Genomic DNA, 57,671 nt, shown 5'->3' with positions numbered 1-57,671 from the left:
ACCGCAGTTTTTCAACCCCGCAAGAAAGAAAGGATCAGCACCGCCATGGCCGAGATTCGCCCTATGGGAACAAATGCGCTGCTTATCGACTATTCATCATCGGCCAATCCGTTGGCGAAGGTACTTCGTGCACACTCTGCTGCGGCTGAGATTGAGGGACTCGTTGACAGGGTACCTGCAGCCCAAACGCTCCTTCTTCGCTTTCGCGGACCGGCTCGTCGTTACCTCGGCGCAGTAGAAACCGCGCTGCGGGGCAACAATGCGCAGAGGCAGACCGTCGACAAGCGAAAAACAATGACGATTCCCGTTCACTATGACGGCGCGGACCTTGAGTCCTTGGCACAAAGCCTTGGGATGAGCCCTCAAGCGTTAATCGATTGGCACTGCGAACGCCCTTGGACGGCCGCGTTCGGTGGATTCGCGCCGGGCTTTTATTACATGGTGCGCGGGAGCGGTCAGGGGTGGCCAGAGCCGCTTGATATTCCCCGCCTTACGACGCCGCGCACTCGAGTTCCCAAGGGCTCCGTCGGACTTGCGGGCCAATTCGCAGGTGTATATCCCATCGATTCGCCCGGTGGCTGGCAGCTCTTGGGACATACAGATGTGGAGATGTGGGACTTGAATCGGCCTAATCCGGCGCTGCTTGAGCCCGGGGTTGAGGTGCAATTTGAAGCGACTTCTACGGTGAGTGCGGCGTAGAAAAAGGGGGGCGGAAGAGATGAAGAATTCTATCGAGATTATTCGACCCGGCATATTGACGACGATTCAGGATTTGGGCCGTGCAGGGCAAGGCAGCCTGGGCGTGAGTACTTCCGGTGCGTTCGACCACGAGTCCGCGGCAGCTGCTAACCGGATGGTTGTCAACGAAGAAAGCCTGGCGGTGCTTGAGTGCGTCGTCGGCGGGTTGGAGTTCCAAGTAGCGGAGGGAGCAATCATATCCTTCGCAGGAGCCCACGGTGAGGTGACTGTCGAGCAGGATGGCAAGGTCATCAAGACCTCGATGAATAGTCGAATTGTGGTCGGGGCGAAGGCAATTGTGCGGCTTGGTACCTTCGATGCAGGTCTTCGCGGGTACGTCGCGATTCGAGGGGGCATCGATGTCGCGGAAGTGCTGGGCTCGCGGTCATACGATACGCTCGGCAAGCTCGGCCCAGCGCCTTTGCAGGCCGGTCAGGTCTTGCAGGTCGGCGACCCGGAGTATTCGACGGGGTCGTCAATCGCAATTTATCCCGCGCCTCATTGGTCGAGCGAGGCTGCGCGCTTAGATGTTGTTCCTGGCCCTCGGGCGGACTGGTTTACGCGGGAAAGCGTCAGTGATTTCTTTCACGAGACATGGACCGTGACGCAAGAGGCCAACCGCGTCGGACTTCGGCTGAATGGGACTACTCTTGAGCGCCAGGTCACCCATGAGTTGGCAAGCGAGGGAATGGTCCCCGGTGCGATACAAGTGCCCGCATCGGGGCAGCCGATTATTTTCGGTCCTGATCATCCGGCGACGGGTGGATATCCGGTCATTGGTGTGTTGACGGAGCCGTCATTGTCGAGGGCCGGGCAATTGGTGCCCGGCGCGAAGGTACAATTCCGCCGGGTGCGGGCGGTATAGGTCTGCGGCTTCATTCTGCGCGATGGTGCGCCACTACGTTTGCCAGCTATGAGCGTCACACCGTTCTTCGCAGTAAAATCAGCCACCATGATTGAACACGCCTCCTTTTCTCAACTCAGCGCGACGGATGTTTATGCCATCTCGGCACTGCGCACCGATGTGTTCTATCTTGAGCAGTCCTGTACAGAGCCGGAAATGGATTGGCGCGACCTGGAAGATACCGCAGAGCACTATTTCATCCGCGACGACAATGACTCCCGCAAGATTATTGCGTACTTGCGTGTAATTGACACGCTCGATGAGTTCTCGACGAGCTACCCGCGCACCATCGGCCGAGTTGTCGTCGATGCTGCGAGCCGGGGTAGGGGGTTGTCCTCGAAACTGCTGCAGCAGGTCATCGCTGACCACCCAGATACGGGGCTGATTCTGCATGCCCAGACGCAGGCGAAGGCTGTGTACGCAAAAGCCGGCTTCCATGAGATCGGGGAGACCTTCATAGAAGCCGGCATTGAGCACATCACGATGGTTCGTGATGCAGCCCGTGGCGAAGCCTAGGAATTAATCGCCTAGGCTCCGATTTGTACGGCGTTGCTTGCCTGAAGTTTTAAGCGTTGACCTTCGAACTCGCCAGGATGCGGTTCAGAGAGTCGACGCTGGCCTTCGCATCGCCGATAAGCATGTCGGTGTTTTCGTTGAAGAACAACGGGTTCTGCACGCCCGAGTAACCCGAACCCATCGAACGCTTGAGAACAATCACGCGCTCAGATTCCCACACCTTCAGCACCGGCATACCCGCAATCGGGGAGCCCGGCTGCTCTGCCATCGGGTTGACGGTGTCATTTGCACCGATGACCAGGGTGACATCCACATCAGCGAAGTCATCGTTGACCTCGTCCAGCTCCAGCACGATGTCGTAGGGAACCTTGGCCTCAGCCAGCAGCACGTTCATGTGACCTGGCAGGCGGCCGGCGACTGGGTGGATACCGAAGACCACTTCCTTGCCGGCGTCACGCAGATTACGGACCAGGTCAGCAACAGCGTACTGAGCCTGTGCCACAGCCATACCGTAGCCCGGAGCGATGAGGATCTTGTCTGCGTCACGCAGAATCTCGGAGGTGTCCTCGTGGCTGACCTCGGTGTGGGAGCCTTCCACGGCGCTTCCCGACGAAGCCTCGGAGCCAAAGCCACCCAGAATAACGTTGGCAAAGGAGCGGTTCATGGCCTCACACATGATGTACGACAGGTAGGCGCCGGAGGAACCAACCAGCGCACCAGTGATGATGAGCAGCGGGTTGCCAAGCATGAGACCGGTGAAAGCGGCGGCCCAGCCGGAGTACGAGTTCATGATGGACACGACAACCGGCATGTCGCCGCCACCGATGGCGATGACCAGGTGCCAGCCCAAGAACAGGCCCAAAGCAGTCACTGCAACCATGCATGCCCATGCGATGGCGCCGCCCTCGGTGCCGGTTGCGATGAAGACAGCCAGGAGAACCAGAGTGACCACCAGAATGGCAATGTTCAGAGCGTTGCGGCCCGGCAGCAGAAGCGGCGAGCCCTTGATCTTCTCAGACAGCTTCAGGCCTGCGACGATGGAGCCAGTGAAGGTCACAGCGCCGATGAAGACGCCAATGTAGACCTCACCGAAGTGGAACTTCAGGGCATCGGGGGCGACATCTTCCGCGAAGATGTAGGAGTTGAAGCCGATGAAGATAGCGCCGAGTCCGACCAGACCATTGAACAGTGCAATCAGCTGCGGCATGCCAGTCATGGCAACGCGGCGTGCGCGACTGATACCGATGACACCACCGATGCCGATAGCGACGGCGATGAGAATCAGGGTAATCAGCGGCGAGAAGTGAGTATCCGGCTTGGTGTCTGCGGTGACGAGTGCCTGGAAGATGGCAATGACAACGGCTACAGCCATACCAGCAATACCGAAGGAGTTACCGCGGCGAGCGGTCTCCGGCTTGGACAGGCTCGAGAGGGCAGCGAGGAACAGGACAGCGGCGACAATGTAGCCGACGTTGGACAGGCGGTAGGTCCAGTCCAGAAGCGAAGCAGTATCAATGCTAGCCATTAGACTTTATGCCTCCTCTTTCACAAACATGCCAAGCATGCGGTCGGTGACGGCGAAACCGCCGAAGATATTGATGGAGCTGACCACAATGGCCGCGAACGCGAGACCGGAAACCAGCAGGTTGGAGCTTCCCACCTGGAGAATCGCACCCACCAGAACAATGCCGGAGATCGCGTTGGTCTCAGACATCAGTGGTGTGTGCAGGCGCGGCGTGACCGCGGAGATCACGTAGAAGCCGAGCACGATAGCCAAGGTGAGAACCATGAAGTTGGCGCTCACGCTGTGCGGTGCGCTGAGCATAACCACAATGGCCAGCAGTGCCGTCAGGCCCAGAGCAACCTTCGAGCCCAGGCCCGATCCCATGAAGGAAACCTTCTCCGGCGCATTCTCTTCTAATGCGGCCTGGTGAGCCTGCTGCTCCTGCAGTGGGGCAGCAGGGGTGACAGCGACCTTGATTGGCGGTGGTGGCCAGAGAATCTCAGCTCCGGTAGCGCCGGCGCCATTTTGTGAGCGAGCCTTTGTCACCGTGATGCCACGGATAATCTCGTCCTCGAGATTGAGAACTGGAGAGCCATCCTTTTCCGGCGTGATCAGCTTGAACAGGTTGAAAATGTTCTGTCCGTACAGCGACGATGCCTGCGCGGGCAGACGTCCTGCAAGGTCGGTGTAACCGATGATGGTCACACCGTTGTCAGTGACAATGGTCTTGCCTGGAACGGTCATCTCGCAGTTGCCGCCACCTGCGGCAGCCATGTCGACGATGACGCTGCCTGGCTTCATAGCTGCAACATCGGCAGCAGTCAGCAGCAGTGGAGAGCGACGGCCAGGGATATTCGCGGTGGTAATGACAATGTCAGCCTGCGCGGACTGCTCGGAGTAGAGCTTCGCGGCAGCGGCAGCCTGATCATTGGTCATTTCCTTGGCGTAGCCATCCTCGGACTTCTCGGCGGCGGCCGGAATCGGGATGAACTCTGCACCCATCGATTCGACCTGCTCACCGGCTTCAGGGCGCAGGTCTGTTGCCTTGACAATCGCGCCCATCGAGTTGGCCGTACCGATCGCCGCAAGTCCGCCGACACCAGCGCCGATGACGTAAACGGTAGCTGGTGGCATCTTGCCTGCGGCAGTCACCTGACCAGTGAAAAGGCGACCATATGCAGAAGCCGCTTCGACTACTGCGCGGTAGCCGCCGATGTTGGCCATCGACGACAGCACGTCCATCGACTGTGCCCTGGAAATGCGGGGAACTGCGTCCATAGCAAGGGCAGTGATGTTGCGTTGCGCGAGTTCTTCGACCAGTTCTTCGTTTCGGCCTGGCGCAAGTCGGCTGATCAGCATGGCACCGTCGTTAAGCAGTGCACGGAACTGCTCCGGCGGAGTGTCGAGCGTTACGACGATATCGCTGTGCCAGACAGACTCGTCGACAATGGTGGCACCGGCGGATTCGTAGTCCGCGTCGGTGAACTTAGCAGCCAGGCCGGCGTCAGCCTGCACGGCGACCTCGTAGCCAAGCTTGACGAGTTTGCCGACGGTCTCCGGGGTCGCAGCCACAATTGTTTGCTGGGGATCGGGTTCTAAAGGGATGCCGATTCTCATTGTGGGAGTTCTTTTCTGTTCGGGGTTTTATTAAGGGCCATGCGCACTCGGTTGTCGGTTAACAGTGAGTGTGGGCGTGGCCACTTTGTCCTTGGTGTCAATAAGGTATGCGCTGGTAGGGAGGCAGCGGAGGCGTTTGTGGAAAAAGGTAATAAAAATATGTGGGTAACGGTGGTGAGGTGGGTTTTCTGAATTTGTGCACTCGTGGAAAGGGGGTAGGAAATGGGGGTGGTGGTGTTAATTTTGGGCGAGAGTGAACATTTTCAGCGCTCTGAATGATTGTTTGAGGGGTGAAAGATGGGGGAGGCTATTTCTTTCTTTACGTATGTATTTACGTATTAGGTAAATTCGTATTCCTAGGTTCTTGGCAAGAGTTAAGGAAAACGATGATTGGTTCACTAAGGGCGGCCGGAAAGACCGTGTCGGCATCCCGTCAAGGGCAGGGGCGTAAGTTCTCGAAGGTGGTTGCTCTTTCGCTCGCAGCTGGTGTAGTTCTCGGCGGGCAGGTGCCAGCGCAGGCGGCACCGCGCATTGGTCAGCTGCCGGACATCACTGCACGTGAAAGCACTGTTGACTACCGGAACTCGGAAACCGTGGACAAAATTGGCGGTGGTCTGGTGGATGTCATGGGTGGCGTAAACCGCGCCATCTCCGGTGGTGAAAGTGGCCATATCACCGAGCCGTTCGCCCCAGAGGCGGGGCACCTGCGCAAGGAGTTCGGAGCGATGGGCTCCCACCCAGTTGCCGCAACCCGTGAAGCAATGCCATGTGACGGTGTCGTCTACACCATCTACAACCGCGTACTGCGGGACCTCCACGGTCTCCACGGCACCACCGGCTGCTATGACGTGTTGCCGGAATCGGCCAACGCCTCCCCAGTTGGCGCGCAGCTCATTTACCCGGCGGATATCGACTCCATGGAGTCCGCGCCGCTGATGGTTCTGAGCCCTGGCATTGGTACTGAGCCAGGTATGTACGACGCGCAAGCGCGACTCTATGCAAGCCACGGATATGTCGTGGCTCTTGGCTACAACTTCACCAACTGGTTCGCGCCGCAGATGGTGCTGGCAGCTTCCGTGGCCGCAGCGGCCAATGAGGACGAGTCCACGCCACTTGCAGGCAAGATCGATTTCTCCCGGACGATGCTGGTCGGGCACTCTGCAGGTGGCGGCTCCGCAATCTTCCTGAACAACAGGATGGATAAGGCCTTCCAGGCTGCGGGCATCGATATGGTCACCCGTGGTCTGGTTGCTATCAACCCAGGGCCTTCCGACGCTGGACTGATCTCCACCCCTCCGGAGATTCCGAGCCTGGTGGCCATTGCTGAGCACGAGGACATCGTTCCTTTTGATGCCGATCGACGTGGTTACCGCGATGCTGCAGGGCCCGCCTGGGAAGCGGTAGTCACCGGTTCCTACCACGGCACCTACCTGGATGATCCGTCCAAGAATGTGCTCGGCTCGATGGTGCTGTCCTTTAGCGAGTATGTGCTCGCCGGAACGAGTCGAGCAAAGGCCGTCTATGCGGGTGCTAACTACGGCCTGGCCACTGACTCCGAGCTCAAGGACGTTCAGCGCAAGGGCGTCTAGAGCTGGCTACTCCATCGACTCTGGAATTAGCTTTGCCGCGGCTTCGGCGATTGCCTTGCGCTGCGCTTTCGTGAGCTGATTGCCGTTGAGGTAGTCGTTAGCCCAGAGGCCATCGGAAATCATTTGGACAACGTAGGCCATGCAGGCCTCCTCATCGGTGGCAATCTTCTCCGCCGGCGGATTCCACCGGCGCAAAAGGCGCGTCCAAATCTCGCGCAGCTCCGGCTCGGCGGCGGAGTCGATGGACATGAGTAGCTCGGCCCTCGTTGCCGTATCCAGTGAGACTTGGAGGTTTGCGCGTAGGCGGTTGGCGGGGGATACCTCCTCCGCAGGTCCTCCTGCGGCTTCGATAAGCTCCTCCTCCCATAACTGCGCCATGTGCTCATGGACGCTGCGGATCATGTCTTCACGGGAGGGGAAGTGGTAAATCAACCCTGATTTACTCATTCCGCATTGAGTTGCGACATTTTCGTAGGTGACCTCGGAAAAACCGCTTGTCTCGATAATCTCAACGATTGTGTCGAGGATGGCAGTGCGCTTACTCGTGCGCATATTCAGTCTCCTTCGGGTTGCCGCGGAATGTCACCGCAGTCGCAATCGCTGCAATGACAGCAACGACAGCCAGGATAATCAAAATGGCCAGGTAGGAACTGTCGAGGCCGGCGCGGGCGCCGTCGTTAAGCGCTGGCGTGTGAAGTGCATCGGTGAGTGAGATGCTGGCGTCGACAGGCGTAAACAGGGTGTAGAACATAGGCAGGAGACTGCCTGTGATTGCGACGGTAATCAGTGTGCCGAATTCGTAGGACACGGATTCCATCGCCGCCGCCATACCTGCCTTTGACCTCGGCGCTGAGCCGATTATCGCAGTCGACGACACCGACATCACAGAACCTGCGCCCGCGCCGAGCAGTATCAATCCCGCGATCATGAGCGAGAAATTGCCCGAGGAAACGCCGTAGTACATGCCTGCCAGTCCGACGGCGTTGAGGAGGAAGCCGCCGGTGATGAGTGTGCGGAAACCCACTCGATGGAGCACCATGCCGCCGATGACACCAACTGGCAAGGATGCCAGTGCCGCGGTGGCAACTAGCAAGCCCGCGTCGAGTGGTGTGTATCCGACGGAAATCTGGAAGCGCTGCGTCGTCATCAATTCGGCGCCTGCCAGGACAAACATGGCAAGCGCTGCTGCCAGCACGCCACCGGAAAACATCGGCGAACGGAAGACCGAAAAGTCGATGAGGGGTTCGGTAAGACGTGCCTGACGACGCTGAAACAGTGCCGCGCCCACTAGCCCACAGGCGATAGCTGCGACGATGACGGTGGAGGAGCGATGGCCGGCGAGTTCCTTGATGAGTGAAACCAGGCCCAGCATGGCCAGCATCGCGTAGAGGCTGGTGAGGAAGTCCCAGTGTTTGGCTGGGTTGGGCTGATTTGGTGGAGCGAAAATCAGCGTGCCAATGATTGCGAAAACTACGACAGGGATGTTGATAAGGAAGATTGAGCCCCACCAAAAGTGCTCCAACAGGAAACCGCCGACGACGGGGCCAGCAGCGGCACCCAGTGTTGCCGTGGCTGACCAAATGCCAATAGCCGTGGCAAGTTCACGAGGGTGGTGGAAGGTCTCACGTAGCAGTGCGAGAGTGGCCGGCATCATGGTCGCGGCGCCCAGTCCCAGGCAGCCGCGGGCGATGACCAGCGCCCAGGCGTGCGGCGCAAAGGCCGCGGCCAGGGAAGATAAGCCAAAAATCGTCAGGCCCACAAGAAACATCTTGCGGTGACCGATGCGGTCGCCCAGAGTGCCTGTGCCGAGGAGGAGTGCGGAGATCACCAGTGGGTAGGCGTTGATGATCCACAGGCCCTCCAGCTCGGTTGTGTGGAGCTGCTCGCGCAGAACTGGCAGGGCAGTGTAGAGCACCGAGTTATCTATGCCGATGAGTAGTAGGCCGGCGCTGATGATAGCGAGGAAGACCCACCTGTGGGTGACTGGAGTGGACGGATTAGCCCTCGTGGAAGCGGCGTGGTCGGTACTTGTCATTCCAGTAACTGTAACGAACGTTCGGTTTAGTTACAACTTCTGGAGAGCGACGATTTAGGCCTAGAACTTCAACAAAAGTACGCCAATCCCGCCCAAAGGGCCGGTGAAAAAGTGTCTAAGTTGAAGGCGTTATTGAGGTACGAATTCACGGACACCGTTCGATCCCCCCCCGTGGCGCCCGAGCGGGTAAGGATCAGCTTGGACGCGGTGACTTTACGCTCGGACGTTGTGGCCTATCACCGCCGGGATAGTGATTGGCGCATCCCCGAAAAGCTCCTTCTGGTATTCGTTCTGCTCGAAAGCGCCGGCATCGTTATCCCTGATGGTGGCCACATTTGTCAGTTTGCGTGCCGACGGTGCGGAGTCCTTTTGGAGCAGTCCGCCACGGTTGCCCGCAGTGGTGGCCGCGAAAGTCCCTGCACCACGGTTTCCAGCAGCGGTACCCGCGATTCCGCCAGCAGCACCCGTAGCTCCGGTAATAGCACTGTTGCGAGCACTGATTAGGGAAGTCATCAATCCACCTCCGCGCTGTGCAGGGCTGTTCGAGGCATTTGGCAAGGCGGACCCAGCGACCCCGGCACCCAAGCCGGTTCCCATCCCGCGACCCGCTGTTGGCGCTGGTATACGTCCAAGACTTGAAGTCGGAAGTCCCGAGGCCGGTGGACGGAGGCTTGCGTTTCCAGAAGACGGCAGTGCCGGGATATTGCCCGCTGGTGTGAGCCCCGCAGTGCGTCCTGCACCGAGGGAGCCAGCCGGTCGGTTACCGTGAACGCCGTAAGGCGAAGATGCTTGCGGTGAAGTGCGTTGAAGTGGGGTGCTCGCCCCCGAAGGAGCGACCATGGCTGGATTCGCCGCGTTCGATTGAGCCATGCCTGATGTACCGGTCGGGGAAGTTGGCGAGATTGTGGAGCTCGTTGGGCTGCTAGGTGATGCGGGGTGCACAGGGGTAGCAGACGGATTAGTAGGGTTCGACAAAGTCGAAGTGCTCGGTTGAGCCTGCGAAGGAGCGGGAGCACTCGCGGCTGTGGATTGTGGTGTTGGAGAATCCGGAACAGTTGAGGTGGCGCCAACTGGTGCGCTGGCGGCCTGCATGCTTCCAGTCATCCCCGCAGGCGAAAGACCGAACTGACTAGTTCCAGAACGCCCGGCGACTGTGGCCCCAACGGAAACCTCGGCAGTCACACCACTTCCGGCATCGGCAGAAACCAGGTTAGGAATTCGAGGAATAGCGGTCTGTAGCTGTGCGGTATACGGGCCAGAGAGAAAGGCTGCTACCTCGGCCTGTTCAAAAGCCTTTTGCGCGCCAGGGTTTGGGAGTGCCTTGGACTCGGCCTCAATCGCAGATAGTGCATTGACGGCCATTGCCTTAACGGACGGCAAAACGGCAAGGTGTCCGGCCATGACCTCAGATGCGGTGGCGATGCTGGTTGCGCGTGCGGCCAGACCTTTCATTGTTGAGTCAGCAGCAGAGAAGACAGCACCGCTGTTGCTCGACACCAAGCCGGATGAGATGGAGGTTAGATTGCTGGCCAACGTGGTCATAGTTTCGGCGAAGTTGTTCCAGTAGGCGATTGCCTCGGCTACGGCACCGTCGTTTGTCGAGGAAAACATGGATAGTAGGGACTTCGCATCAAGACCGAGTTCCGCAGAAAGTGTGACTGGCGCGAAAGTGAGACTTCCAGCTTCAAACATTGGCCGACGCTGAAATACACCGCTTGTTCGCGCTACTTCGGCAATGGAAGCACCGTCACCATTGAACGGGTTAATGCTTCGAAGGATCCGATTCATGGTGGATTCGTGCTCAGTAATCACGCGACGGAAGTCAGCGAGATTTGTTTGCGCCCACGTGAGCTGCTTGCCCAGAGACAATCCGACGGCGGCAGAGCTTCCCGTACTGCCGGAAATTGCGAGACTGTGTTCTGTCGCCACCAGCTGGAGTGACGGAACCTGTGAGTAGCCGGCCAAGTTGGGCTGGATATGGATGGCATTATTTGCCAGCAAATTCGTGGAATGGAACTTCTGAATTGCAGAGTCGATTGTTGGAATTACGGCATGCATCATGATTCTTCCCCCAAGTAATCAATTAACAGCTCATTTACGGGAGCGCACAGCCGGTGCTGTGGGTCAGGGCTATCTTGTCCGGTTGTATCGATAACGAATCCGAGAGCCCCTTGCTCTGTTTCGACAGAAGCAATACAGGCAGAGCTTCCGAGCGGATTGATTTGAGTGAATGTCACCCAATTGAAAATCCCTTCGTGATGAGCCAAAGGCTCGGCACTGTAGCGTTCGAGTTGTGAATGAGCGACCGCAGCATGCCAGATGCTCAGCAGGCCGGAAGCGTCGGATTCGATAACGCAGCCGATCTGTTTATTTCCTTCGATTCGGCCCTCCATGTACGACTGCTCCCGGAACCCCAGCCTGTCTAAGCGCCCCATAATCTCAGGGTCGTCACACGGATTGGTCAGGACGAATTCGGGTGCGTCGTAGTTGTAGTGCCCATCGGGGCCAAGTGGAGCATCACCGGGCTCCGGCGGATTGTTGGGTGGAAGCACACCCGCAGGTAACGTCACGCCCGAGTCAGTAGTGATGGTTGTCGCATTGTCGCCGACAGGTTGAACGTCCTCGCCGGAAGCCTTGGTCGATGCGCAACTAGTCCCCGTTACTCCCCATAGAAGTGCTGACACTAGGGCGGCAGTAGTCGCCTTTTTCAATTTTCCCTCCCCAAAGAATTTGTGTGAGAAAGATATAACACCGCGTTCACAATTGCGCTTGCTGAGAAGCCGAAAAAATAGACCGACTGTGGATAACTTTTTAGGGGTGTGGACAACGCGATCGCCACGCAAAACAACGCCGCTGCACAGCCACAACCTGCATCTTTGGGGTGCGTTCTCCGCGCCGTCGTTAAGCATTTGTGGCAATCGTGGGTGTAATGACCGAAGTAATCCGAACGATTGGTTAGACTATGAGGCGCATTACAAAACCACGGGAGTGCCAACCGAAATTCCGGCACTGAGAGGACGCTAGGGATCGAGCGTCGACCGGACGAACCTGAATCTGGGTAATACCAGCGTAGGAAAGGGATGTGTTGCTTCATGGCCGCACGTGTATCTGTATCCGCTCCGCCGAAAGAGGGCGAGGTTACAACTGGCCCGATTTACCGCAGCAACAAGCATTACGACGAGGTTGCGTTCAGCAACGATTTCGGTGAGGCGAACCTGCGCATTCCAGTCCGTCGAATCAACCTGACGGACGGCACTCACTTCGATGCGTACGACACCTCGGGTATTTACACCGAGGAAAACCCGGAACTGAACCTGAAGGAGGGGTTGGCTAAGACTCGTGACTCTTGGCCGAAGGCTCCGGCAGTGCCGGCGGTTGCAGGTTCTGAGGAGGCCCCGAAGGTCAAGACGCAGCTGGCATGGGCCCGAGCGGGAATTGTCACCCCGGAGATGGCATTCATTGCCGCTCGTGAAAATGTGGATCCGGAAGTTGTTCGCGAAGAGGTTGCTGCGGGGCGTGCCGTGATTCCGGCCAACCACAAGCACCCGGAGACCGAGCCGATGATTATTGGCAAGCGCTTTGCCACCAAAATCAACGCCAACATTGGTAACTCGGCTGTGACCTCGTCCATCTCCGAAGAGGTGGAGAAGATGGTCTGGGCGACTCGTTGGGGCGCGGACACCATCATGGATCTGTCCACCGGTAAGGACATTCACGAAACCCGCGAGTGGATTCTGCGTAACTCCCCGGTGCCGGTTGGTACGGTGCCGATTTACCAGGCGCTAGAGAAGGTCAAGGGTGACCCGGCCAAGCTGACCTGGGAAATCTACCGCGAAACCATCATTGAGCAGTGCGAACAGGGCGTGGACTACATGACCGTTCACGCGGGTGTGCTGCTGCGCTACGTGCCACTGGCCGCCAACCGCGTTACCGGCATTGTCTCCCGCGGTGGTTCGATTATGGCCGCATGGTGCCTCGCGCATCACCAGGAGAGCTTCCTCTACACGCGCTTCGCTGAGCTGTGCGACATTCTGGCACAGTACGATGTCACGTTCTCCCTCGGTGACGGCCTACGTCCGGGCTCCATTGCCGACGCTAACGATGAGGCCCAGCTGGCTGAGCTGCGGACCCTCGGCGAGCTGACCAGGATCGCTAAGTCCCGCGGCTGCCAGGTGATGATCGAAGGCCCAGGCCACGTTCCGATGCACAAGATCGCTGACAACGTGAAGTGGGAAGAGGAGTGGTGTGAGGAAGCTCCGTTCTACACCCTCGGCCCGCTGGCAACCGACATCGCGCCGGGCTATGACCACATCACGTCGGCTATCGGCGCGGCAATCATTGCGCAGGCTGGCACCGCCATGCTTTGCTACGTCACGCCGAAGGAGCACCTGGGTCTGCCGAACCGCGACGACGTCAAGGTCGGCGTGATTACTTACAAGATTTCCGCGCACGCCGCTGACCTGGCAAAGGGGCTGCCGCGTGCTCAGGAGCGTGACGACGCGCTGTCGAAGGCCCGCTTCGAGTTCCGTTGGCATGACCAGTTCGCGCTGGCCTTGGATCCGGACACTGCGCTGGACTACCACGACGAGACCCTGCCTGCAGAGCCGGCAAAGACCGCGCATTTCTGTTCCATGTGTGGTCCGAAGTTCTGCTCCATGCGTATTTCCAAGGATGTGCAGGACTACGCGAAGGAACACGGTCTGGACTCCGTTGAAGCTATCGAGGCCGGCATGGCTGAGAAGTCCCAGGAGTTCGCTGATCAGGGTGGTCGCGTCTACCTGCCGATTACCGCGGAGTAATTGGTTGCCTCAAAGCTGCTGAAGCAAGCCGCGGTCGAGCTCTATTGGGCTTGGCCGCGGCTTTCTTTTGCTCTCAGCTATTTCTTCCAATCCCAGCGTTGAGACTCAAACGGGGGTGGATAAGGCGCGCCTTAATAAATGCGTTAGGTGAGCCTAATATGCAGGTGTACATTGCTTGTATGCACAGTCTGAAGTTCTTGACTTTCGATCATTCCCACCGCCATCTTGCGGGGGCTCACGAAACTCGCCTTTCGTCCGGCTCCGAATCATCGCCCGTTGGAGAAGGCAAGCGTCGACCGGTGAGGCAGAGTGCGCGCAGAGGTGTTACTGCGGTTTCGCTGTCCGGCGCCATGGTCCTTTCAGCGTTTGTGTCCCCAGCAATGGCTGAAACTGCGAAGCCAATCGTGCCAGACAACTTTCCCAATGTGATTAATCCAGCGGAGAACTTCCAGCCGCAGGATCCGCAGTATGTCGAATCCCCGGAAGTTTCTGTCACTTTTGAGGACGGCACACCAGCTGAAGGCGCCACAGTTCATCGCGGCGATGTTCTCATTGTTCGCGGCAGTGGTTTTAATCCGTCGGCCAACCGTGGTGGTTACCCGCTTCCAATTCCTCCGGGTGTGCCCAATGGCGTTTACGTTCTCTACAGTGCGTTCCCAGACTCCTGGAAGCCAAGTGAAGGTGCTCCGTCCTCGTCGCGGAAACATCCGCACGACAACATTGCCTGGGTCACGCCGGCTGGAACTCTCGAGGCGATACCGAACCAGGGCGTCGACATGCGACGTTCTATCGCTCGTCAAGCCACTCCGATGACAGATGACGGCAGCTTTGAGGCTCGCATTGTTGTTGACCCGCCAGAGACCCCAGCTGGTGAAAACTGGGGCATTTATGTTTACCCGGCAGCCGGCTCCATTAATGAGGCCGAGGAAATCTACATCCCGTTGAATTATTCGGATGCTCCGGGCAAGAATGCCCCGGCTCCCTCCAGCGAGGATTTAGTAATTTCTGTATCTGCGCTGGAGAAGGTATTCGGCGCACTGGGTGGTGGCGTCACTGCCAAGAACGGTGCCCTAGAGCCTGAGGCCGGTGTCGTCTCATTCACCCGCGACAATGACAACAGTGATGTCGAAGGGGAGAGCTACCGCGGAGAAGTTCACTTCACCGCGAAGTTCAGTCTGGTTCATGTGGTCGTTCGTAATCCGCGCATTGAGGACGGCCCGACTGGAAAGATTATTACGGCAGAGGTCTCGCAGGGTTACGATGTCGGTCCGGATGAGATGGAGCGTATGCCCATAGCCGCTGTTGTCAACAGTGATGGCGATCAGCTGATCACGACCATCGGCACTATCTCGCAGTTCCGGTAGTCCCTCCGGTCATCATGGCCGCCAATTGTTGTCCACCTGGCACTTCGTTCAAAGTAAGCCGTCATACCTTGCGGGTTCTTGTGGGGTTGTAACCACTGCTGTAGTGGAATCACTACATTAGATAGAGGCGCTTACCAGCGATGAGGAGGAACGTGGGACGGCATAGTCGGGCAGAAGGACCGGTGTCACAGGATGGGGCATCGTCACGGGTTGCGGAGTCGCAACGTGCTGTTGCGGAGTCTCCGTCGCGGGCCTCGCGAAAAATATGGGTTCGCAAACCCAATCAGGCCCCTGCGCTGACGCAATCGCCTGTGATGAGCTGGCCTCTTATGCTGGTCTCGCTGCTCGGTGGTCTTGCCTCGCTGCTGGCCTGGAATGGCCGCACCCAGCCGGACGATTGGGCGTCGCTCTGGGTGGGCGGGCTACTGATGGACAGGGGACTTGAGTCCCATCTCTATGATGCCGATCCAATCGATTTCACCGCCATGAGCGGAGAGGTCTGGCCACGCCTGGCGCAGGAAGTGTCTGCGCCATTTACGCATCCCTTTGTGCAAAACCCTTTGTTTGCAAAGGCTCTGGGAGCGATATCCCACGTCATGAGCTTTGAAACCTCGGTTGCTTGGTTGCTGTTTCTCTCTGGAATGGCCGTTGTGGTCCTGGTCGCAGCCTCCTACCACCTGTGGTTTCGGTCTACCATGCCCTGGGGCATCGCAGCGCTGGTTACCGCATGCGTATTCGCTCTGCCGACCACTCTCAATTCGTTCTGGATTGGTCAGACGACACCGCTGATTGTCGCGGGCGTCGCCTATGGGCTTGCTGCCTCGCGCACTCGTCCTTGGCTCGCGGGCATCGTCCTCGGCATTGTCGCATCCATTAAATTGACTCCGTATGCGCTCATCGCCGTGATGCTCTTTTTCGCTTATCGACGGCGCGCAGCCCTCTGGTCGCTGGCCACCACGGCGGTACTGGCAATCTGGATGTTTATCCGCATTGACATGCCGGTTATTTCGGACTGGATTGACCGAATCGACGACATTGGTGCGTCGGTCTTGGTCGGTGGTGCGAATCAGTCGTTGGCGTCGACTTTAGCCACAGACCTGGGCAATCCTGATTTATTAGTAACAGTGGTTCGTGATTATCCGAGTCACGTGAAAACGATTCCACTGTGTATTGCGCTTGGCGTGGTGTTGATGGTCACGGCAGTTGCGTGGTTGAACCCGGTCTACCGGTTCGAATTTCTGATCACGGGCGCGTGGCTTATTGCAGCCACATTCTCATCGATTCTTTGGACCCACTACATGTTGATGCTGGTCACGTCTGTGTTCGGTTTGGCCGCCATGGCGCGGACCCGATTGACCAGACAGTGGCCGTATATCGGTATTGCGTTGCTAGTGGTCCTGCTGACGTTCCCTGTGACAAACCCGATTGCTGCTACGCCGTATACCGGCGGATTTGTGTACTCGGGGATTACTGCGATGCTCTTGACGCTGGCATTGATGCTAGTTGTTGGTGGCTGCCACGCGTTTGCGGTACATCGGTACGGCGATGGTGATGCAGGCGAGGTTGGAGCTGGTTTTGGCAGTGAATTAGCTGCCGCGGAGACATTAAAATTTCCTCAGCCAGAGCCAATGGTCCTATTCGACTTGAGGAAGCGCTAGATTTAGCGGCTCAGCATAGAGACGATGTCACGGGCAGACATGTCGCTGTAAATCTCGTTCCGGGCGCTCTTAACCTGGTGGCCGAAGTGGACTGCGTTAGCGTCACTGCTTGTGTCGCGGGTAAGAGCTTCGCGCAGCGGCTGAGAGAAGAAGGCGCGCTTGGTAGTGAAAGAACGGGGGAACAGGTTTTCAAGGCTCACGGTATAAACCCTTTCTGTGGTCGGAATCCGGTCAGGATTCCGGTTTGAGAGTTTCTGTATTCAAATGGTTTTCTTTGATGCGGTTGCCACTATATGTCTGAATATGCCCGATATCGAGTTAAAACGGGCAAAAGTGACTAAGTGGATACCGTTCCCAACATGAAAGCTGCATCACACTGTGGACCGGCTTAATGCTCGGTCACGGTCAGTTGTGGGCTCCAATACAATGAAATCCGGAATCAAATGTGAAGTAGGAGTTTGGTTATGGCTATTTCTTCGGCACCCACCCCTGAGTCCCCGGATTCAGCGGATACCTCGGACGCGGCATCGCGCAGCGTTCCGGCGGCAGCGCTCAGTCACGTTGAGGATTTAATAGATTTTGTGGCTGCGTCGCCAAGTTCATTTCATGCGGCACAACAGGTCGTTGACCGTCTGAGTGCAGCCGGTGCCACGGTCGTCGACGAGCACGAGCAGTGGCCAAGTAAACCCGGTGCCTACGTCCTGCGTCGCGATGGCGCTGCCGTTGCTTGGGTCGTCCCGGAGACGCCGGCTGCCGATTTCACCGGTTTCCGTATTGTGGGTTCCCACACGGATTCGCCGGGTTTTCGTGTGAAGCCCAACGCGCGCACCTCCGCCGCAGGCTATGCGCAGGTCGCTGTGGAGGTCTATGGCGGTGCGTTGTTGGGAAGCTGGACCGATCGCGAAATTGAGTTCGCCGGTCGGGTAATTGATAAAAGCGGCAATGAGCACCTTGCTCGCACTGGCCCGGTTGCGCGTATTCCGCAGTTGGCTATCCACCTCAATCGTGCGGTTAACGAAGAGGGGTTGAAGCTCCACAAGCAGAATCACACTGCACCAATCATCGGACTGGATACTTTCGGCACCGATGTGTACCAGGTCATCGCCGATGCTGCGGGACTGTCTATCGACGACATCGTCGCCTGGGACCTCATTTCTTTCGACACCCACCAGCCGCGCACCTTCGGTGCTCACGATGAATTCCTGGCTTCAGGTCGACTCGACAACCTGCTCAGCGTCCACTCCTCCCTAGTCGCCTTCGAGGCCTTGCTCCGCCAAAACTGGAGCACGTCAACCACCATCCCCGTCATGGTCGCTTTCGATCACGAGGAAGTTGGGTCCGCCTCCACTACGGGCGCTGCAGGGCCACTGCTTGCCGACGTTCTGTCCCGCATCGCAGCGGCCACAGGCGCTGACCTGGAACGCACCCAGCAGCTCTACCGCGGTTCCATCTGTCTCTCGGCCGACGGCGCACACGGTGTGCATCCGAACTATGCAGGCGAACACGAGCCGGGGCACCAGCCGGAACTCAATGCCGGCCCGGTGGTGAAGATCAATGCCAACCAGCGCTACGCCACTACGGCGGCCGGTCAGGCTGAGGTTGTCCGAATCGCAGCGGAAACCTCTAAGCGCATTGGCCAGGAAGTGCCGGTGCAGTATTTTGTCTCTGCGAACCACAAGCCATGTGGCTCCACTATCGGCCCGATCACTGCAACGCGACTGGGTATCGACACCATTGATATCGGAGCTGCGATGGTCTCCATGCACTCGGCGCGTGAGATGTGCGGCACGATTGATCCATGGTGGTTGGCCGAACTCACCGTGGATTTCTGGGGTGCCGGACACTAGCAGCTCGCTGGCAGCGCTGAAGTCGCCTCTAGCAGGGGAGATGTCGGGGCGCTGTGGCCGTCGTGAAGCGAAAATGGGTGAGGGAGTTTCCGTAGCTGCTCGTCGTGGAGCCTATTTTCTGTCATGCTATGAACCATGACTGATGCTAACGACACCCTGCCGTCGCACCGCCTTGAAGTACCTATCGAAGAGGCGGTGGCATGGCGTCGCCAACTGCACCAGAATCCGGAGCTGAGCTTCCGGGAGTACAGGACCTCGGACATGATTGAGGATCTGCTCAATCAATGGGACATCCCGACGTACCGGTTAACCCCGACGTCCGTGATTGGCGTCATCGAGGGTACAGCGGGCGACCCCAGCACTGGCCGTGTGATTGGCTACCGCGCGGATATTGACGCCCTGCCGATTCAGGAGGAAACGGGATTGCCGTACGCCTCGCGCACGCCGGGTGTGATGCACGCCTGTGGTCATGATGTGCACACGGCGATGCTGCTGGGCACGGCGAAGGTGCTCTCTGGAATGCGCGATCAACTGCACGGCAAGGTGCTGTGCATCTTCCAGCACGCCGAAGAAATGCTGCCGGGCGGTGCTCGTGAGCTGGTCGACAAGGGTGCCGCCGATGACTTGGATGAGGTCTACGCCTTCCACGTCGCGCCGCATCCGGTAGGGCATGTGGGAATTTGCGCTGGGCGAGTGACAACCATGTCGGGCATCGTCTCCATCGCGATTCGTGGCCGTGGCGGACACTCTTCGAACCCGCAGCTGTCGATTGACCCGGTGCTCATCGCCAGCGAGGTGACTCTCATGCTGAACACGATTGTCTCCCGCGATGTGGATCCAAAGCACATGAACATCGTCAACGTCGGCTCACTGCATTCAGGTGAGGCCGGCAACGTGATCCCGGATACGGCCAACCTGGAAGTGTCCATCCGCTCGGTGGATGAGGCCGACTGGGAGATTGTCTGCCAGCGTATCGAGGCCGTCGTCAACGGCGTCTGCCAAGCTCACGGCGCACAGGCGACTTTTGACTGGCAGATTCCGTACCCGATGGTGGTCAACGCCGACATTGCAGTCAATCGCGCCTGGCATGCGGCGACGAAGGCAGTTGGCAACTCCAAGGTGTTCGCCGCCGATCCGTGGGCTCCTTCGGATGACTTCTCCTATTTTTCCCGTGAAGCGCCGGGCTGTTACATGTTTCTCGGCACCGGTGGCCCGGAAGCGGGTAATCCCTTCTTTCTCCACAATTCCAAGTTTAAAATTGTGGAGAGAGCCATGGTCAATGGCATGCGCACGGAAATCCAAATCGCGCTCGACGCACTGAACCCGTCGAAGAATCATCCGCCGGAGCGCCCTGCCACATCTCCGACCATGCCCGCAGCAGGTTCCGTGCCTCCACGGCCGCGGAAGGCAGGCCTTGGCACGCCACAGTCGCATGCGGGCCAGGCGCGGGCGTCGTCAAGCGAATCGGCGGGGGAGACCTCACCGAGTCCTGAGGCGGCGGCATCAGATAATTCCAATCAGCCTCAGGCACCTAGAGAGGATGCATAGGACAATGTCCACGACCCCCAACGCCCCTAATAAGACGCTCGCTGCCGCACCTGAGTGGTCGAAGTGGGCGATTGGATGGCACGTCTATCCACTGGGGTTTGTGGGAGCGCCCATCCGTGAGAAGGATCGAGGCGCCGCGCCGGGCAATCGAATTCACAAACTGATTGACTGGCTTCCGTACGTCCAGGAGCTCGGGCTCAACGTGCTGCAGCTGGCGCCAGTATTCGAGTCGACTAGCCACGGCTACGATACCGAGGACTACTACCGCATTGACTCGCGCCTGGGTACCGAAGAGGACATGAAGGCTGTCATCGAAGCTGCCCATGAGCGTGGCATCAAAGTGCTTTTCGACGGCGTTTTCAACCACATCGGGGCAGAGGCACCCGCGTTGAAGACCGCGAAGGAAAACCCTGACTCTGAAGAAGCACAGCTCTTTGCGTTTACTCACTCAGATGGCGACATGACCGCGCCGGTGTTTGAGGGCCATGAGAGTTTGGTCGAATTCGATCACACCAGTGACGCGACTGTTGATTTTGTCGTCAACGTGATGAATTACTGGCTGGCGCGGGGGATTGATGGCTGGCGACTGGATGCGGCCTACGCAGTGGACCCACAGTTCTGGCACAAGGTTTTGCCGCGAGTGCGTGCTGAGCACCCGCACGCCTTTATCTACGGCGAGGTCATCCACGGTGACTATGCGGAGATTGTGTCGGTGTCCGGCATGGACTCGGTGACGGAGTACGAGCTGTGGAAAGCGACCTGGTCTGCGCTGAAGGAGGAAAACTTCTTCGAGTTGGACTGGACTCTGAAGCGCCATAACACCTTCGCGGAGTCTTTTGTGCCGGTGACGTTTGTGGGAAACCACGATGTTTCACGCATTGCGACGCAGGTAGGGGCCGACAAGGCCGTGCTGGCGGCGACGGTGCTGTTTACCGTGGCCGGTGTGCCGCTGGTCTACTACGGCGACGAACAGGGCTACACCGGTCTCAAAGAGGAACGCATCGGCGGTGACGACCAGATTCGTCCAGTGTTCCCGGATAGTCCGGAGGAACTCTCTACGCTTGGCGCGGATCTCTACCGCGCTTACCAGCAGCTCGTTGCGGTGCGACGCCGGTTCCCATGGTTGCACTCCGCTCGCGTGGAGACTGATGAATTGCGCAATGGTTTTCTTCGCTACCGCGTGACCGCAACCGACGCGGCGCTCGTGGACGATGCTGCCGAGGCCTTGGGCGAGACTGGAGCTTCCGGCGAGATGCCCTCGCTCGTTGTCGAGCTGAACCTGGAAAACGGCGCAACCAGCGCCGTGATCCGTGATGGTGACCACGTGGAATTTGAGTTTTCCTAGGCTCTCTTGGCGGCTCTAGGCTGCCCTCGGAGAACCAAAACCGCCCGGACACAATGTCCAGGCGGTAATTCTTTCGTGCCCCATCGATGAGTGGGCACAAGGGGTAGTGACTGCGTTTATGTTTGCTGGCTACCCCTGTTTTCGCAGATGCAGTGATTACATCTCTGCGGTCTCAGCAGGGGTCATCTCGTCGGAGGATGCCGGAGTGGTGGCCTTCTGCTCGAAGGTCTCCGACGGGTTGGCCTGGTCGCCGACCTTCACGTCCGAGTCAACCTGATTCGGGGGAGAGCAAGCGACCAGGGCTGCTGCGGCAATGGCGGATGCGGCGATAGCGCCGGCGATGCGGTTACGCATGGATGTGGCTCCTCTGTCGGAAAAACAATAGCTACAAGGGCTAATGAACTTTTCTCACATTATCTTAAAGCAATATCTTAGAGGATTCTTAACGGCTTGCGGGAACCAAGGGGCCAATCGCCCCCGCGCCGATGCATAGCGTTGCCCCCGGAGTCGCCTTTTCCACATCGACATGGAGAGTATTTCCGCCACCGTTGAGGTACGCATAGCGCGGCCGCAGATCGTTGTTCATCTTCACGACCGTGGAACCAGCGCGGGTTTGCTCTTCAGTCTCGAAAGGATTGGGTAGCGACAGGCGTACATCCATGCCCTCAGAGGCGGTGGCCGGGAACTCAAGCACCCAGTCACCGAGCTTGATGATGTTCTCAAGCTTGATGTCCTCCGACGCAGTGCCGTCCTCACCAATTGTGATGCGATGGCCACACTGCTCGACAGGGCCATCGGTGACCCGGGTGATCTCGGAGACCTTGGCGTCGATAAGCGAACCGTCGGTATTGAACATGCGCGGGTGACCGGTGACGCGCTCAAACGAAGGGCGAGCGGAGACCGCATCAAAGACCCGCGAGTACATGTTCATCGGAGCGGCGACGGGCACGAGAATCTCGAAGGGGACGGGCTGGTCAATGAGGTTGTAGTCGATCGCCTTGTCGGGGCCAGCGGCGTCGGCCTCCTCGCGCAGCGCGGACAGCGACGCCTTGGTGTTGTCAATCCACTCCATTGCGATGTCATCAGACCAGGCATTGCGGTAAGTAACCACGGAAATCGAGGAGGTGACAGCCAGCGCGATGCCCAGCGACCAAATCAGAATGTGCGTACGAGCCGGTAGCAGCGCTGGCGCCTCGTCCTTCGGTGGGAGTCCAGCCAGGGAGATCGCGACGCAGATTACGATCACGAGCGCGACATCAGAGTAGTAGTGCAAAGTGTGCGCCAGCACGCCAGAGGTGTTCTCTCCCGAGCGGAACAGGGTGATGGCGAACAAGGTGGTGAACATGTACGACACCGATAGCGTCCACGGAGCCCAGCCACGGTAATCGCGGCCGATGAGGGTGGCAGACAGAATCAACAGGATAATGCCGCCGAGAGTAATCAGCTGAGACGAAGCGGAGGCAAACGGCTGTCCCGGAGCCCAGCGTTCCCAGCTTGTTGGACCGCCGATGATGCCGGCAAAAATCTGGCCGAGGCCGTTGAAGAACAGTTCGGGCTGCAGCTTGTCGGAAATGAAGCCGGTGGTTTCGGCGGGGCCGAAGTAGTACCACAGTGCCCAGGCGCCGGTCAGCAGCATCGATGGGATCCAGATGACGAGGCCACGGCGGAGAACCTGCAGGATATTTCTGCGCTCCATGTAAGCCAAAGTGACGACAACCAGCATGGAGATCGGTGCGATAGCCAGGGACTTCTCAAAGAATCCCAGCGCCACTGCCAGCAGCACGAACAGGCCTACGGCTTCCCACGGGCGGGGGCCGAAGGAACGACGCATAGTGGTGCGAATGGCGACAATCATGAAGATCACGAATGCCAGGTGGAACGGCTGGGAATTGGCCGCGGCCGACCACCAGGTGTCTCCCGGAAGCATCAGCGGAGTCCAGGCGACGACCGTGATGAGGAAGAGAGACACCAGCGTGCGGCCGGTGAGAAGCTCAAAGAGTTTAGCTGTGGCGTATGTCAGCACTACCGACATCACGGCCATGGTGATAGCCGGTAGCCACCAGTTCCACGGTGCGATGAGGTGATAGAGGCCTTGCACCAAGAAAGCCAGTGGCGCAAGGTGCCCGTCGTGATCCTGAAGCAGGTAGTCCTTGCTCAGCAGTGGGGTGTCGTAAAGATGGCCAACAATGATGAAGTCATCCCAGTAAAAACCATGGCTAGTCAGCACCAGAATGCGAGCGACAAGCTGTATCGCAATAACAACTCCGATGAGTGGCCACCACTGCTTCGCAGACAGGTCAAGTCGCTCGCCCCACGTCAATGTGGGCATGTAGTATGGGCGAGAACTTTCCTGCTCAGCGGTGTTGTCAGCACCAGGGGCCTCGGCAGTTTTCACTGCGGAATCCGCGGCTGTCCCCTCATCGCCGACTGGCGGCGTATGAGGGGGTTGGGCAGTTGGGGTATCTCCTGTAGATGACCGCTCGGCTTTAGTCATGGTTCCTTATGTTATCTAGGCCATCTGCTGGGCGCGGTAGGGTAGGCAAAAGTTAGTGCTTAGGGCGTGTCGACACAGGCTTCATACGCCGCTAATGAATACATCAATAATGTTTGAGCAATACCGCTCGAGTTAAAGAAAAATAGGAGCAAGTGGGATGACGCAATCGGCGAGTGCAGCGCGCGCTAACTTCTCGTGGCGCAATATTGACATCATCATTGCAGCTGTTATCGGCGTGGCCGTTGGCCTGATTTTTGTTATCTGGAACATCATCGGCGGTGCGGGCTATGAAGCAGTCAACGCGCTTACTCCTGGTCTTGGCGGTTTGGTCGCTGGTATGTGGTTCCTCGGTGGTCCGCTCGGCGCGTACATCATTCGCAAGCCGGGTGCAGCTATCTTCGTCGAGGTAATCGCGGCGACGGTTTCAGCACTGATCGGTAACCAGTGGGGTATCTCCACCCTGTACTCAGGTTTGGCGCAGGGGCTCGGCGCGGAGCTGGTGTTCCTCATTCTGGCGTATAAGAGCTACAACCTGGCCACCGTGGTTATCTCCGGTCTCATGGCAGGTGTCGGCGCATGGACTTTCGAGCTTTTCACTGGCAACCTGGCCAAGACTTTCGAATTCAACGTCATCTATCTGATCTCCACGGCGCTGTCGGGTGCCGTCCTCGCCGGTCTGCTGGCTTACTTCCTGGCTAAGGCACTGGCGGCAACTGGAGCGCTGGATCGTTTTGCCATCGGGCGAGAGCGACACGACGACGTCTAGGAAAATCGATGACAGATGAGGCGTTGACGCGGGGGCCGTCGTCAAGCGGAAATGTCCCTGCGGTGAGCGCGCGGGGGTTCGGATATCGGCACGCGGGGCGCAAAGCTGCAGTACTGAACGACATCACGCTGGACATCGAGCGCGGTGAAAAGGTGCTGTTGCTCGGCGCGTCGGGGATGGGGAAGTCGACGCTGCTCGCCGCTATTGCTGGCGTGCTTGGCGACGACTCCGATGGCGAAGCCACCGGAAAGCTCCTGATTGAAGGTCGTACTCCTGCTTCCGCACGGGGCGCGGTGGGCTTGGTGCTGCAAGACCCTGACTCGCAGACGATTAGTGCTCGCGTTGGCGACGATGTCGCCTTTGGTGCGGAAAACCTGGGCGTTGCCCCGGCTGAGATTGGCAACCGAGTGCGCGCCAGCCTGGATTTGGTGGGGCTGGATTTGCCGCTGGATCATCCCACGCACAGGCTTTCGGGTGGGCAGAAGCAGCGCCTCGCATTGGCAGGTGTGCTGGCAATGGGCGCACGGGTCATTTGTTTGGACGAGCCGACGGCCAACATCGACCCGGCCGGTGTGCCGGTACTACGCGATGCTGCGATTACCGCGGCGGAGAGGACTGGTGCGGCACTGATTGTGGTCGAGCATCGAGTGGATGCGTGGGTCGATGTGGTCGACCGCATCATCGTGCTGGGCCGCGGAGGTGTGATTGCCGATGGTGCACCGCATCGGGTCTTGGAAGACTACGGGCAGGCTCTGACGGATGCTGGGGTGTGGATTCCGGGTGCTCCGCCCGCGCTGCCGGATGCGCGTTCAGTTGCCTGCGACCAGGACGGGCACCCTAGCGGTGACATCGCGATCGAAACCCGCGAGCTGGACATCGGCTATGGCGCGAAGAAGTCGTGGTTCAGGGGTAGCGAAACTGTTGAGCCTATTGCTCGCGGAATATCCGTTTCTATCCCATCCGAAGCTTCCACCTGCATCGTTGGTCACAACGGCAGCGGGAAGTCCACGTTAGCGCTGACGCTCGGCGGCCTGCTTGAGCCGATGGCGGGCACGGTCCAAGTGGCCGGCAGCGGTAGTGCGCCGTGGAAATGGCCGTCGAAGAAGTTGGCTACTCGGATTGGCACGGTCTTCCAAGACCCCGAGCACCAATTCGTCACCGGCACAGTGCTGGAAGAGTTGCAGCTTGGCCCGAAGCTTGTCGGTGTCAACGCTGATAAGCGCATCGAGGAATTACTTGAGCGGCTGCGGCTAACGGCCCTGACCAAGGCGAATCCGTTCTCACTCTCGGGCGGTGAGAAGCGACGTCTGTCGGTGGCGACCATGCTGGCGACAGCGCCGGATATTGTGCTTCTCGACGAACCGACGTTCGGCCAAGACCGCCGGACATTCACCGAGCTGCTCACTTTGCTTCGCCAGCTTGCTGACGACGGCCGAACTGTTATCTCGATTACCCACGATCCATTGGTGGTACAAGCGATGGGGGACTACGTCATCGACATGGATTCGTTTCATCCGGAGCGGTCAGGCCGTGCGGCGCCGGGACAGCGTGGTTCAGGGGAGCAGGCCGGTCCGAGCCGCACTAGCGGTGCGCGCGGCCAGGGCGAAGCGGGAGGGAAATCGTGACTGAAGTCGGTTCCGCCGGTACGGCTGAAGGTACGCAGAGCGCCATTTCGAGTAAGCAGCCTTTCCTCGCGACGGTTAACCCGGTGGCGAGAGTACTGGGCCTATTCTTGCTCACCACGCCGCTGCTGATTTCCATCGACTGGGTCTCCGCAGTGGTCGCGCTTGTCTGCACGCTTTTCTTGGTGCCGCTGTCGGGTTTGGGTTTTCGTCGTTTTCTAGGACGCAGCCTGCCACTTCTTATCGCCGCGCCCATCTCGGGCATCTCGATGGCGCTCTACGGCAACCCGGAGGGCAAAGAGTATTTCTCCTTTCTGCTTGCGCATGTGACGGATAATTCCATTTCCCTGGCCATCGCGATCATGTTGCGTGTGCTGGCTATCGGTACTCCAGTTATCGTGCTGACAGCCAATATCGACCCCACCGATCTGGGCAATGGGCTGGCGCAGATTCTCAAGCTGCCCAGCCGGTTTGTGCTGGCAACGGTGGCGAGTCTGCGACTCGTCGGCCTATTCATCAGCGATTGGCAGGCGCTGACCCGAGCCCGTCGCGCACGCGGTTTGGGTGACCACGGCGCAATCCGCCGCACTATTTCTCAGGTGTTCGCTCTGCTGGTGTTTGCGCTGCGCCGCGGCACCAAACTGGCTACGGCCATGGAAGCCCGCGGCTTTGGCACACCGATTAAGCGTACGTGGTGGCACACCTCGACATTGGCCACGCGTGACTATGCCACCATGGCCGCCTGCCTTGCCATCGCCGTCGCAGCAATCAGTATTTCCGTGTGGGCCGGGGAGTTCCGCTTCCTGGGCGTAGCGTAGCAAAGGCGTTTCAATCACGATGATTCTGCTTATCGACGGCCGTTCCGGCAGTGGCAAAACCACCTTTTCGGCAAAGTTGCACAGTATCCTCGGTTGGCCAGTTATCCACTTGGAGGATGTATATCCGGGCTGGTCCGGTCTGCAGAAAGCATCGGCCGCAGTTGCGGAGACCATTTTGAACCCCGCGCTACCGGCCGATGAGCGCGGGTATCGCCGGTGGGACTGGTACGCCAGTGAATTCGCCGAGTGGGTCCCCACGCCACCGGACTCCTCGCTCATCGTCGAAGGCTGCGGCGCTGTCACTGAAGCTAACCTTGCCGCTGCCCGCGCCATCGGCGACGGCAACGCCTGGGGAGTCTGGGTAAAGCTGGACACGCAGACTCGATTTGCCCGTGCCATGGCTCGCGACGACCACTTCGAGGAACACTGGGACATGTGGGCTGAGCAGGAATCCCAGCATATGGCGAAGCACAATCCGCAACAGCTCGTCGACTGGACCATCAACGTCCCAGAACAGTTAACGTGGAAGCTCTGATGAGAAAAACACTCGCGTGCCTCGGTGCAGGCTTCGGTTCCATGCTCTTCGTCGGCGGACTACGCGTCGCCGCTAGTTCGGAGCTACGCCCACCACGCCTGCCCAATCGCAGACCTCCGCGGTGGGGTCTTCCCACAGTAGGTGCCGCGTGGATACTGGCCAGCTGCCGCGCCTACTACGCTCGCGCATCGCATCGCTTGACGACGCCCCTGCTCGCCGGCCTCGCAGTACCAGGAGCCGCAGCGATCGTTTTCGAGGCCGTTCGTCTTCGATGTGCAGCCAAAAAACCAACTCTGCCGCCACACACCGTGGTTGTACTGGGATGCGGATTGAAGAACAATCGGCCCTCGGCCCTGCTGGCCAGAAGATTACAGCGAGCAGTCTCAGCGTGTGATGAGCGTACCGAGCGAATCATCTGCTCCGGTGGGGTCGGCAGTGAAGCGGTGACAGATGCCACCTGCTCCGAAGCGGACGCCATGGTGGAGTGGTTGGAGGCGAACGCTGGGGACGTCGTAAAGCGTGGCGACATCGAGTTGATCCCCGAGGACCAATCGACGAATACGTCGGAAAACATTGACTATGCGTGCGAATTGATGCGCGGCATGGACGGTGCGTTGAGCGCTGGAACGGTTGTTGTGACCAGTGATTTTCATGCGCCACGGGTAGCGAAGCTCATGCGCGAACGGGGGCTGGAACCCTGGTGTGTCGTCGGCGCCTATACGCCGTTGAGGTACTGGGCGACATCGCTGCTGCGGGAATTCCTCGCGCAGTTTATTCTGTGGGCGCCGAGCGGCAACGCGAGAATTTTACGAATTTCGCGGGTAGAGCGAAGCGTTAGCCACTAGTATCGAACGAAGATAAATACGTCGTGCGGTGATAGTGCTGCGTAGAAATGCGTAGAGCGCGATATCGAACACGACATCGGAATCATTAAATCGGGAGGAACACCCACATGGCTTTGACCCCAGGATTCGACCTGTTCCAGCTGCCAGAGGAGCACCAGGAGCTCCGCGCCGTTATCCGTGATCTGGCGGAGAAGCAGATTGCTCCGTACGCAGCGGACGTCGATGAGAACGAGCGTTTCCCGGAGGAGGCCCTGAAGGCTCTTAACGAGGCTGGCTTCAACGCCGTCCACGTGCCGGAGCAGTTCGGTGGCCAGGGTGCGGACTCGGTTGCGGCCTGCATTGTCATTGAGGAAGTTGCTCGTGTCTGTGGCTCGGCTTCTCTTATCCCGGCTGTGAACAAGCTGGGCACCATGGGCTTGATCCTCAAGGGCTCCGACGAGCTGAAGAGCAAGGTTCTGCCGGACATCGCCAACGGTGAAATGGCTTCCTACGCACTGACTGAACGTGAGGCTGGTTCGGATGCCGGTTCCATGAAGACCCGCGCGGTCCGTGAGGGCGATGAGTGGGTCCTCAACGGCTCCAAGTGCTTCATCACGAACGGTGGCCGCTCCACCTGGTACACCGTCATGGCTGTCACCGACCCGGAGAAGGGTGCCAACGGCATCTCTGCATTCATGGTCCACAAGGACGACGAGGGGTTCCGCGTCGGTGGCCTGGAGCACAAGCTGGGTATCAAGGGTTCCCCGACCGCGGAGCTGTACTTCGAAAACTGCCGCATCCCGGCTGACCGCATCATCGGCGAAGAGGGCACCGGTTTCAAGACTGCCCTGGAGACCCTGGACCACACTCGCCCGACTATTGGTGCACAGGCACTGGGCATCGCGCAGGGTGCGTACGACTACGCCGTTGGTTACGTGCAGGAGCGTCAGCAGTTCGGCAAGCCGATCGCTGCTTTCCAGAACACCCAGTTCATGCTGGCTGACATGCGTATGAAGATTGACGCTGCTCGTCTCATGGTCTACACCGCAGCCGCTAACGCTGAGCGTGGCACTGCTGAGGGCGGCGCTCGCCTGGGTCTGATGGCCGCAAACGCCAAGACCTTCGCCTCTGACGTTGCTATGCAGGTCACCACTGATGCCGTGCAGCTGCTCGGTGGTTACGGCTTCACCCGTGACTTCCCGGTTGAGCGCATGATGCGTGACGCCAAGATCACCCAGATCTACGAGGGCACCAACCAGATTTGCCGCATGGTCGCAGGTCGCCAGATCCTCGCAGACGCACAGAAGCGCTAATCACCAGCGCAAACTCTAAGCCCTCGCTACCAAGTACCAAGGCGGGGGCTTTTTCATGCCGCCGCGTCACTCAGAATTCGTCTATTAACCCCAACGCGCGCTAGTGACTGCGTTTATGGTCGGCGGCGGTGGGGCGATGCGAGTTACTGACTGCGTTTATGACAGAAATGGCCCGAAAAACGGCTTCAAAGTGTCATAAACTCACACAGTTTCACATTTGCAGCCCGTAAATTTTGCGTTAAGTAGCAAGAAGCGTGTCCAATCGGCGTGCACCGGGGTCTACTTTTCTCTTAACCCCCGGTTTTTCGGCCGTCCCGCACGAGCACCGCACGAGTCCCGCACGAGCCCCGTACGAGTCCGGCACTACACCATCCACCAGCTCGCCAGCAGCCGCACGCATCAGCCTCGCTGATCACACCCTCATTTCGCCAACCAAGCACAGGCCGCTACAACGATTGCCTCTGCTCCCCGGTCAAGAGTGGGTTGGAGGTCAGGGGCGAAAGCTGGGTTGTGGTTGCCAACAGCGCTGCTCTCATCCGCGAAACCGCCGAGCCCCCAGTACGTATATGGCACGCCAAGCGCATCGGGGATGATTGAGAAATCTTCAGAGGCGGGCACTGCGTCCAAGTCGGAGACTTCTTCACCGAAGTACGCGTCGAATGCCTCACGCACAGTATTCGTGGCATCCCCGTCATTATTCGTGAGGGGATAGCGGTCGTAGTAAGTGAACTGCGGGTCTTGAGGGCTGCGGGCAGCAACGCACTCTGCTCGTACAATGCGCTCGATTGCCTCTTTGAGGTGTTCGGTCACGGCGCTGTTGTAGGCACGAGTGTTGATGAGCAGCTCTGCGGAGTCAGGAATGATGTTGGACTTAGTTCCCGCTTGAATCGCACCAACGGTCACCACTGCGGTCTCGGTGGCCGCTACCTCACGCGAGACAATCGTCTGAAGACGCATCACAATGGTGGATGCCAAGACAACGGGATCGACACTGAGCTCCGGCATGGATCCATGGGAGCCATTACCGTACACAGTGACTTTGACCGAGAATGCAGAGGAGAGAACTGGCCCCCGGCGAGTGCCCACATAGCCGCCGGGCAAGCTAGCTAGTACGTGTTGACCGAGATAAACATCGGGACGCGGAATAGCCTTCTCCAGGTCTGCCGCCAGCATTGCGCGTGCACCTTCGGCGGTTTCTTCAGCGGGTTGGAAAATACCGATGAATGTGCCAGACCACTGATCAAGGTTTTCGTTGAAAGCCTGCAGCGCTGTGAGCAAAGACATCAGGTGGAAGTCGTGGCCACAGGCGTGGGCGACGGGGACCTCTGTGCCGGTCTTTTCATCAATCTGCGTTGCTGTGGAGGCGTAGTCTTTGCCGGAAGTCTCCTTCACCGGTAGCGCATCAATGTCTGCGCGCATAGCCACAATCGGCCCGGCACCGTTCTCAATAATGGCAACGACGCCGGTGCCTCCGACGCGATGTGTGGAAATACCCGAAGATTCGAGCTCCTGAATAATCCGGTCCGCAGTGCTGTGCTCCTGCATGGAAAGCTCAGGGTGCTGGTGGAAATACTTGTACAGTTCCTCGCGCTGGGACTGGGTGGACGCGAGACCATTCAGAATCTTTCTGGCGCTCTCAGTATTAGTGGGCATACCTAAAATGTACGCCGACCTAAAGCGGACGGTGGAGGCCCTGGAAGGCATCCCCGTCCCGCCCCAAACCTCTAAGAGCTGCCTACGTCGTCACAAAGAACTTCTGGTTACGCTCGCCGCGGTAGGACTGGGCGGTTGCAGTTGCGGCGATGATAGAGGCAACAATCAGCAGGCCAGCTGTAATCAAACCGAGCGCCGACGAGTCTCCGGAGCGTACCTGGGAAATCGTTCCGACCAGCGTCATTGATGCATTAATGACAAAAACTGCCGCCGCCACGGACAGCACCGTGCGCGCTGCAGTCGATCCTTCAAGGAGTTTGCCAGCAAGCCACCAGCACGCAATCGCCGTTGCCGTCTGCGCGAGAATCGCAAACGCGAAGCTCACGGCCAAGCTGGTCTGTGCAGCAGAAACCTCGATGTTGTTGGCCTTTGCCGCTTCCGTAACAGTCGCATCCCATTTCAATAGGGAACTGACCACGGTGAGGATTAGCGCTGGGACGTAAACATATACCGCCAGCCGCCACCACCGAAAGGACTGCGCCGCATGGAAAGGAACGTCTTTAGCCGAATTGACTGCCATAATTCCATACTCTAAACCACGCTGTCGCGGCGCGAAACGTCACTGCTAGGTTGCACTTATCGCTTGCCGACGAGCAGATAACCGGCAACCACCACAAAAGCTAACTTCTATACAGCGCTGGTGCGGTGCGGGTCGGTGAAGTCGACACCTTGGGTTTCCCACACGCGACGCAGTTCGTCAACGCCCTTAGCGCGAGCAAGGGCAAATTCGTTGGTCGTGGCCGGGACCGGCTGGAAGATTGTGACTTCGGTTTCCTCCACCGCGACCGGCGGGATTTCTGCCTTGAACAGCACAAAACCGGTGAAGCGCGACTGATCCCACAGTGGCTGGCCGAAGTCAATAAGTGCCCCCTCGGTCAGGACGAGGCCTTCGATGCTTGGGGAAGCGGCAAGAATACCCAGCGGGCGGATGACTTCGTCCAGTCCACCACGAATAGGCAAGATGAGTTCGGCACGCGGGCCAGAGTTGGTGTCCACCACCATTGCGGACGGATCTTGCATCGCCTCGGCACTGCAACCCAGTGTTGCATAGGTGACAATCCGGTCTGTGTCAGGTCCGAAGCGCAGCATCTTCAGTGGCGCAGAGCCAAGGAAGGTCAGCTGGGCTTCGCCGGGGTTGGACTCTTCAAAGTAGGAGGAAAATGCTGCTCGGACGGCTTTGATAATCGCATTGCTATCAGGGCCGGTGGGAGGAATGGGGCCGGTTAAGTTATCGAACACGGGCGGTACTCCTTTGTTGAGGTGGTCGGTCTAGGCCGCAGGCGAAAGCTCAACGGCATCAGCCCACGTCGCATCGAGGTGCAAAGTCTGCATCCACGCATCAATGTTGTCACCGTGTGCAGCGATTGCGGCGCGTGCAGTCAGTGTGGTCTCGATAGCGAACTCGGTGAGTTCATCGCTAATCAGTCCCTGAGTATGAGCCGCGACGAGCTCGTCGACATCTTCAACTCGAATCTGTGTGGCCGCATCGACGGGTAGGGGAGCTATGGCCTCAGAGTCGGTCGGTGCCTGCAGGATGTCGAGGTACAAATCGGTCATACGCCAGCACTGCGGATCAGTCCGGTCGATGCTGACAATATCGACGTAGCGTTGGTGTTCTACCTTCACGCCCGGGCGGAAGTGATAAATGCTGATGCGCAACCCTTCGTCGGCAAGCAGGAATGACTCTAGATATCCAAACTTTGGATGATCCATCCCACGGCGCATATAAAGGCGGCTGGGTGTGAGAGTTCGGAACTCATCGACATTGCGCTGAAAGCCCTTGGGGTCGGTGTTGACCATTTCACGTAGGTCAAAGGTCTCGACTTTCGGAGGATGTGTGTCCTGACTCGAGCGAATTGGGGAGAGTGCAGGAGCTGCCGCGGTCGAAGCCGAAGTGGCCGGTGAAGTGGACATGCGAATACCTTAACGTGTGGGGGCTGCCTTTTTGGGCATAGAAAAGCCCTTTCTGCATACGTGATGCAAAAAGGGCTAGGGGGAGAACTAGAAAAACTTAGTTCAGGCCGACCGGGAAGACACCGGCGGTCGGAGTGTAGCTGCAGTTGGTCGGACCAGGCTCTTCCTGAGTGGTGATACCGCCCTGCATGACAGCGATGACCACGCCCTTGCCCGTGTCAGCGGTGCCGTTGACAGCGCCCGGGCCCTCCTCGGCGTTGATGCCGTTGTTCTCCAGGGTGGTCTTGCCGTACTTGCCGTTAGCAACGTTGACCCAGTAGACATTCATCTCTGTGTCCTGCTGCTTAGCCAGCTGCTTGGTGCCCAGGCCAGTGAAAATGAAGCCAAGCTGGTTTTCTGGAACACCTGGCAGAGGCAGGTCTGCCGGGCCCGGAACGGTAGTGGCCAGGCCGAAGGAACGACCTTCGCCGCCGATGCACTTGTCGGCAACAGTAGGCAGCAGGAACTGGTTGGTCTTCGGGGCACCTTCCGGAACCTTGAAGCCCGGCTCGCCCTCGCCCTCACCAGTCAGGAAGTCAATTCCCTTGTTCAGTGCGCTGGAAATTTCCTCAGGAACGCCTGGGGAGTTAATGATGTCGCGCGCGTTGCCGTAGAGATTCGGCGAAGCGATGTTCAGGGAGTCCAGCGACGGGGAAGCAGAAGCGGCGGGAGTCATGCCCGCAGTGAGAATTGCAGCTGCACCCAAGGTCGCTGCGGCACGGCGCAGGAAGGAGCGTCCAGTCGAAACCACGGTGAAGAACCTCTCATTCGTGGGCTATTGGAGTCGGAATCAAAATTTCGGAATCGTTGCTCATCTTAGAACGACTCCAACGTGAAATGGAAAGATTTGAAAAAGAAATGTTCAGAATCTTCTCAGGAGATTAACGCACGGATTCCCGTGTGTCGCAAGTTAATTAGAGTGATTTTTGATGTAGAACGAGATGATTGTGAAAATTGAGGCGAAATGTGTATGTATGGGGTTAATGGTGTTTCGCAGTGTGTAAGCGGGTGAAGTCAAGTCTCATCCCGTGGGGTTACAACTATGGCATTTGGTCACATCTATCACATGGTGGGCTGAGAGATTGCCGTCGTGAAGCGTTGTGGCGCTGGCGGATATGCCGTTATGGCTGTCGGTAAAGCGGGGGTGCAGTAAGGGGGTAATTTATCCCTAAGGGTGGCGCGGCAGTGCCACTTTGCATGACGGATAGGTGCTCGGGGTTGCGAGAATCTCTGCCAGATGTGCAGGGGCATTAAGAAGGAGTACACTGTAGAACGCTTTATTACGCGTTGATGCGGGGCGTTAAAGGCAGTCGTAAAGACAGTCCTTTAGAGCAAGGCCGTATCTTTTTCTTTTAGTCCTCTTAGCTTGTTAGGAGCTATCCGCCTGTGAGCGATACCGAGTTCCGTAATGTCGCCATTGTCGCACACGTCGACCATGGCAAGACCACTCTCGTGAACGCCATGCTGGAGCAGTCCGGCGTTTTCAGCGACCACGAAGAAGTTGCAGACCGAGTGATGGACTCTGGTGACCTTGAAAAGGAAAAGGGCATCACCATCTTGGCGAAGAACACCGCTATTCGCCGAAAAGGTGAGGGCAAGAACGGCGAAGACCTCATCATCAACGTCATTGACACCCCTGGTCACGCCGACTTTGGTGGCGAGGTGGAGCGCGCACTGTCCATGGTTGACGGCGTCGTGCTGTTGATCGACTCCTCTGAAGGTCCGCTGCCGCAGACCCGCTTCGTCCTGGGCAAGGCGCTTGCTGCCTGCATGCCGGTGATTATCGTGGTCAATAAGACTGACCGCCCAGATGCACGTATCGACGAGGTTGTCGAGGAAGCACAGGATCTGCTGCTCGAGCTAGCCTCCACCCTGGAAGACCCGGAAGCTGCTGAGGTCGCTGAGCGCAACCTTGAGCTGCCGGTTCTCTATGCCTCTGGTCGTGCCGGTAAGGCTTCTACCGAGAACCCGGGTAACGGCAACTTGCCGGAGTCTGAGAACCTGCAGCCGCTGTTCGACGTCATCACCGAGGTGCTCCCGGAGCCGTCCGCTGAGATTGATGCCCCGCTGCAGGCGCAGGTTACCAACCTGGACTCCAGCTCCTTCCTCGGTCGAATTGGTCTGATTCGTATCCATAAGGGCCGTATCCGCAAGGGACAGCAGATTTCGTGGATTCATTACGACTCCGAGGGCAATGAGCATGTCAAGAATGCGAAGGTCGCGGAGCTGCTGCGTACCGTCGGCGTGACCCGCGTACCTGCTGAAGAGGCCATTGCTGGTGACATCGCCGCTATCTCCGGTATCGACGAGGTCATGATCGGTGACTCTCTCTGTGATGCCGAGCATCCGGACCCGCTGCCGCGCATCCTGGTCGATGAGCCGGCTATTTCTATGACGATCGGCGTGAACACCTCGCCACTGGCAGGCCAGGGTGGTGGCGATAAGCTGACCGCTCGTATGGTCAAGGCCCGCCTGGACCAGGAGTTGATTGGTAACGTCTCGCTGCGCGTGCTGCCGACCGAGCGCCCGGATGCCTGGGAGGTGCAGGGCCGTGGTGAAATGGCGCTGTCCGTTCTGGTTGAAACTATGCGTCGTGAGGGCTTTGAGCTGACCGTCGGTAAGCCGCAGGTTGTTACCAAGACCGTCGACGGCAAGGTTCAGGAGCCGTACGAGCACCTGACCATCGATGTTCCAGAAGAGCACCTGGGTGCTGTCACTCAGCTGATGGCGGCTCGTAAGGGGCGCATGGAGCAGATGGGTAACCAGGGCACCGGTTGGGTGCGCATGGAGTTCCTCATTCCGTCCCGCGGTCTGATTGGCTTCCGCACTACTTTCATGACGGAGACCAAGGGCACCGGTATCGCCAATCACTACTCGGCCGGCTACGGCGAGTGGGCTGGTGAGATTAAGGACCGTCCGACAGGATCGTTGGTGGCTGACCGTACCGGCCAGATCACCGCTTACGCACTGATTCAGCTTTCTGACCGCGGCACCTTCTTCGTCGAGCCGGGTGACCAGGCTTACGAGGGCATGGTCGTTGGCCAGAATCCGCGTGATGAGGACATGGACATCAACATCACCAAGGAAAAGAAGCTGACCAATATGCGCGCAGCCTCGGCTGATGCGACCGTGACTCTGGAGAAGGCGCACAAGCTTTCCCTCGATGAGGCTATGGAGTTCTGTGGCGCTGACGAATGTGTTGAGGTCACCCCGGAGGGCATTCGCGTACGCAAGCAGATCCTCAGCGCCACCGATCGCGCTCGCGCTCGTTCCCGCGCGAAGGCCATGAATAAGAAGTAATTCGGGTTGCTAGGGGACTGGGCCACCTGAAAACCAGTCTCGGGGTAACTGACTCGGCCAGGTGTCGAGTAATCTCGTGGATATGTTTATTCGCAGCCGTCGTCACGCAGCTTCTCGTCGATTTTTCGTAGCATCGACACTCTGCGTGACGGCGGCTTTGGCGTCTTCGTGCATGGCTCGCCCGTCGGACGCTCCGACTGTGCCCGGGCAGCAGGAAGTGCCGGTGCAGCAGGAAGACACCGCTGACCAGGCTAAAAAGATGCGTGAAGTCACGGTCGGTGTCGACGAGTTTGTCGAAGGCTTCAATCCGCATTTGCTTGCCGACGTCTCCCCGGTGACCAGCCTGGTAGCGCGACTGACACTGCCTAGTGTTTTCACCCCTGCGCCGGTAGAGGGCGAGGCTGGTGACGCTAGTGCCTCCGCGCAAGCTCCCGGAGTGGTGGATAACGCTGCCAACGCTCGCTCGGCAGGAGCTCCCCAGTGGCTGCTCAACTCCGACTTGCTGGATTCCGTGCAGGTCATCGAGAGTGATGACAGCAAAGACGGTGACGCCAGAAACGGAGCTGGAAACGGAAAAGCGGCCGATGTTGACATCACGGATCCGACGGTAGCGGCAGAGCATGTCCGCTACCGCATTCGAAAAGGGGCGCAGTGGAGCGATGGCACGCCAATCAGTGGCGAGGACTTCCGCTACCTATTTTCCCAAGTCACGTCCACGCCAGGATCGCTGGATACGGCGACTTATGAGCTGATTAAATCCATTGATGTCTCCGATGGTGGCCGTCAGATTGACGTGACGTTCACTCAGCCGATTACGCATTGGCAGCGCCTGTTTGCACATCTCTTGCCAGCGCATTTGATGCGGTCGAACACTGATGGTTTTTCCGAAGGGCTGGCCAGCCGTTTCCCGGCCTCCGGTGGGCAGTACACCGTCGAGTCGATGGATGTCGGCCGCAACATCATTCGACTGGTTCGAAATGACCGCTACTGGGGTGAGCAGCCAGCAGCCTCGGAGGTTATTACGCTGCGTGCCATGCGTAGTGCCATCGATGGTGCGGAGCAACTGCGTTCGAAGCAGATCCATGCCGTGCAGGTCCGTCCGACGGAGACCTCTGAGCTGACGTACGGTCTGGTCCCCGGTGTTGCTGAGTTCTTCCATGAGCCGAACCGGGAACTGGTTTTCAGTACCAATCTCGCGTCGAGCAGGCTTGCCGACGAATCCGTCCGCCGGGCCATTCTGAGCACCATCAACGTTGCAGAGGTCTCAGAGGTGGCCACCGGGCGCCGAATTGCGGGTGGTTCTGGTGACGGTGGTGACCAGGAGCGATTCGAGACACCACAGGCTGGTTTTACTGAGGACAATCCGCTACGAATTGGCATCATCAGCGACGGTATAGCGGCACGCGCTGCGGCTTTTGCGGTCGCTGACCAGTTGACTGCAGCTGGTATCCCCGCCACCGTTGTTTCGTATTCTCCGGCGGACATGCTGCGGTCTTCGTTGCCCTACGGAACTGTCGATGCCGTGGTGGCATGGGCAGAGCAGCCCAGTTCTGTCCAGGCGGCCCGGGAACGCTATGTGTGTACGGAAGGCTCGGTCAGTTCGCTGCCGCCGAAGGACCTGGACGAAGCGGGCGCAGAGTCGGCTGCTGAGTCTGAGTCCGAGTCTGATTCTGAGCTCGTCGATAGTTCGACAAGGCCTGCGCCAAGTGGAGATCGGGAAAAGAGTGCTGAAGAGCAGGGCTCGTTGGACGGGACAACACCATCTGAACAGTCCAAATCTTCTACCTCAGCGGAGCCGGCTGACCTAAATGGAGTACCAGTTGCTCCGAAATCGGCTGCTCGGAGCGAGAATCTCTCCGGTCTTTGTGACCCACAGATTGATGAGCTGCTCGCTCCCGACAGTTCTGCGTTGCCCGCTGAACTCGCCGATATCATTGCTGGCCACAGTATCGAGCTGACCTTGGTGAAAGACGGCTTGCTGACGGTGGTCAGCCCGGAAATTACAATTACCGGGAGGAGGGACTCTTCGCAGTGGACCGATGACCCAGTGTTGGGCCGCCTCGGTGTTCTGGGCGAGGTTCGCCGTGTCTCGACACAGAGTGGGGCTCGAGAATCGTCTGAGAATTCTCAGACGAGAGATAATCCGCGCGAAGATACAGAGCAGGACGGTTCGGGTCAGAACCAAGATGGCCGCGATAACATCGACCAGGAGAACAAGGGGAAGTAAGAAAGTCCGTGAAGTTACTTTTTGTTCACGCACATCCAGATGACGAGTCCATTTGGACAGGTGGTTTGATTGCGGCTGCCGCGCGTTCCGGAGCGTCGGTAAGCGTAGTGACCTGCACGATGGGCGAGCTGGGAGAGGTCATCGGTGCGCCGTACCAGGGGCTAGTTGCTGATGAAGCCGACCAGTTGGGCGGTTTCCGCGTCGCCGAGTTGCGCTCGGCGCTGCGTGCGTTAGGCGCCAACGGTCCTGATAACGCGCCGCGGTTCCTCGGCGGCGCTGGACGTTGGCGTGACTCCGGGATGGCCGGTGACAAGGGCAATGAGCATCCGCGTGCCTTCGTGAACTCAGGTGATGAGGCGGTCGCCCAGCTTCGCACCATCCTCGATGAGCTGCAGCCAGACCTGGTCATTACCTACGACGCCGATGGTGGCTATGGGCATCCGGACCACATTCGTGCGCACGATATCACTGTCGCGGCGTGCGGAAATCGCTTTCCGACGCTGTGGGCGGTCACCGATCGTGAGGCAATGGCGGCGGGGCTGGATGCCATTACCGTGGTACCGGAGAGCTGGCAGTCGTGCGATGTCGACGACTTCGCCACCGTGACTGGCCATTTCGAGGTTCAGCTGGATGACGCCGCTGTGGCTGCCAAGGTTGAGGCCATGCGCGCGCATGCGACGCAGGTGTGGTTCGCCGATGGTTCCGTCAGCGAGGTTAATCCGGATGCTGTCTATGGGCAGACCGATGGCTCTGGTCGTGCGCGAGCCGTCTGGGCGTTTTCCAATTTGCTGTGTCAGCCGGTGGCACCGACTGAGGCATACCGTTTTGGTACGGCGACCGCTGCGTCCCTGGAAGAGCTGGGGGAGCTGGTGAATATCCAATTACCGCCAGAGCCGGTAGCGAGCGTCGACTCTGTACCGAGCGTGGATCTGGAAGCGGAGGGGAGTGCGGACGATGAGTAACCCTCAGCCTCACGAAAGCGAAGACTTGATTAACGCTGCTGGCGGAAAGTTGAAGAACGAGCGCTTGAGTATTGAAAAGCGCACATTCGGGGATGAGCGCTATTGGGGTGACCCGGAACGTTCGCAGCCACGCGAGAACTTCCATCAGGGGGAGGTCACAGTAGCGCTAGTCTGGCTGTCGCTGGCTGCGTTGGCAGCGTTGGTGATTGAAGTAGTTTTCCTCGGAGTGTGGATTACCATCGGCTCGGTTGCTATTCCGTTGCCGTGGACCATTCCGCTGGCCTATATTGCCAATCTGATTATCACCAACACAGCGTTGCTGTGGACACGCGATCGCTCCAAAGCTGCAATTCCGACTGTCATCTGGGTGCTGGGCTTTGCAGGCATTCTGCTGTGGGCAGTGCTGCCCTTCGGTGGGGACTTGGCAATGGGGCAGTGGTTGCGAACAGTGCTGCTGCTTGTTTGCGGTGTGCTGGGCGGTGCCTGGCCACTGCGCCATCTGCGGGCACTCTAGCGAAAACCGCAGCGGATACTGCAGGAGACGGTGAGGAATTGATACAGGGCAGGCCCGCATCAATGTGGCTCTTTCTGGAGCCAGTTGAAAACAACACCCACGTTGGGTGTAGACTCCAATCTGAATATACCGCTCTGTCTATTTTGCTCTGTTTCTCGTCGGAACGGCATAATCGACAGATAGCGAAAGCCTCATCCCATATCTTGTGAGAAAGGTTCTTAAACCTAAAACCATGACTTACATCATTGCCCAGCCATGTGTTGACGTCCTCGACCGTGCCTGTGTTGAAGAGTGCCCGGTTGACTGCATTTACGAGGGCAAGCGCATGCTCTACATTCATCCTGATGAGTGCGTGGACTGTGGCGCTTGTGAACCGGTCTGCCCAGTCGAGGCCATCTTCTACGAGGACGATGTTCCGGATGAGTGGGTTGAATTCATCGATGCGAATGTCGACTGGTTCGATGAGTTGGGTTCCCCGGGTGGTGCCGCCAAGCTCGGCCCCCAGGACTTCGATGTGCCATTCGTGGCAGCTCTGCCGCCGCAGGCAGAAGAATAAAACCACAGATGATTAAACCTATTTCTTTTCCCGGGAAGGACTTCATCACCGCCCATGTCAGCTGCCCGTAAGCGCGTAACTCCCGGTTCTCTTTTGCCTCAGTTTCCGTGGGATTCTCTCACGCAGGCGAAAGCCACTGCGGCTGCGCATGAAGAGGGCATGGTCAATCTCTCGGTCGGCACACCGGTCGATGAAGTCGCTCCGATAATTCGGAAGGGCCTTACCGAAGGTGCTGCCGCACCGGGTTACCCTCAGACCGTCGGCACGCCTGAGCTACGTGCTGCGATTGTTGCAGCGATGGCGCGGCGCTACGGCGTGACGGGACTGGAGTCAGCGGTCAATGGCGGCAATGTGCTTCCGGTCATCGGCACCAAGGAAGCGATTGGCTGGCTTCCCTTCCTCCTCGGCGTAGGCGCGGGGCACACCGTCGTCATCCCCGAGCTGGCATATCCCACCTACGAGGTCGGCGTTCGCATCGCAGGCGCTGAGCTGCTGCGTGCGGACTCGCTGACGCAAATCGGCCCCGCCTCGCCGACGCTGATGTTCATCAATTCCCCGGGCAACCCCAACGGCAAGGTCCTCGGTGTTGAACACCTGCGCAAGGTGGTTGAGTGGGCGCGTGCTCGGGACGTCGTTGTCGCCTCTGACGAGTGCTACCTGGGGCTCGGTTGGACTGAACAGCCAGTCAGTATTCTCGACCCGCGAGTGTGCGACGGTGATTTCACCAACCTGCTGGCTATTCACTCGCTGTCCAAGACGTCGAACATGGCGTCGTACCGCACCGGCTGGTTCGCTGGCGACGCGGACCTCATCGCCGAGCTGGTTTCCGTGCGCCGTCACATGGGGCTGATGATGCCGGGACCCATCCAGCACGCCACGATCGCCGCGCTTAACGACGACTCCCACGAGGCCGAACAAAAGCAGCGATACTGTGACCGCCGTGAGATTCTGCATGATGCACTGGTAGCCGCAGGTTTTCGTATCGATGACTCCGAGGGCGGGCTCTATCTGTGGGCTACGCGCGGGGAAGACTGCTGGCAGACCGTTGATTGGCTGGCCGAACGCGGCATTTTGGTCGCGCCGGGTAGCTTCTACGGCCCCAAGGGTGCGCAGCACGTGCGGGTGGGGCTCACAGCAACGCTCAACGACATCGAAGTGGCGGCGGCGCGTATTCGCGGCTAGCCCCGGCCAGATGTGCTGGCCCGCGTAGGCCGAATGCTGCAAACGGTGCCGACATCGGCATAGACCAAATCATGAAAAAGGGAGTGTGCCGTGGGACGTGCCGCAGGCAATCGAGATGCGTGGTGGGGCCTTGAGAAGAACCGTCAGGCAGCGCAAGTCGATGCCGCCGCTCACGAGCGCGAGGAGTACATCCCCTTTGAGCCGGCAATCGTGGCCGACACCGATGAGTTTCTGGTCGTAGACAAGCCACCTTTTCTGCCGGCGACTCCCAATGGCCGCATCGTGGCCAATACCGTGCAGGAGCGACTGCGACGTAGTCTCGGGGAACCGGAGATAGTGGCCGTTCACCGCCTGGATCTTCTGACCAGTGGGCTGCTGTTGCTTTCCCGGAATCCGGCTACCCGTGCGCGCTACCAGCAGCTTTTCCAAAACCAGGAAATCACCAAAGAATACGAATGCCTCACCGTGATGCCCGATGATTGGCATGTGGGGGAAACCAGGGATGTCACGCTTCTGCTCGATCCCAACCCGGCGGGGCGCGGAGTAAAAGTCGTGGAGACCGACGATTTCGCTCGCGCTGCCGCGAAGAATCCCAAGTTCAAGCTCGCACGCACAACCGTGACCTTCCTCGGCCGAGTAGCCGCGGACATCGGCGATGTGCTGGCGAACAGCCATGGCGGTGGTGCGACCAGCACCAGCATTCCGCTGCACGCAGTCGGCTGTGGTTGTGGGCATTGCGGCAGCCGCATGCAGGTGGGGCACTGGCGGCTACAGCCCCATACGGGCCGCACGCATCAGCTGCGGGCGACGATGGACTGGCTAGGCTATCCCATCCTCGGTGAGGATACCTATGGCCGGGAAGCGGGGGCGCAGGGGCCGTCGGCAAGCGCGAGTGGAGTGCCAAAGTACACGCCGCAGTTGCGATTGACGGCGACCGCGCTGGCCTTTGTCGACCCCGTCACTGGTGAGCGACGTGCCTACCGGAGCGCGCGGACTATCGCGGCCCCGGCAGACGTGCCGACGACCCCTTAGTTAGCGTGCAGCTCCGCGCTGAGCTTCACCTTTTCGGCAGCCCACGGCACAACCTCGACTGCACCAGAGAGCGAGTTGCGGCGGAAGAGCATATTCGATCCGCCCGAGAGCTCGCGGGCCTTGAGCGTCTTCTTCACACCGTCTAGGGCAACGTGGCACTTGGTGCCGGCAGTGATGTAGAGCCCGGCTTCGAGTACGCAGTCATCGCCGAGCGAGATGCCGAGTCCAGCGTTCGCACCGAGTAGGCATCGCTTGCCGACGGACACAACTTCCTTACCTCCACCGGATAGTGTGCCCATGATGGACGCACCACCGCCGATATCGGAGCCGTCGTCGACGACGACCCCCTGAGAGATACGGCCTTCCACCATGGAGTGTCCAAGCGTGCCTGCGTTGAAGTTGACGAAGCCCTCGTGCATGACTGTGGTGCCCTCTGCGAGGTGGGCGCCTAGGCGTACGCGGTCAGCGTCACCGATGCGGACTCCGGTGGGAGTGACGTAGTCGACCATGCGGGGGAATTTATCGATGGAGTAGACGGTGACAGGCCCGCGGCGCGACAGCTTGGCTCGGGTTACCTCGAAGCCTTCGACAGCACAGGGGCCAAAATTCGTCCACACCACATTGTTGAGCTTGCCGAAGATGCCGTCCAGGTTGATGCTGTTGGGGGTGGCCAGGCGGTGGGACAGCAAATGGAGGCGCAGGTAGGCATCGATGGTGTCAACTGGTGCGTCATCGAGTGAAGCGATGGTAGCTGTGACCAGATGGCGGGTGGTGCCGCGGTCCGCATCGGCTACGGCCAGATCTGTGAGGTAGGTGAAATCTTCAGGCAGTGCGTCGGCGTCGATGGTTCCGGTCGTGGTGGAGGTTGCCACGCCCTCTTCGATGAGCTTGGGGGCGGGGAACCAGACGTCGAGAACAGTATCGTTGTTAAAAGTGGCAATGCCGGTAGCTTGTGCTCCAAATTTCATGGAAAACAGGCTACCGGCATATCCCTATCTATGAAAAGTGTTCCGCAAATGTGTAGCAAGGAAATGTTCGGATAGGGGTAGCAGGGTGGTTAGGCCCTGCAGCCAGTTGCTAACGGCTAGTTGCTATCGCTGGACTCGAGAGCCTCGCGGGCCGCGGTGCGGCTCTTCTTAGTCAGTGCAGCGAGCACCGCGAGGAACGCAGTGACACACACAACGGCGATAACCTGCTGGCGAGCACCAGAATCGGTGAGCATGCCAACAGCGAGGCCCAGAATCAGGATGACCGCTACCCAGGACAGTGCCGGGTAGGCCCACATGCGAACGGAAAGCTCGTTGTTGGCCTCCATCTGCGGGCGCAGCTTAATCTCAGACAGGGCGATGACCAGCCAGATCACCAGCAAGCAGCCGCCGACAGCGTTCAGTAGGAAGACCAGGACACTCGAGCCGTCGAAGACAACCTGCAGGCCCACGGAGACGAAGGCGAAGACCATCGACATGATGACCGCACGGTTCGGAACTGCGCCTTCATTGGTGTGGGCGAAGAAGCGCGGTGCCTCACCGCGGGTGGACATCGAGTAGACCAGGCGAGAGGTTGCGTAAATCTGAGCGTTGAACGCGGACAGCAGCGCCAGAACGATAATGGCCTCCATGAAGCCAACCGCACCTGGAATGTTCGCCTGCTTTAGAACCTGGGTGAACGGCGACTCAGCTGCGGAGTCAGCGCCGTCGATCTGGGAGTACGGCAACAGCAGGATGATGACGGTCACGCAGCCCAGGTAGAACACAGAGATGCGGAAGATTACCGAGCGGACAGCAGCAGCGATGGAGCGCTGCGGATCCTCGGCCTCAGCAGCGGCAATCGTGACAATCTCGATACCGCCGAAGGCGAAGGCCACGGCCAACAGACCAGCGGCAATGCCGGAAACGCCATTCGGGAGGAATCCGGATTCGGCAATATGCGTCGTACCGACGAAGCTGGTGCCTGGCAGCAGACCGAAGAAAAGAAGAACGCCAATGACCAGGAACGCGATAATCACCGCGACCTTGATGAACGCGAACCAGAACTCAAACTCGCCGAAACCGCGCACATTCGCCAAATTCACTACAGCGAAGAAGACAACACAGATCAGGCCTGGAATCCAGCCCGGAATACCGAACCACGCACCCATGATGGCACCGGCACCGGTAATTTCAGCGCCGAGCACCATGATGAGCATGAACCAGTAGAGCCAGCCGAGGACAAAGCCAGCCGAGGAACCAAAGGCCATCTCGGCATAGGTGGAGAAGCTACCCGGTGTCGGGCGGGCAGCGGCCATCTCGCCGAGCATCTGCATGACGAGGACGACAATGAAGCCAGCGATGACATAGGAAATGAGAACACCCGGGCCAGCTGCCTTAATGCCGACGCCCGTACCAAGGAAAAGACCGGCACCGATTGCGGAGCCAAGACCCATCATGGTCAGGTGTCGAACCTGCAGCCCCTTGCCCAGCTGAGATGTCTCGCCGGAGGTGGAGGTAATTTGCGATTCGGTCATGTCGCAAACATTACCTCGCTGATAACAGGGGCAATAACCGTATTACGGGTTTACCCCCATTCACCGTTTCGGGGCCCATTAATGTGCCTTCAAGACACCTAAAGTAGGTTATCCGGCCAGCTCATCCGGCACGTCGGCAAGCTGAGTGAAAGTAGCGGCACCTTCGTCATTGCCCGGGCGTTCCGTGCGGCGGACGCACACTGCCGAGTGGTCCGGGTGATGGTAGAAGTGCATATTGTTGCGGCCGGAGATTTCCCATGCCTGAATACGGCGGTTCTCCGCGGGGACATCGATGGGCGTATCGGGGGCAATGAGGATGCTTCGGTCAATAATGCAGTCATTACCGAGGCTGACGCCGACGGTGCCGGCCGCGATATCGATGTGGCAGCGCTCGCCAACCGTGAGCGGCTTACGCTGACCGGAATCGTCGTGAGCGGCAATGATGGAGGCCGACAGTCCCACCTTCGTGTGCGCGCCAATGACGACACCGGAGGATAGACGTCCCTCAATCTTGCATGGGCCCAGAGTGCCCGAGTTCAGCGAGACAAATCCCTCGCGCAGTACTGACGTACCCGGTGCCAGATAAGCGCCCAACCGCACGCGCTCGGCCTCTGCAATGCGGACACCTGCGGGCAGCACATAGTCGACCATGCGCGGCATGCGGTCGATGGCGTAGACGTGAATCAGGCCGCGGACGCGCAAGTGGGTACGCAGTTGCTCGAAGTTGTCCGGCAGGCATGGCCCCTTGTTGGTCCACGCCACGACATGGAGCAGCTCGTAGAGCCCCTTGGTGTTGAGCTGGTGCGGCTTGACCAAGCGGTGGGAGAGCAGATGCAGGCGCAGGTAGGCATCGTGCGGGTCGACAGCCGGCTTGGACAAATCCTCAATGGACGTGCGCACTGCCACCTGCTCCACGCGGCGATCCTCGTCCAAAATCACCTGACGAAGCAACTGTGGGGTCAGATCAGCGGCGCCGAGCCGGTGAGTGCTCGATTCTACGACCTCATCGCTTAACTGAGGTGCGGGAAACCAAGTATCGAGAACTGTACCGTCCATTGCGATGTTGGCGATTCCCGTAGCGACAGCACCAGATGTAATCATGATTCTTAATATTAGTATCCCTTTAAGGAATCTTCGCGGAAGGATGAACTATGCCCCTAGCTGGCCTTGAAAGCACACAGAAAATGAAGCAGTGGTTCTTAGTTAGCCTCATCATTGCTGTCAGTGTGCTCGGACTCGGCTTCGTCCTGGCCCTGCCGGTGGTCTTCTATGTCGGATTCGCACTGTTGAGTGCTTGGATTCTTGCCGTAGCCAGCTTCTTTGGTTTCGTTTTGCCGCCGCGAGCAATGCCAATTGGCGCAGTCGGTGTGGTGATTGCCGCAGTGGTTGCGCTCATCGCGCCGAACCGTCTGGTGCTGGTTATCGCAGTTGCCATCGCAGTGGGGCTCGGTGGTGGCATGATCGCCCGTCTTCTGCTGGAGCGCAAGAACCGCGATCAGCAGGCACGCATCGATGCCCTGCCGATGTGGGAGCGCGATGAGCTGGGCGATGTCGCCGAAACGCTTCGTCCTGCTTATCGACGAGACATCGATCCCACTCCAGTGCAGCTGCCACATGCAACGGCCAAGATTGTCGCGGCCGTCTGCAAGCCGTTGGCCGGTTCTACGGTGATTGTCAGCACGAATGAGCTGCGTCCGGTGATTGCGGTCTATGGCTCCCGTGTGGCTGTGGTCTATGGACCCGGCGCGGGGGTTGTCGAGGAAGAAAGCGGCAACGGAGAGGCGACCGATTCTGCGGGGGAGGAGCGGGCGCCGGGGTCGTCGACAAGCGAAACTCCGGAGGCAATCATTGCCCAAACTCTCCCGGAAGGAGCGAAAACCCTGGTCTTTGAGGTGGCTGATGGGCTTAAGCGCTCGGCGGAGGGGAGAATTGGTGTGACCTCCGCCGAACCGCATGAGCTGGCGTTGTTCCTCGGTGGTGGCGCGCCCGCCAATGGGGATGCGATCAATGGTCGTGCGGCGCATATTCATCACAAAATTCTGGTTTCGCTGGCGCACAATGGTTTGTACGCTTAATTGATGTGAAATCGAAGTTAAATCTGCTCCAAGATCCTGTAGACCTCACGGCGGCACTGGTGGACATCGAATCGGTGTCCCACAATGAGACCGCGATTGCGGATGCCGTCGAGGCGGCATTGCGTGAGGTCGCGCAGGCAAATGAGTCGATTGAGGTCCTGCGCATTGACAACAACGTGATTGCGCGGACCCATCGGGGGTTGCCGCAGCGCGTGATTTTGGCAGGACACCTGGATACGGTGCCGACTGCGGACAATGTGCCCTCGACGCGTGGGGTAGACGCGCAGGGGCGAGACACACTGTTTGGGTGTGGAACTGTGGATATGAAAAGCGGTGACGCAGTCTACCTGCATGCTTTTGCGACGCTGGCGGCAAGCCAGGAGTTGCAGCGCGACCTGACACTCATCATGTACGAATGCGAAGAAATCGCCGCGGAGTTCAACGGGTTGCGGCACTTGAGTGAGTCGCATCCGGAGCTCCTGGCTGGCGATGTCGCTTTGCTGGGCGAGCCCAGCGGCAATGTCATCGAAGCCGGCTGCCAGGGCTCTATTCGCCTGCGTCTGACCGCTCACGGCACACGTGCACACTCGGCTCGGGCGTGGCTCGGCGACAACGCCGTGCACAAGTTAGCACCGGTGCTGTCACGCATTGCCGCCTATGAACCGCAGACCGTGGATATCGACGGCTTGGCCTACCGCGAAGGGCTCAACGTCGTCTGGCTGGAGGCCGGGGTTGCTACCAATACGCTTCCCGACGAGGCGGTGCTGCGAGTCAACTTCCGATTCGCGCCCAACCGCAGCGCCGATGAGGCCATGGCGCACTTCCGAGAGGTGCTTGGACTCGACGAGTTCGCGCCCGAGGACCTCACCGTCGATGTCGAGGATGTGAGCCCTGGGGCGCTGCCTGGACTGCATGCGGCGGCTGCGAAGGAGTTGGTTGCGGTCGCAGGCGACGTCGTAAAGCCCAAGTTTGGGTGGACCGATGTGGCGCGTTTTTCGGCGCTCGGCATTCCTGCGGTGAACTTTGGCCCGGGTGACCCGGCGTACTGCCACAAGAAGGATGAGCAGATTCCGGTCGAGTGCATAACGGCACTGTGGGAGGATGTGCGGCGGTACTTGACCACCGCGCCGGTGGCTGAGTGAGCCTAGAATCACACCCCACCCTCGCCGAGCGGGTGCGCGTATGTCATTGCTGGCATACATTGTGAGGTTATGAAACCTGTACGTACTCCGTCCCCAGCTAAGCGCCGTGCACTCCGCGGCCCAATCGCGATCCGACAGGCGGGCGAACCGCAGGCGTCTACGACCGACCGCAGGCTGTTGTCACACAATCCGAACACGGACTGGCTGCACAACGATACCTGGCGTGTGCTGCGCATTCAGTCGGAGTTCGTTGACGGCTTTGGTGCGTTGGCGGAAATCCCGCCGGCGGTGACGGTATATGGTTCGGCACGTCTGCCAGAGGACAGCCCTTACTACCAGTGGGGCTTCGACCTGGGCAAGGTGCTGGCGGAGGCGGGTTACGCGACCATCACTGGTGGCGGCCCGGGCATCATGGAAGCCGCCAACCGCGGCTGCTACGACGCCGACGGCCTGTCCATTGGGTTGGGCATTGAGCTGCCGCACGAGCAGCACTTGAATGACTGGGTCGACCTGGGCATGAACTTCCGCTACTTCTTCGTGCGGAAGACCATGTTCCTGAAGTATTCGCAGGCGTTTATTTGCCTGCCGGGTGGTTTCGGCACGCTCGATGAACTTTTTGAGTCACTGGTGATGGTGCAGACCGAGAAGGTGGAAAATCACCCAATCGTGCTGCTCGGCACTGAGTTCTGGTCGGGGCTGGTTGATTGGATGCGTGAGAAACTAGTGGCCATGGAGCTGATTTCTCCGACTGATATGGACCTTTTCCTGGTCACCGACTCCATTGACGAAGCGGTCGAGTACATCGAGGCCGCGCACGAAAAGCTGTTGGAAGAGTGTGAGCCGACCTCTGACGTTTCCGAAAAGCTCCGCCGAGTCCGTCGCTTCAGCGAAAGGTAGGACGCTGTGCGGAGTTTTTATCAGGACTCCGCGGTGCCGACGGTGATGGCCATCGTCAATCGCACCCCGGATTCCTTCTATGACCGTGGCGCGACGGCTGCGGAGGAGGCTGCGCTTGCTCGCGTCGACGAAGTTGTTGCGGCAGGCGCGGGCATTGTCGACATCGGCGGCGTCAAGGCCGGTATCGGTGCAGAAGTAACTGTTGCCGAGGAAATCGAGCGCGTGGTGCCGACCATCGCGAAGGTCCGCGAGCGCTATCCTGACCTGCACATTAGCGTCGACACCTGGCGCGCCGAAGTCGGAGAGGCCGCCATTAACGCTGGCGCCAACCTCATTAATGACACTTGGGCGGGCCATGACCCGGAGCTGCTGGAAGTCGCGGGTTCCCACGGGATGGGTTACGTCTGCTCGCACACAGGTGGGGCACTGCCACGCACCAATCCGATTCGCGTGCGTTACGACGACGTCGTGGACGATGTCATCTCAGAAACCGGCAAACTCGCCCAGAGGGCAGTGGACGCTGGCGTGCCGGAGGACCGCATCCTCATCGATCCCACCCACGACTTTGGCAAGAACACCTACCACGGCCTCGAACTTCTGCGGCGCTGCAATGAGCTCGTGGCTACAGGCTGGCCGGTGCTTATGGCGCTGTCGAATAAGGACTTCGTCGGTGAGACTCTGGACCGCCCGGTCGAGCAACGTGTGCCCGGCACCTTGGCCGCGACTGCCCATGCGGCAGCTGCCGGCGTTGCGGTGTTTCGTTCGCATCAGGTGTCCGAAACCCTTGATGTCTGTCGCATGACTCTGGCTATTTCTGGTGATTTTGCACCACTGCATCCGGTGCGTGGGCTGGTGTAAGGGGCGTAGTTTGAGGCGCTTCACCCATGCCGCTGCGTGAAACAAAAGACTATGATGAAGAGAAGTAGTCGAAATGCCGACCGGGATTCTAAACCGGGATTTTAAACCGGGGTCTTAGACCGAGGTCTTGAACCGGGATTGTCAATCTCCCAGCTACCACAGCTGAGCTGGGGTAGCTGGTCGTCTCCTGCATCGACATTGTCTTAGAACGAAGGAGTTCACATGGCAGCAATGAAGCCGCGTACCGGTGATGGTCCGCTGGAGGCAGTTAAAGAGGGCAAGAAGATTGTGATGCGCGTCCCCGCAGATGGTGGTGGGCGCCTGGTGGTGGAACTGTCCCCGGAGGAAGCCAAGGAGCTCGGTGCAGAGCTTGTAGCAGTAGTGGAGTAGCAGAGTAGTGGGGTATCGGGTAGAGGCCGGGTAGTGGCCGGGCCTGTCCGGTTTTGACCCAGCGGCGACCTACACCAGTGGTGTAGGTCGCCTTTTCTTTTTCAGGTGATAACGGCTCGAATGAGGGTTTATGAACAAAAAATACGGGCTGCAAATGTGAAACTGTGCGAGTTTATGACACTTTCAAGCCAGTTTTCGGGCAATTTTTGTCATAAACGTAGTCAGTAACTCGCATTGGAGTTACTTGGCTGAGCTCGTCACGGGCTAAGATAGTGAAAATTATTTTTCTAGCTCAGTTTGAGGAGTGACCGACGTGCTAGCTGACATCATTGATGTGCTTGCTGACCCCATCGATGGCACTGATTTGAAGTTTGGTGATGCCGAACGAATGACTCTGAAGTCCGAATCCGGACATAGCTATGATGTCGCCCGCCAGGGTTACGTTACGCTCGCCGGTGGGGCTGGTCTGCGCTACACCGGCGATGACGCCAAGATGATTACCGCCCGCGAGGAGTTCCTCTCTGGTGGCCACTATGCTCCATTCGTTGAGGCAGTTACAGGCAACGTCCAGGACGTGCTTGACGACGCCAACGTGTCCGAGGCCGCCAGCCCAGTCATCTGCGAAGTCGGTGCGGGCACTGGTTACTACCTCGCACACACGCTGGACAGCATTCGCAATTCCCGTGGCGTAGGCATTGATGTGTCTGTGCCGGCCGCCAAGCACCTGGCCAAGAGCCACCCGCGCCTCGGCGCCGTTGTAGCCGATGCGTGGGCGCGTCTGCCGCTGCGTGATGGCTCCATCGATGCGCTTACAGTCGTCTTCGCACCTCGCAACGCGGAGGAGTTCGCTCGCGTGCTCAAGCCGGGCGGCCAGGTTGTGGTTCTGACTGCCACCACTGGTCACTTGGGTGAGCTTCGTGAGCCACTGGGCATCATTGATGTCGAGCGCGGCAAGGTCGAGCGCATGATTTCCCAGGCAGAGGGGCACCTCGTGCCTGTTGGCGACCCGGAGCTGGTGGAGTTCGGTATGAACCTCAACCAGGGTGCAATCGCCGCGCAGATCGGTATGAGCCCGTCGGCACGCCATATTCACCCGGAGGTGCTGCAGGAACGCATTGCGGCGCTACCTGCAGAGATGCACGTCACCGCCCGTGCCTACGTCACTCGTCTTGGCCGCCCGGGAGACTAGCGTTTACTCCTTGACCTCGGTTTTGTGAATCTGCTCATCCAGGTCTTCCGGATCCAGGTCAGCATCCGAGAATTCCGCCGTTAGCGGAAGGCGAAGCTGCAGGTCAGTGCCCGGGCACAGTTCGATAGTGCCCGAGCGCAGCTTAAAGTCCAGCACATGCCCGCCGCCGGTGCCGCCTTCCGCGAGGAAGTGCACGTGACAGCCGGGCACCGAAATTCCCTTCTCATAGACCGGCGTGCGGAAGCCCGCAATCGTGCCCTGCAGGTTCTCAAAATCAACCGAGGCGTCTTCTTCCGTCGCATCAACCATCTTCTGGTACGGCTTTTCCTGCTTTACGACGGTTCGAGTCTTCACCCACTCAAATTCGCCGGTAATCCGCAGTGCGTACATAAAGTTTTGGCTCGGCACCAGGGAATCGATGATGGGGCTAATTTCCTTGCGAGTCAGGTTTTCCGGCGCATCCATCACCGTGTGCGGGACGAAGTTGGTCACCACCGTGTAGGGGCTGCGCTGATCCATGGTGGCCCGGGTTGCGGAGCCGTCGTGACGCACCTGCCAGCAGACCCCGTCGAGGATTACCATTTCGCCATCGAGGCCGTCGAAGGTACCGATGCCGAAGTTTCCATGACCAAGGATTTCGCCAATGGTCATCTCGCCGTCGTAGATGCCATCGAGCAGTGCGGACATCAGTGAGTTTTGGAAAATTGTGTGTCGGACCGTTGGAAAATTCTCGTGAGTGGTCATGGAAGCCATTATATTCGCGATATTTGTAGCCCAAGCTGGGGCGGGTCGTCTGTTAGATGTCCGATCGGCTTGTGGGTAAGGAAATCGTGGCAAGAAAAACGCCCTGCGGAAAAATCCACAGGGCGCGATTTGGTGAATCGAGCGGTTGGTTCTACTTCGGCTGGATGGTGACTGTCACTTGGTCAGCAGTGGAGACGATATGAACGGTCTGGCCATCGGCAGCGACAGTGGCGTGACCGCCTTCGACATTCACTGTGAACCCATTCGGGAAGTTGATCGAGGGCACAACGAGCTCGCTGGTGGAACCAGGTGCGAAAACTCCGGTGCCGTCGACGCGGTTATTGTTCCAGCTGGCCTGGTAGACACGGGTGTCGCGGTTCCAGTCGGTAGCTTGCGGGGTGCCTGCGACCGCTCGCAGGTGTGGAGCGGCGAGGATGGTCATCTTGTCGCGGTTGAAGGCATCGGCACCTACAGGTCCTGGAACAGTAGGGTCGAAGACCATGCCCTGTTCCTTCTGGTTCTGCGTCGTCGGGTCGTTGCATCCGCAGTAGGACCAGTACTGCCAGCCGACCATGTGGCGGCGGGCAAGCGAAATTACGCCATTGAGGGTATCGGCATCGTCGGTCGCACCGAACTCGGACAGCAGTGTGGCCGAGCCGTTACCGGATGAGACGATTTCCGCATTGTCGAAGGTACGACCATCGAAGAAGTCACAGCCCGTGTAGGTGTTGAACAGGGCATTCGTGGTGCAGTAGACATGCCAGCTGAGGGCCGTACCAGCGGTTTCAGGAACCTCCGGGGCTGCCGGATTCGTGTTCAATCCGGTGTTCCACATGGAGTAGGGCTCGTAGTGGACAATAGCGTCCGGGTCCTTGTCGACAATCTGATTGGCAGCCTTCTGGTGCAGTTCATCGAGCTTTTCCTTAGCCGGGCCGCAGTCGCCGAGAGCCAGATAGCACAGTGGGTATGCGGAGCCTGGCCACGGTTCATTTATGATGTCGTAGCCCATCAGTCCCGGCATGTCGCCAAGGCGTTTGGCGACATGGCCCCACATGGCTGCGTAACGCTCCTGCAACCCAACGCCGCCTGGCCCTTCGCGGTTATTCAGGAAGTTGTCGTATGCCCTAATGAGTCCGATATTGAGAGCCTGGTTAGCGGGGAAGCCAACCTTTAAGAGGCTGGGAACCCCGTCGTCAATGACAGCCCAATCCGGGGCAAATTCGCCTTCGAACTTCTCGTTGTACATGTCCTGGTGGGCATCGACCAAGACCGCGATTCCACGCTCAGTGAGCATGGAGATAGTGCGGGCAATGGAATCCAGGTATTCGTCGTTGTACTCGCCGGGCTTTGGCTCTACTGCTTTCCAGATAATGCCGACTCGCATGGAGTCGAAGCCCTGCTGCACGAGCCAGTCAGCATCGTCCTCGTTAAAGCCTCCGGCCTCTGGGGTGTAAGGATCGTGCTTGTAGACGATGTTCGATCCCTGAGTGAGGAAAGCACGGCCGTCACCGTCGGTAAACCAGCGACCGGACTGTCCAAGGGGACCACGCTCGGTGATGGTAGCGGTACTAGGGGATGGGGCTACTTCTGTAGCGAGCGCCTGATGCGGTACTGCACCCGCTAGCGCTATGGCAATGGCGGCACCAACTGCTGCCACCTTCTTAGTGAATCTCATACTCAGTATGCTATTGACCAGGAATGATAAATTCAGCCAAAACTTAAATTAGGTTTAGGAAAGTGGGCAAAGGCATAAGTAAATGTCCTGAACGGGGTTAGTAAAAAGGCTAAAAAAGGCCCACCGCTTCCTTCTCGGAAGCGATGGGCCTTATGAGGAGACTCCGTCCACCGCGCATCCGTGGCGTCTCGCAGACAGCCAGCTACATCAAAGACTTATAGACCTCGACGGTCTGCTGAGCGATGTTCTCCCAGCTAAACACATCTTCAGCGCGCTTCTTACCCGCCTGGCCAACCTTGGCAGCGCGGTCGCGGTCGGCGACCATGTTGTTGACAGCGGCAGCGATGCCTCGTTCGAAGCCCTCCGGATCGGACTCGTCGTAGTGAACCAGAGTGCCGGTTTCACCATCGACGACAACCTCCGGAATACCGCCGACATCAGAGGCGACAACGGCGGTGCCACAGGCCATAGCCTCGAGGTTAACGATGCCCAGCGGCTCGTAGATGGACGGGCAGACGAAGGAATCCGCGGCCGTCAGAATCTCCTGGATCTTCTCCTTCGGCAGCATGTCCTGCACCCAGAAAATGCCATCGCGCTTCTCCTGGAGGTCATGGACGAGCTGCTCAGTCTCCTTCGCGATTTCCGGGGTGTCCGGAGCGCCGGCGCACAGAACGAGCTGCACACCGTCGTCGAAAAGCGATGCGGCCTTGACCAAATGAGCGACACCCTTCTGACGGGTGATGCGGCCGACGAACGCGACCATCGGGCGAGACGGGTCAACGCCGAGCTCCTCCAGGACAGACCAGCCGTTCTGTTCCTTGGACTCTTCCCACGTCGGGCGCGGGTACCACAGCTCGGTGTCGATACCGTTCAGGACAACGTGGACCTTGTCGGGGGAGATACGCGGGTAGGCATCCAGGATGGCGTCCTTCATGCGCGCGGAAACAGCAATGACAGCGTCTGCGTACTCCATAGCATTGCGCTCGGACCAGCTGGAAACGTCGTAACCGCCGCCAAGCTGCTCGCGCTTCCATGGGCGGTGCGGCTCCAGTGAGTGCGCGGTTGCCACATGCGGAATGCCCTTGAGCAGACCAGTGAGGTGACCGCCCAGGCCCGAGTACCACGTGTGAGAGTGGACGACATCAATGTCGGTTGCCGCGGCGGCATTTGCCATGCGCAACCCCGTGGACAGCGTCTTAATCGAGGCGTTGGCATCCTTCAACTCCGGGTCAACGCCGTGGACATATACATCCGCCTCATCGCGAGGAGCACCCATGCAGTGCACATCGACGTCAACGCCGTCGAGGCCGCGCATGAAACGAGTCAGTTCAGTTACGTGAACACCTGCTCCGCCGTAAATCTCCGGAGGGTATTCCTTGGTCATCATGGCAACACGCATAGTTCCAGCGTAACCAGATTTGACAATTTCCGTCGCTTGATATGCCTGGGTGTGGGTAGCGGGGAGGGGAGACTGGCAGCGAGGAACGTAAATCGCATATAGGTTGGTTGGTGTGAGGAGTCAACCACATGTTTTGTCCATTGTCCTTGCCGGTGGCGAAGGCAAGCGTCTCTTCCCGCTGACGGAAGACCGCGCTAAGCCCGCCGTGCCTTTCGGCGGTAGCTATCGGCTTATCGACTTCGTGCTGTCGAACCTGGTCAACGCAGGTTTCTTGAAGATCTGTGTGCTGACCCAGTACAAGTCCCACTCGCTCGACCGTCACATTTCGCAGGCGTGGCAGCTGTCTGGCATCACCGGCCAGTACGTCACCCCGGTGCCGGCTCAGCAGCGTCTGGGTAAGCGCTGGTTCACCGGTTCGGCGGACGCGATTCTGCAGTCGCTGAACTTGGTTTACGACGAGGATCCGGAGTACGTCATCGTCTTCGGTGCCGACCACGTCTATCGCATGGATCCGCAGCAGATGCTGGAGGCCCACATCGAGTCTGGCGCTGGCGTGACGGTCGCTGGTATCCGCGTCCCGCGTTCTGAGGCCAGCGCATTCGGTGTCATCGATGCCGATGACAACAACCGAATCACCGAGTTCCTGGAGAAGCCGGCTGATCCGCCCGGCACCCCGGATGACCCGAACTCGACGTTCGCGTCGATGGGTAACTACATCTTCACTACCTCCGCGCTTATCGACGCTATTAAGCGTGACTCGGAAGATGAAAACTCCGACCATGATATGGGCGGAAACATTATTCCGATGCTGGTAGAGGAGGGCGAAGCTTTCGTCTGGGACTTCAAGGACAGCTACGTTCCGGGTGAGACCGAACGTGACAAGGGCTACTGGCGTGATGTCGGTACCATCGATGCCTTCTACGAGGCCAACATGGACCTGATTTCCGTCCACCCGGTGTTTAACCTCTACAACAAGAAGTGGCCAATCCACACCTTCTCAGAGGAGAACCTGCCTCCGGCCAAGTTTGTCCAGGGCGGTATTGCTCAGGCTTCGATGGTCGGTGCTGGTTCGATTGTCTCCGGTGGTACGGTCCGCAACTCGGTGATTAGCACCAACGTTGTGGTCGAGGATGGCGCGACGGTGGAGGGCTCGGTTCTCTTCCCAGGCGTTCGCGTCGGCCGCGGAGCAGTGGTTCGCCATGCGATTTTGGACAAGAACGTTGTAGTTTCCGACGGCGCCATTATCGGTGTCGATCCGGAGAAGGACGCAGAGCGCTTCAAGGTCAGCGCTGGTGGCGTTGTGGCCGTTGGTAAGAACCAGGTTATCTAGACTGTCTGAGTCCGACCGGCTGAAAAGGCACGTACCGTGGGGTACGTGCCTTTTGCCTTTAACCCTTTTTGCTACCTAGTTGCTACCTAGCCCCAAAACTGGCAGCCCTAAAAGTTGCGGGCTGCACCTGTGAATATGGGGTGCGCATGTGAATACGGGCATGGGCTGCAAATGTGAAACTGTGTGAGTTTATG

At 58.9% G+C, this 57,671-nt stretch carries 50 protein-coding genes and 1 riboswitch; of the genes, 30 read left to right on the top strand and 20 right to left on the bottom strand.

Annotation, left to right across the window (positions count from 1 at the left end; translation table 11 throughout):
• Positions 1-45 precede the first annotated feature (45 nt).
• The 3 genes from HMPREF3053_RS05340 (at position 46) to HMPREF3053_RS05330 (ending at position 2,158) form a co-directional block, all read left to right on the top strand.
• Positions 46-699 carry a 5-oxoprolinase subunit B family protein gene (locus HMPREF3053_RS05340; RefSeq protein WP_049172678.1) on the top strand — a complete coding sequence of 218 codons (654 nt, stop codon included), beginning with the start codon at positions 46-48 and terminating at the stop codon, positions 697-699.
• A gap of 19 nt (positions 700-718) precedes the next feature.
• The gene (locus HMPREF3053_RS05335; protein WP_049172680.1) at positions 719-1,603 is read left to right on the top strand and encodes a 5-oxoprolinase subunit C family protein; all 885 of its coding nucleotides are present in this window, start codon (positions 719-721) and stop codon (positions 1,601-1,603) included.
• An 87-nt stretch (positions 1,604-1,690) separates the two neighbouring features.
• The gene (locus HMPREF3053_RS05330) at positions 1,691-2,158 is read left to right on the top strand and encodes a GNAT family N-acetyltransferase (RefSeq protein ID WP_049193633.1); all 468 of its coding nucleotides are present in this window, start codon (positions 1,691-1,693) and stop codon (positions 2,156-2,158) included.
• 49 nt (positions 2,159-2,207) lie between these two features.
• Here HMPREF3053_RS05330 and HMPREF3053_RS05325 read toward each other — a convergent pair whose 3' ends face one another.
• Positions 2,208-3,683 carry an NAD(P)(+) transhydrogenase (Re/Si-specific) subunit beta gene (locus HMPREF3053_RS05325; protein ID WP_070767392.1) on the bottom strand — a complete coding sequence of 492 codons (1,476 nt, stop codon included), beginning with the start codon at positions 3,681-3,683 and terminating at the stop codon, positions 2,208-2,210.
• A gap of 6 nt (positions 3,684-3,689) precedes the next feature.
• A complete protein-coding gene (locus tag HMPREF3053_RS05320; RefSeq protein WP_049193634.1) occupies positions 3,690-5,279 on the bottom strand; it encodes a Re/Si-specific NAD(P)(+) transhydrogenase subunit alpha in 1,590 nt (529 codons plus the stop codon).
• Positions 5,280-5,665: 386 nt separating this feature from the next.
• Between HMPREF3053_RS05320 and HMPREF3053_RS05315 the strand changes: the two genes are divergently transcribed.
• The gene (locus tag HMPREF3053_RS05315; protein ID WP_070767391.1) at positions 5,666-6,868 is read left to right on the top strand and encodes an alpha/beta hydrolase; all 1,203 of its coding nucleotides are present in this window, start codon (positions 5,666-5,668) and stop codon (positions 6,866-6,868) included.
• A 6-nt stretch (positions 6,869-6,874) separates the two neighbouring features.
• On the opposite strand, the gene HMPREF3053_RS05310 is transcribed toward HMPREF3053_RS05315, so the two are convergent.
• The 4 genes from HMPREF3053_RS05310 to HMPREF3053_RS05295 all read right to left on the bottom strand — a co-directional run bounded on the left by HMPREF3053_RS05310 (position 6,875) and on the right by HMPREF3053_RS05295 (position 11,812).
• Positions 6,875-7,420, bottom strand: coding sequence for a TetR/AcrR family transcriptional regulator (locus HMPREF3053_RS05310; protein ID WP_049172688.1), 546 nt, complete (start codon positions 7,418-7,420; stop codon positions 6,875-6,877).
• Positions 7,407-8,903 carry an MFS transporter gene (locus HMPREF3053_RS05305; RefSeq protein ID WP_070767390.1) on the bottom strand — a complete coding sequence of 499 codons (1,497 nt, stop codon included), beginning with the start codon at positions 8,901-8,903 and terminating at the stop codon, positions 7,407-7,409. Before HMPREF3053_RS05305 ends, HMPREF3053_RS05310 begins: the two co-directional genes overlap by 14 nt.
• A 213-nt stretch (positions 8,904-9,116) precedes the next feature.
• Complete coding sequence (locus HMPREF3053_RS05300) at positions 9,117-10,964, bottom strand: hypothetical protein (RefSeq protein WP_070767389.1); 1,848 nt, start codon at positions 10,962-10,964, stop codon at positions 9,117-9,119.
• Positions 10,961-11,812: a hypothetical protein gene (locus HMPREF3053_RS05295; RefSeq protein WP_246819378.1), complete on the bottom strand. Its 852-nt coding sequence runs from the start codon at positions 11,810-11,812 to the stop codon at positions 10,961-10,963. The genes HMPREF3053_RS05300 and HMPREF3053_RS05295 overlap by 4 nt, the downstream gene beginning before the upstream one ends.
• A 63-nt stretch (positions 11,813-11,875) precedes the next feature.
• Positions 11,876-11,997, top strand: a riboswitch (TPP riboswitch).
• On the opposite strand from HMPREF3053_RS05295, the gene thiC reads away from it, so the two are divergent.
• The 3 genes from thiC to HMPREF3053_RS05280 all read left to right on the top strand — a co-directional run bounded on the left by thiC (position 11,996) and on the right by HMPREF3053_RS05280 (position 16,724).
• Positions 11,996-13,702 (top strand): phosphomethylpyrimidine synthase ThiC, encoded by a 1,707-nt coding sequence (gene thiC / locus HMPREF3053_RS05290; protein ID WP_070652981.1) that lies wholly within the window; start codon positions 11,996-11,998, stop codon positions 13,700-13,702. (Overlaps the previous riboswitch by 2 nt.)
• Before the next feature lie 380 nt (positions 13,703-14,082).
• A complete protein-coding gene (locus HMPREF3053_RS05285) occupies positions 14,083-15,066 on the top strand; it encodes an HtaA protein (RefSeq protein WP_246819377.1) in 984 nt (327 codons plus the stop codon).
• A 314-nt stretch (positions 15,067-15,380) separates the two neighbouring features.
• A complete protein-coding gene (locus HMPREF3053_RS05280; protein WP_239271880.1) occupies positions 15,381-16,724 on the top strand; it encodes a glycosyltransferase family 87 protein in 1,344 nt (447 codons plus the stop codon).
• Positions 16,725-16,726: 2 nt separating this feature from the next.
• Here HMPREF3053_RS05280 and HMPREF3053_RS05275 read toward each other — a convergent pair whose 3' ends face one another.
• A complete protein-coding gene (locus HMPREF3053_RS05275; protein ID WP_048732933.1) occupies positions 16,727-16,924 on the bottom strand; it encodes a hypothetical protein in 198 nt (65 codons plus the stop codon).
• Positions 16,925-17,188: 264 nt separating this feature from the next.
• Between HMPREF3053_RS05275 and HMPREF3053_RS05270 the strand changes: the two genes are divergently transcribed.
• From HMPREF3053_RS05270 to HMPREF3053_RS05260, 3 genes are all read left to right on the top strand, one after another.
• Positions 17,189-18,571, top strand: a complete 1,383-nt coding sequence (locus HMPREF3053_RS05270) for a M18 family aminopeptidase (RefSeq protein ID WP_070767388.1) — start codon at positions 17,189-17,191, stop codon at positions 18,569-18,571.
• A 135-nt stretch (positions 18,572-18,706) separates the two neighbouring features.
• Positions 18,707-20,119 carry a M20 metallopeptidase family protein gene (locus HMPREF3053_RS05265; protein WP_048732929.1) on the top strand — a complete coding sequence of 471 codons (1,413 nt, stop codon included), beginning with the start codon at positions 18,707-18,709 and terminating at the stop codon, positions 20,117-20,119.
• A 4-nt stretch (positions 20,120-20,123) separates the two neighbouring features.
• The gene (locus tag HMPREF3053_RS05260; protein ID WP_070605530.1) at positions 20,124-21,464 is read left to right on the top strand and encodes an alpha-amylase family protein; all 1,341 of its coding nucleotides are present in this window, start codon (positions 20,124-20,126) and stop codon (positions 21,462-21,464) included.
• Positions 21,465-21,620: 156 nt separating this feature from the next.
• Here the strand turns inward: HMPREF3053_RS05260 and HMPREF3053_RS05255 are convergent, their stop codons facing one another.
• Both HMPREF3053_RS05255 and HMPREF3053_RS05250 read right to left on the bottom strand, forming a co-directional pair.
• Positions 21,621-21,818, bottom strand: a complete 198-nt coding sequence (locus HMPREF3053_RS05255) for a hypothetical protein (protein ID WP_049172707.1) — start codon at positions 21,816-21,818, stop codon at positions 21,621-21,623.
• Between the two features lie 88 nt (positions 21,819-21,906).
• Positions 21,907-23,958: a DUF2339 domain-containing protein gene (locus tag HMPREF3053_RS05250; protein ID WP_070767387.1), complete on the bottom strand. Its 2,052-nt coding sequence runs from the start codon at positions 23,956-23,958 to the stop codon at positions 21,907-21,909.
• A 157-nt stretch (positions 23,959-24,115) separates the two neighbouring features.
• On the opposite strand from HMPREF3053_RS05250, the gene HMPREF3053_RS05245 reads away from it, so the two are divergent.
• The 6 genes from HMPREF3053_RS05245 (at position 24,116) to HMPREF3053_RS05220 (ending at position 29,836) form a co-directional block, all read left to right on the top strand.
• Positions 24,116-24,724: an ECF transporter S component gene (locus HMPREF3053_RS05245; protein WP_049189346.1), complete on the top strand. Its 609-nt coding sequence runs from the start codon at positions 24,116-24,118 to the stop codon at positions 24,722-24,724.
• Between the two features lie 8 nt (positions 24,725-24,732).
• Positions 24,733-26,349, top strand: coding sequence for an ABC transporter ATP-binding protein (locus tag HMPREF3053_RS05240; protein ID WP_070767386.1), 1,617 nt, complete (start codon positions 24,733-24,735; stop codon positions 26,347-26,349).
• 44 nt (positions 26,350-26,393) lie between these two features.
• Complete coding sequence (locus tag HMPREF3053_RS05235; protein ID WP_070549499.1) at positions 26,394-27,164, top strand: energy-coupling factor transporter transmembrane component T family protein; 771 nt, start codon at positions 26,394-26,396, stop codon at positions 27,162-27,164.
• 19 nt (positions 27,165-27,183) lie between these two features.
• On the top strand, positions 27,184-27,699 hold the full coding sequence (locus tag HMPREF3053_RS05230) for a nucleoside/nucleotide kinase family protein (protein WP_070767385.1): 516 nt from the start codon (positions 27,184-27,186) through the stop codon (positions 27,697-27,699).
• Positions 27,699-28,544 carry a YdcF family protein gene (locus tag HMPREF3053_RS05225; RefSeq protein WP_070767384.1) on the top strand — a complete coding sequence of 282 codons (846 nt, stop codon included), beginning with the start codon at positions 27,699-27,701 and terminating at the stop codon, positions 28,542-28,544. Before HMPREF3053_RS05230 ends, HMPREF3053_RS05225 begins: the two co-directional genes overlap by 1 nt.
• 107 nt (positions 28,545-28,651) lie before the next feature.
• Positions 28,652-29,836: an acyl-CoA dehydrogenase family protein gene (locus HMPREF3053_RS05220; protein ID WP_016422383.1), complete on the top strand. Its 1,185-nt coding sequence runs from the start codon at positions 28,652-28,654 to the stop codon at positions 29,834-29,836.
• 420 nt (positions 29,837-30,256) lie between these two features.
• Here the strand turns inward: HMPREF3053_RS05220 and HMPREF3053_RS05215 are convergent, their stop codons facing one another.
• From HMPREF3053_RS05215 to HMPREF3053_RS05195, 5 genes are all read right to left on the bottom strand, one after another.
• Complete coding sequence (locus HMPREF3053_RS05215; RefSeq protein ID WP_070429525.1) at positions 30,257-31,489, bottom strand: amidohydrolase; 1,233 nt, start codon at positions 31,487-31,489, stop codon at positions 30,257-30,259.
• Positions 31,490-31,571: 82 nt separating this feature from the next.
• Positions 31,572-32,069, bottom strand: coding sequence for a hypothetical protein (locus HMPREF3053_RS05210; protein ID WP_048732907.1), 498 nt, complete (start codon positions 32,067-32,069; stop codon positions 31,572-31,574).
• A 107-nt stretch (positions 32,070-32,176) separates the two neighbouring features.
• Positions 32,177-32,788, bottom strand: a complete 612-nt coding sequence (locus tag HMPREF3053_RS05205) for a suppressor of fused domain protein (RefSeq protein WP_070767383.1) — start codon at positions 32,786-32,788, stop codon at positions 32,177-32,179.
• Positions 32,789-32,818: 30 nt separating this feature from the next.
• Complete coding sequence (locus tag HMPREF3053_RS05200; protein WP_070767382.1) at positions 32,819-33,463, bottom strand: ribonuclease FAU-1 family protein; 645 nt, start codon at positions 33,461-33,463, stop codon at positions 32,819-32,821.
• Positions 33,464-33,560: 97 nt separating this feature from the next.
• Positions 33,561-34,253, bottom strand: a complete 693-nt coding sequence (locus HMPREF3053_RS05195; RefSeq protein ID WP_016422388.1) for an Rv1157c family protein — start codon at positions 34,251-34,253, stop codon at positions 33,561-33,563.
• A gap of 635 nt (positions 34,254-34,888) precedes the next feature.
• On the opposite strand from HMPREF3053_RS05195, the gene typA reads away from it, so the two are divergent.
• The 7 genes from typA (at position 34,889) to HMPREF3053_RS05160 (ending at position 43,275) form a co-directional block, all read left to right on the top strand.
• The gene (typA, locus tag HMPREF3053_RS05190) at positions 34,889-36,802 is read left to right on the top strand and encodes a translational GTPase TypA (protein WP_016422389.1); all 1,914 of its coding nucleotides are present in this window, start codon (positions 34,889-34,891) and stop codon (positions 36,800-36,802) included.
• 82 nt (positions 36,803-36,884) lie between these two features.
• Positions 36,885-39,029 (top strand): ABC transporter family substrate-binding protein, encoded by a 2,145-nt coding sequence (locus tag HMPREF3053_RS05185; RefSeq protein ID WP_070767381.1) that lies wholly within the window; start codon positions 36,885-36,887, stop codon positions 39,027-39,029.
• A gap of 8 nt (positions 39,030-39,037) precedes the next feature.
• Entirely contained in the window at positions 39,038-39,991 is a 954-nt protein-coding gene (gene mshB / locus HMPREF3053_RS05180) for an N-acetyl-1-D-myo-inositol-2-amino-2-deoxy-alpha-D-glucopyranoside deacetylase (protein ID WP_070429519.1), read from the top strand.
• Positions 39,984-40,505, top strand: a complete 522-nt coding sequence (locus HMPREF3053_RS05175; RefSeq protein ID WP_069358854.1) for a hypothetical protein — start codon at positions 39,984-39,986, stop codon at positions 40,503-40,505. Before mshB ends, HMPREF3053_RS05175 begins: the two co-directional genes overlap by 8 nt.
• 232 nt (positions 40,506-40,737) lie before the next feature.
• Positions 40,738-41,061, top strand: coding sequence for a ferredoxin (gene fdxA, locus HMPREF3053_RS05170; RefSeq protein WP_069358853.1), 324 nt, complete (start codon positions 40,738-40,740; stop codon positions 41,059-41,061).
• A gap of 54 nt (positions 41,062-41,115) precedes the next feature.
• A complete protein-coding gene (gene dapC, locus HMPREF3053_RS05165) occupies positions 41,116-42,243 on the top strand; it encodes a succinyldiaminopimelate transaminase (protein ID WP_069358852.1) in 1,128 nt (375 codons plus the stop codon).
• A gap of 90 nt (positions 42,244-42,333) precedes the next feature.
• The gene (locus HMPREF3053_RS05160) at positions 42,334-43,275 is read left to right on the top strand and encodes a pseudouridine synthase (RefSeq protein WP_069358851.1); all 942 of its coding nucleotides are present in this window, start codon (positions 42,334-42,336) and stop codon (positions 43,273-43,275) included.
• On the opposite strand, the gene dapD is transcribed toward HMPREF3053_RS05160, so the two are convergent.
• The 3 genes from dapD to HMPREF3053_RS05145 all read right to left on the bottom strand — a co-directional run bounded on the left by dapD (position 43,272) and on the right by HMPREF3053_RS05145 (position 46,879).
• Positions 43,272-44,243 (bottom strand): 2,3,4,5-tetrahydropyridine-2,6-dicarboxylate N-succinyltransferase, encoded by a 972-nt coding sequence (gene dapD, locus HMPREF3053_RS05155; RefSeq protein WP_049190052.1) that lies wholly within the window; start codon positions 44,241-44,243, stop codon positions 43,272-43,274. The genes HMPREF3053_RS05160 and dapD overlap by 4 nt on opposite strands.
• Positions 44,244-44,359: 116 nt before the next feature.
• Positions 44,360-45,763, bottom strand: coding sequence for an amino acid permease (locus HMPREF3053_RS05150; RefSeq protein WP_172954637.1), 1,404 nt, complete (start codon positions 45,761-45,763; stop codon positions 44,360-44,362).
• A 123-nt stretch (positions 45,764-45,886) separates the two neighbouring features.
• A complete protein-coding gene (locus tag HMPREF3053_RS05145) occupies positions 45,887-46,879 on the bottom strand; it encodes a 2,3,4,5-tetrahydropyridine-2,6-dicarboxylate N-succinyltransferase (RefSeq protein WP_038628339.1) in 993 nt (330 codons plus the stop codon).
• Positions 46,880-46,962: 83 nt separating this feature from the next.
• Here HMPREF3053_RS05145 and HMPREF3053_RS05140 point away from each other — a divergent pair, with 83 nt between their 5' ends.
• The 6 genes from HMPREF3053_RS05140 to HMPREF3053_RS05115 all read left to right on the top strand — a co-directional run bounded on the left by HMPREF3053_RS05140 (position 46,963) and on the right by HMPREF3053_RS05115 (position 52,329).
• Positions 46,963-47,853: a hypothetical protein gene (locus tag HMPREF3053_RS05140; protein ID WP_224783806.1), complete on the top strand. Its 891-nt coding sequence runs from the start codon at positions 46,963-46,965 to the stop codon at positions 47,851-47,853.
• A gap of 5 nt (positions 47,854-47,858) precedes the next feature.
• Positions 47,859-48,995, top strand: coding sequence for a succinyl-diaminopimelate desuccinylase (dapE, locus tag HMPREF3053_RS05135; RefSeq protein WP_070767380.1), 1,137 nt, complete (start codon positions 47,859-47,861; stop codon positions 48,993-48,995).
• Between the two features lie 69 nt (positions 48,996-49,064).
• Positions 49,065-49,892, top strand: a complete 828-nt coding sequence (locus HMPREF3053_RS05130; protein WP_070767379.1) for an LOG family protein — start codon at positions 49,065-49,067, stop codon at positions 49,890-49,892.
• A 45-nt stretch (positions 49,893-49,937) separates the two neighbouring features.
• A complete protein-coding gene (folP, locus tag HMPREF3053_RS05125; protein ID WP_070437943.1) occupies positions 49,938-50,750 on the top strand; it encodes a dihydropteroate synthase in 813 nt (270 codons plus the stop codon).
• Positions 50,751-50,972: 222 nt separating this feature from the next.
• Positions 50,973-51,140, top strand: a complete 168-nt coding sequence (locus tag HMPREF3053_RS05120) for a DUF3117 domain-containing protein (protein ID WP_005509573.1) — start codon at positions 50,973-50,975, stop codon at positions 51,138-51,140.
• Positions 51,141-51,453: 313 nt separating this feature from the next.
• A complete protein-coding gene (locus HMPREF3053_RS05115) occupies positions 51,454-52,329 on the top strand; it encodes a methyltransferase domain-containing protein (RefSeq protein ID WP_070767403.1) in 876 nt (291 codons plus the stop codon).
• Positions 52,330-52,332: 3 nt separating this feature from the next.
• Here the strand turns inward: HMPREF3053_RS05115 and budA are convergent, their stop codons facing one another.
• The 3 genes from budA to glgA form a co-directional block, all read right to left on the bottom strand.
• Positions 52,333-53,082, bottom strand: coding sequence for an acetolactate decarboxylase (gene budA, locus HMPREF3053_RS05110; RefSeq protein WP_083280597.1), 750 nt, complete (start codon positions 53,080-53,082; stop codon positions 52,333-52,335).
• Positions 53,083-53,224: 142 nt separating this feature from the next.
• Positions 53,225-54,748, bottom strand: a complete 1,524-nt coding sequence (locus HMPREF3053_RS05105; protein ID WP_070546829.1) for a glycoside hydrolase family 5 protein — start codon at positions 54,746-54,748, stop codon at positions 53,225-53,227.
• 202 nt (positions 54,749-54,950) lie between these two features.
• Entirely contained in the window at positions 54,951-56,147 is a 1,197-nt protein-coding gene (gene glgA / locus HMPREF3053_RS05100; RefSeq protein WP_070546826.1) for a glycogen synthase, read from the bottom strand.
• A 112-nt stretch (positions 56,148-56,259) separates the two neighbouring features.
• Here glgA and glgC point away from each other — a divergent pair, with 112 nt between their 5' ends.
• A complete protein-coding gene (gene glgC / locus HMPREF3053_RS05095; protein ID WP_042388575.1) occupies positions 56,260-57,477 on the top strand; it encodes a glucose-1-phosphate adenylyltransferase in 1,218 nt (405 codons plus the stop codon).
• Positions 57,478-57,671 lie beyond the last annotated feature (194 nt).

The sequence above is a fragment of the Corynebacterium sp. HMSC064E07 genome (assembly GCF_001815745.1).
Classification (GTDB): domain Bacteria; phylum Actinomycetota; class Actinomycetes; order Mycobacteriales; family Mycobacteriaceae; genus Corynebacterium; species Corynebacterium jeikeium_D.
Note: the sequence above shows the minus strand (reverse complement) of the source record. Positions and strands in the feature narration are given on the sequence as shown.

What these genes read in the sequence shown, in the direction of transcription:
- HMPREF3053_RS05310 (WP_049172688.1), bottom strand. Translation starts at nt 7,420, where the DNA reads ATGCGCACGAGTAAGCGCACTGCCATCCTCGACACAATCGTTGAGATT.
- HMPREF3053_RS05220 (WP_016422383.1), top strand. Translation starts at nt 28,652, where the DNA reads ATGGCTTTGACCCCAGGATTCGACCTGTTCCAGCTGCCAGAGGAGCAC.
- dapD (WP_049190052.1), bottom strand. Translation starts at nt 44,243, where the DNA reads ATGAAATTTGGAGCACAAGCTACCGGCATTGCCACTTTTAACAACGAT.
- HMPREF3053_RS05240 (WP_070767386.1), top strand. Translation starts at nt 24,733, where the DNA reads ATGACAGATGAGGCGTTGACGCGGGGGCCGTCGTCAAGCGGAAATGTC.
- HMPREF3053_RS05280 (WP_239271880.1), top strand. Translation starts at nt 15,381, where the DNA reads ATGAGCTGGCCTCTTATGCTGGTCTCGCTGCTCGGTGGTCTTGCCTCG.
- budA (WP_083280597.1), bottom strand. Translation starts at nt 53,082, where the DNA reads ATGGCTTCCATGACCACTCACGAGAATTTTCCAACGGTCCGACACACA.
- HMPREF3053_RS05140 (WP_224783806.1), top strand. Translation starts at nt 46,963, where the DNA reads ATGAAGCAGTGGTTCTTAGTTAGCCTCATCATTGCTGTCAGTGTGCTC.
- HMPREF3053_RS05340 (WP_049172678.1), top strand. Translation starts at nt 46, where the DNA reads ATGGCCGAGATTCGCCCTATGGGAACAAATGCGCTGCTTATCGACTAT.
- HMPREF3053_RS05330 (WP_049193633.1), top strand. Translation starts at nt 1,691, where the DNA reads ATGATTGAACACGCCTCCTTTTCTCAACTCAGCGCGACGGATGTTTAT.
- HMPREF3053_RS05285 (WP_246819377.1), top strand. Translation starts at nt 14,083, where the DNA reads ATGGCTGAAACTGCGAAGCCAATCGTGCCAGACAACTTTCCCAATGTG.
- HMPREF3053_RS05315 (WP_070767391.1), top strand. Translation starts at nt 5,666, where the DNA reads ATGATTGGTTCACTAAGGGCGGCCGGAAAGACCGTGTCGGCATCCCGT.
- HMPREF3053_RS05270 (WP_070767388.1), top strand. Translation starts at nt 17,189, where the DNA reads ATGGCTATTTCTTCGGCACCCACCCCTGAGTCCCCGGATTCAGCGGAT.
- HMPREF3053_RS05265 (WP_048732929.1), top strand. Translation starts at nt 18,707, where the DNA reads ATGACTGATGCTAACGACACCCTGCCGTCGCACCGCCTTGAAGTACCT.
- HMPREF3053_RS05325 (WP_070767392.1), bottom strand. Translation starts at nt 3,683, where the DNA reads ATGGCTAGCATTGATACTGCTTCGCTTCTGGACTGGACCTACCGCCTG.
- HMPREF3053_RS05105 (WP_070546829.1), bottom strand. Translation starts at nt 54,748, where the DNA reads ATGAGATTCACTAAGAAGGTGGCAGCAGTTGGTGCCGCCATTGCCATA.
- HMPREF3053_RS05130 (WP_070767379.1), top strand. Translation starts at nt 49,065, where the DNA reads ATGAAACCTGTACGTACTCCGTCCCCAGCTAAGCGCCGTGCACTCCGC.
- HMPREF3053_RS05260 (WP_070605530.1), top strand. Translation starts at nt 20,124, where the DNA reads ATGTCCACGACCCCCAACGCCCCTAATAAGACGCTCGCTGCCGCACCT.
- fdxA (WP_069358853.1), top strand. Translation starts at nt 40,738, where the DNA reads ATGACTTACATCATTGCCCAGCCATGTGTTGACGTCCTCGACCGTGCC.
- folP (WP_070437943.1), top strand. Translation starts at nt 49,938, where the DNA reads ATGGCCATCGTCAATCGCACCCCGGATTCCTTCTATGACCGTGGCGCG.
- dapC (WP_069358852.1), top strand. Translation starts at nt 41,116, where the DNA reads ATGTCAGCTGCCCGTAAGCGCGTAACTCCCGGTTCTCTTTTGCCTCAG.
- HMPREF3053_RS05255 (WP_049172707.1), bottom strand. Translation starts at nt 21,818, where the DNA reads ATGCGTAACCGCATCGCCGGCGCTATCGCCGCATCCGCCATTGCCGCA.
- HMPREF3053_RS05300 (WP_070767389.1), bottom strand. Translation starts at nt 10,964, where the DNA reads ATGATGCATGCCGTAATTCCAACAATCGACTCTGCAATTCAGAAGTTC.
- HMPREF3053_RS05175 (WP_069358854.1), top strand. Translation starts at nt 39,984, where the DNA reads ATGAGTAACCCTCAGCCTCACGAAAGCGAAGACTTGATTAACGCTGCT.
- thiC (WP_070652981.1), top strand. Translation starts at nt 11,996, where the DNA reads ATGGCCGCACGTGTATCTGTATCCGCTCCGCCGAAAGAGGGCGAGGTT.
- HMPREF3053_RS05210 (WP_048732907.1), bottom strand. Translation starts at nt 32,069, where the DNA reads ATGGCAGTCAATTCGGCTAAAGACGTTCCTTTCCATGCGGCGCAGTCC.
- HMPREF3053_RS05295 (WP_246819378.1), bottom strand. Translation starts at nt 11,812, where the DNA reads ATGCTTAACGACGGCGCGGAGAACGCACCCCAAAGATGCAGGTTGTGG.
- HMPREF3053_RS05245 (WP_049189346.1), top strand. Translation starts at nt 24,116, where the DNA reads ATGACGCAATCGGCGAGTGCAGCGCGCGCTAACTTCTCGTGGCGCAAT.
- HMPREF3053_RS05225 (WP_070767384.1), top strand. Translation starts at nt 27,699, where the DNA reads ATGAGAAAAACACTCGCGTGCCTCGGTGCAGGCTTCGGTTCCATGCTC.
- HMPREF3053_RS05145 (WP_038628339.1), bottom strand. Translation starts at nt 46,879, where the DNA reads ATGATTACATCTGGTGCTGTCGCTACGGGAATCGCCAACATCGCAATG.
- HMPREF3053_RS05185 (WP_070767381.1), top strand. Translation starts at nt 36,885, where the DNA reads ATGTTTATTCGCAGCCGTCGTCACGCAGCTTCTCGTCGATTTTTCGTA.
- HMPREF3053_RS05305 (WP_070767390.1), bottom strand. Translation starts at nt 8,903, where the DNA reads ATGACAAGTACCGACCACGCCGCTTCCACGAGGGCTAATCCGTCCACT.
- HMPREF3053_RS05215 (WP_070429525.1), bottom strand. Translation starts at nt 31,489, where the DNA reads ATGCCCACTAATACTGAGAGCGCCAGAAAGATTCTGAATGGTCTCGCG.
- HMPREF3053_RS05250 (WP_070767387.1), bottom strand. Translation starts at nt 23,958, where the DNA reads ATGACTAAAGCCGAGCGGTCATCTACAGGAGATACCCCAACTGCCCAA.
- HMPREF3053_RS05230 (WP_070767385.1), top strand. Translation starts at nt 27,184, where the DNA reads ATGATTCTGCTTATCGACGGCCGTTCCGGCAGTGGCAAAACCACCTTT.
- HMPREF3053_RS05120 (WP_005509573.1), top strand. Translation starts at nt 50,973, where the DNA reads ATGGCAGCAATGAAGCCGCGTACCGGTGATGGTCCGCTGGAGGCAGTT.
- HMPREF3053_RS05320 (WP_049193634.1), bottom strand. Translation starts at nt 5,279, where the DNA reads ATGAGAATCGGCATCCCTTTAGAACCCGATCCCCAGCAAACAATTGTG.
- HMPREF3053_RS05200 (WP_070767382.1), bottom strand. Translation starts at nt 33,463, where the DNA reads ATGTCCACTTCACCGGCCACTTCGGCTTCGACCGCGGCAGCTCCTGCA.
- HMPREF3053_RS05335 (WP_049172680.1), top strand. Translation starts at nt 719, where the DNA reads ATGAAGAATTCTATCGAGATTATTCGACCCGGCATATTGACGACGATT.
- glgA (WP_070546826.1), bottom strand. Translation starts at nt 56,147, where the DNA reads ATGCGTGTTGCCATGATGACCAAGGAATACCCTCCGGAGATTTACGGC.